A 55,449-nucleotide genomic window follows, 5' to 3' on the forward strand; every position below is an offset into this window, starting at 1 on the left:
ACTGGAACTGGCCACCGCGTTGGCGCAACGGATGGGCGTGCAGGCCCGCTTCACCTGCCACGATGCGGCGGCTTCGGTGGTTGCCGCGGCCGCCGAAGATGCCTGGGATCTGGCCTTCCTGGCGATCGATCCGGCGCGCGCCGACCGCATCGCCTTCAGCGCGCCCTATGTGGAAATCGAAGGCACTTATCTGGTGCGCGAGGACAGCCTGGCGCAGCAGGTGGCCGATCTTGATCGCGACGGCCTGCGCATCGCGGTCGGCCGTGGCGCAGCCTACGACCTGTTCCTGAGCCGGGAGCTTCGCCACGCCACGATCGAGCGTGCGGACACCTCGGCAGCGGCCATCACCCTGTTCGACCAGCAGCACCTGGATGCGGCCGCCGGCGTGCGCCAGCCGCTGGCGGCCTGGGCGCAGTCGCATCCCGGCCATCGGGTGCTGGCCGATCGTTTCACCGCCATCCAGCAGGCGGTGGCCGCACCAGCCTCGCGCCCGGCCGAGGCGTTGCGGGCGCTGTTCGAGGAAGTGGATTCGATCAAGGCCGGACCGTTGCTGAGCGACGCGTTCGCCCGTGCCGGGCAGGCGGTCACGCTGGTGCGGTGACTGTAGCGTCGAGCCATGCTCGACTGCTTCTTCGAAAGACCAGTCGAGCATGGCTCGACGCTACAGATGCGCGCCTTCCATGTGCCGCACATGCTCGGCGGCCTGCGCGTGCAGCCAGTCGCGGAAAGCAAGGAAGCCGCGATGGCGGGCCGAGCGCTGCGGGTACACCAGCCAGTGCGGCCAATCGGTCTTCAGGCGCTGGCTGGACAGCGCGACCAGCTGGCCGGAGTCCAGCAGCAGGCGCGCACGGGTGACCCGCCCGAGCGCCACACCCACCCCGTCCAGTGCGGCCCTGTGGTGTGCCTCCGAATCATCCAGCACCGCCACGAAGCGCGACGGCGGCCTCTGCCCACTCAACGCAAACCAAGCCCCCCACGCCCCGTCCGGGTCACCGAGCAGCGGCCATTGGTCCAGCGGTACGCGGTCGATACCGCCCATGCGCTCGATCAACGCGGGGCTGGCCATCGGCAACAGCCACTCGTCGAACAGCGGCTCCACCACCAGCCCCGGCCAGTTTCCGGTGCCCAGCCGCAGTGCCGCGTCGAACTGCCGCTGGCGCTCGAAGTCGACCAGGCGTTCACTGGATTGCAGGTTGATCTCGATCTGCGGGTGCGCGGCGACGAAATGCCCCAAGCGCGGCACCAGCCAGGCCGAGGCCATCGACGGCACCGCGCTGATCGTCAGTACGTGCTCGGCGCGCGCCGCATAGGGTTGGAACGCCTCGTTGATCGCATCCAGGTGCGAGCCGACCTGGTCGAGCAGGCGCTGCCCCTCCAGAGTGAGGGTGACACCACGAGCCTGCCGGATCAGCAACGGCTGCCCGAGGCGCTCTTCCAGCTGACGCATCTGATGGCTCAGCGCACTGACGGTGAGGTTCATCGACGCAGCCGCGCGCGACAGGTTGCCGAGGCGGGCAGCAGCCACGAAGCCCTGCAGGGCGTGGAGGGGCGGACGGGACATCAGACTTGAATCCTTCTCAAGGCAACCTTGCGGAAATGTCGCTTTTTGCCACCTCATGCTGCCCGTATCGTGCAATCCACTCAAGTGGAGGCACGCTCATGAACATCTTCGGCGGCTTGTTGTTCCTGCACGGCCACGTGGCCAGCGCCGAGCTGGCACGCCAGCTGGCCAGCCCTTCCCCGACGCCGTCGCCCAGCGGCACCCCTGGTCGTGCCGGCCGCTGGGCGGCAATCTCGCCGGCCAAGCATCCCGCAGCTGCCGGCCAGCGGCCGGCACGACCCTAGCGTTGCAGCGCTTGCTGCACGGCCGACGCGACATCGGTGTTGTCGATGTAGCTGCCGTCGTTCCAGCGCACATGCTGGCGGTAGCCGGCATCGACGCCCCGCACGCGCTGGCCCAGCAGCTCCGACCCCGCGCCCTTGGCCCACAACGGCACCAGCGCGTTGGAGTGGTTACCGGTGGGACGGAAGCTCATCCCCGGCATGCGGCCGCGTCCATGGTTCCTTACCGGTTCGAAGGCCACGGTCTGCGCGTCCGGGCCCATCGGCATGCTGTTGTCGTGGTCGGTGGTGACGATCAGCAGGTTGTGTTCCCAGCCGCCGTTGCGTTCGACCCAGTCGATCACCGCCGCCACCGCGTCGTTGAACTCCACGGTTTCCTCGATCAGGCGGCCATACTGAGGCTGGTCAGTGCATTGGCCGTAGTGCCATTCGGTACCGCAGGCACTGGTATGGGCAGCCCAGTCGGTGGCACCGCCTTCCACCATCAGGAACAGGCCGCGGGAGGAACGCTGCTGCAGGAACTGCAACGCGCCACGGGTCATCGTCGCCAGGTCAGGCACGCTGTCGATCTTCCGCACGCCGGAAGGGGTGCTCGCGTCCTTGCCCAGCACCTGCAGCTGGCGTGCCTGCTGCAGCGTATTGGCCACACGCGGCACGCCGATCAACGGACGATCAGCCGGCAGCCGGCCCTGCGCCAGTGCGGCGAACTCCTCCTTGCTGCGGATCAGGCGCCACGGGCCAGCCGGGTTTGCGCCGATCGTGCTGCCCGCTTCCAGCTGCCGCCAATCCTGCTGCGACACCCATTCCCACGGATTCGCGCAGCCCTCGGCCTTCGCGGCACCCCTGCCCTCGTCGCAGGCGTGGCCATCGACGCTGTACCCCGGGCCACCGGTGCCCATCACCAGGTCCATGTGACCCTGCGACAGCATCTGGTGGGCGATGGCGTGGTAGTTGTTGCGCGATGCGTTCTGCGCCGCAAACGCAGCGGGCGTGGCGTGCGCGAACGGCACCGAGGTGACCACGCCGGTGGCCATGCCCAGGCGCTTGGCGCGCAGCGTGTTGAATTCAACAGCGTTGCCATCGTTGTCCACATTGATGGCGTTGTTGTAGGTCTTGATGCCCGAAGACAGCGCCGTGCCTGCTGCGGCGCTGTCGGTCGCCACCGCGGCCAGGTACTGGTAGCCGGCGAACGGCAGGTCCTGCGCCGGCACCGGCTCGGTATCCCAGGCCTTGCCCGCGTCGTAGCCGAGGGTCTGCGCGTTGTCGCCGGTCGGCTGGCTGCTGGCGTTCAACGGGAACGTGGTGACCGCCAGGCGCTGCGGGAAGTCCGCATAGGGGGCGCCTTCGCGGCTGCCGTACTGCCAGTAGGCAGCGGCATCCCAGGTACCCCAACCCGCGCCGTCATTGATCATCACGATCACGTTGTACGGACGGACGTCACCGGAAGGAACGGCCTCGGCACGCAGAGCGGGCTGGCAGCCGCCAAGCCCGGCCAGCGCAAGCAGCAGCGAGGAATGGAGCCAGCGGCGTGGCGTACGTGCAGTCATTGAACAGTCCCCAGGCCATGGGCGGCCGAAATTGCGGTACGTTATATCGTTTCAATATTGCAGCTTCATGCAGCCGCCGCGGACTATCCTGCAGGCCTCCTTCGCCATCGCCGCATGCATGCCGTCTCCCACCTCCGCGCGCGTCCCGCTCTCGTCCATCACCCTCGATGCGGCAACCCTCACGGTGATCCACCAGCACAACGCCGACATCGCACGACAGCCGGCGTCGCTGACCAAGCTGATGACCGCCTACGCGGCCTATGCATGCGTCGGGGAGTACGCGCACTCGTGGGACGAAACGGTCACCATCGCTGACGACGATGTGCATGCCGTGGCCGACGACGAAACGCGCATGGGGCTTGTCCCCGGAGAGACCGTCACCCTGGGACGTCTGCTGGAAGGCCTGATGATCGTCTCCGGCAATGACGCGGCATTGGCCATGGCACGTCATCTGGGCGGATCGCAGCCTGCATTCCTGGAACGCATGAACCGGCACGCGCGCCAGCTGGGCCTTCGCAGCACGTGGTTCGCCAGCGTGTCCGGCATCACCACGCCGCATCATGCGTCCAGTGCGCGTGACATGGCGGTGCTGGCCGCCTGCCTGCTGAACGATCATCCGCAGATCCTGGCGATCACCGCGCAGCGCGCGTTTGAACATGGCAGCTTCAGCCGCAACAACCAGAACGCCCTGCTGGGCGATGACGGCGTGGATGGATTGAAGACCGGCTATACCCAGGCTGCAGGCTTCTGCCTGGCGGCGACCGCGTGCCGGCCGGTACCCGGGCGTGCGCAGCCGGTGCGGCTGATCACCGTGGCCCTGGGTTCTGAAAGCCGCGAGGCACGCGATGCACGGGTACGTGAGTTGCTGGCCGACGGTTTCGCTGCGCTGGCCGGCACCGCCATCGATGCCTGAGGCCGATCAGCGGCGCTTGACCGTAGCCACGATCAGGCGCTGCAGTTCGGCTTCGGCGTCACCCTTGTCCAGCGCACCGGCAACCACAGCTTCGGACAGGGCTTCGGCTGCACCGAGAATCGCCCAACGCCCCGCCAGCGGCACCGAGCCGTCAACGGCGAACGGGCCCAGCCAGGCGTCGCAGTTGTCGATGAAGTCCTGCTGGTAGCGCCGGCGCACCTCATGCAGCTCCGGCGCGCCCACCAGCGCGGCGAGGATGCCCTGCACTTCACTGCCCTGGCTCAGGATGCAGTCGATGTAACCGGAGGCGATGGCGGCCGCACGATCAGCCAGCTGTGCCCTGGCGCGACCGATACGCTCGTGGAAGACCACCGTCTGCCGTCCGTCGTAGTCATCGTAGAGCGCGGCCAGCAGACCGTTGCGGGTCACGAAGTGGTCGTAGGCCACCGGCTTGGTCACGCCCGCCGCTTCGGCCAGCCGCCCCAGCGTCAACGCATCGGTGCCCTCCTCGCCGACCAGCGTCCACGCCACCTCCAGCAGCTGGCGGGCGCGTTGCTCTCGGGTCAGGCGGCGGCGCGTGGGAGCGACGTTGGCAGGCATCGGCGGAACACGGCGATCAGTTCATTGGAACACCGATTTTACGGCCGATTTCCACCGCGGTCTGCAGGTGAGCCTGCGCGGCGCCACTGTCGGCGTCGAGCAGCAGGTGCGATGACAATACGCGTGCACCGCAGTAGTCGAAGATGCCCATGTCGATCTGCGCCTTCATTGCGGCACCATAGCCACGCCGTTCGATCATCTCCGCGCCCGCACCACCGACGCCGACCAGGTGCACGCGCAGGCGCTGCAGCTTCTTCTGCACCTTGCCATCGGCGCCGTCCTGGTAAGCCCAGCCCTGGGTGAACACGCGATCGATCCATCCCTTCAGCAGCGCGGGGAACGACCACCAGTACAGCGGATAGACCAGCACCAGCGTGTCGGTGGCGTCCAGCCGTGCATGCTCGGCGGCCACATCGGCCGGCACCGCGCCGGTGCCACGGAACAGCGCCTGGTCCTGCGCGGTGAAGCGCGGGTCGAAGCCCTCGGCCATCAGGTCGGCGTGGGCCACGGTGTTGCCGGCATCGCTCGCAACGATGGCCTCGCCGATGCGCTGGGCGATGGCATGGGTGAGCGAACCGGGTTCGGGATGGGCGGTGACGATGAGGCTATGCATGCGGGGACGTTCCGGAATTCATTAACTACCAATGGTAAGTATCAATTCCCGGGATGCCAGCACCACCGGTGGGACGCTGTTTTCGCACCCCGTATAGTGCCGAGGTTGCCCGTGAGATGCCCGACGATGCGCCGATACCTGCTTGCTTCATTGATGTACCTGTTGCTGGCCACGACGGCACCGCCTGCCCTGGCCGGCGAGCTCACCGCGGCCGAATCGGCCGGCCTGCGCCAGGACGTACAGGCGATGTTGACCGCATTCGCCAAGGGCGATGCCGAGCTGATCATCGCCCGCACGCATCCCAGCCTGAAACATCTGGCCGGTGGCGATGAGACCTACGCCCGGTCGACCCGCGATACCGTCAAGGCATTGCACAAGGCTGGCGTCGTCATCATCAGTGACGAGGCCGGAGTGCCCGGCCGCACCTATGCCGCCGGTGACGAAGAAGTCTGCTTCGTACCGCGGCAGTCACTGCTGCGTGTGCGCGAAACCGCTATCCGCAGCACCTCGTTCATGGTCGCTGTGCGCCACGTCGGCACTTCGCAGTGGCGCTACCTTGATGGCGCCGGGCTGATCGACAATCCAGCGATGCTCCGGCAGCTGTTGCCGGCACTGGAACCGGGCGTGATCCTGCCCAAGGGCAGAGTGGAAACGCTGTAGCGCAGCTCCTCGGCGGGTGCGTAGCTTGATGCGCACCGGACGGCCTGCATCCACGCATGGCGTGGACCAACCGGCATGCGGGCGCTGCCCGCGGTGGGTGCGTAGCTTGCTGCGCACCGGGGGCTGCTCCTCGGTGGGTGCGTAGCTTGCTGCGCACCGGGGGCTGCTCCTCGGTGGGTGCGTAGCTTGCTGCGCACCGGGCATCCTGCATCCACGCATGGCGTGGATCTACCGATGGCCTCCCATCCACGCATGGCGTGGATCTACTGTCCGCTAGCGGAACAACGCGTTCAATGCCGCGCCCGAGGCCGCCTGCTGCAGGCCGTCGAAGCGGCCGTCCTGCACGATCGGCTGGGTCGCCTGCATCAGCCCACCCCACGCCGCACGCGCCAGCGCACCGCCCAGGCTGACCCGGCGCACGCCGAGTGCGGCGAAGTCCTGCAGGCTCAGCGGTGTCGGTCCACCGACCAGCAGGTTCACCGGCTTCGTTCCTGCTGCGGCAACCACCGCACGGATCTGCTCGGAGGTCGTGATGCCGGGTGCGTACAGCACATCGGCACCAGCCTCTGCGTAGGCACGCAGGCGCTGCAGGGTGTCCTGCAGATCCGGCACGCCGACGAAGAAGTTCTCGGCACGCCCGACCAGCAGCACGTCGCCGCCCGCACGGTCGATGGCCGCACGTGCCGCGCGCAGGCGCTCGACCGCCTGGTCGATCGGACGCAGCGGGGCATCGGCCACGCCGCTGGCGTCCTCGATCGACAGCGCCGCGATGCCGGTATCGATCGCCGCGGCCACCGCCTCCCCCACCGCCTGCGGCGTGGCGCCGAAGCCATCACCGAAATCGGCGTTCAATGGAAGTGCTGTCGCCGCCGCCATCAGCCTCAGGTGCTCCAAGGTGGCCTGCAGCGAGACCGCGCCGTCCGGTCGCCCTTCGCTCCAGGCGCAGCCGGCACTGGTGGTGGCCAATGCCAGGAAGCCCTGCCGCTGCAGGTAGCGCGCACTGCCCACGTCCCACGGATTGGGCAGCACGAAGCACCCCTGCGCGTGCAGCTGGCGGAAAGACGCACGCTTGTGCTGTGTGTCTGCATCGGGCGAGGTCATGGCAGGGCTCCGGGGCGGCAGACCTGCACCGTAGCCCGCCGTGCGGTCGCACTCAATGGCATCGAAGCCGGCCTTGCATGAGGTGATGCTGCCTGCTTATTGGACGCCACCGGCCACACTGCCCGAGCGTGCGTGCTTGCCCACACCTGCCGCCACGGAGCCCTTCATGCAGCCTGACCCGCATATCCTCATCGATGACGGCGACGATGACGCCCACTGGGCCGACCTGCTCTCGCCGGCACGGCGGCGCCTGATCGCCTCGGCCGGGCTGGCCGCCGGAGGCCTGGCCAGTGCCTCGACAGCCTCGGCATCGCCCCATGGCGGCGTTGCAGCGAACACCACCGAGCCCGGCCGTCCCGGCTTCCGTGCCATCGTGCCGCCGGCGCCGAAGGGGCGCAGCCCCTGGGGCCAGGCCACTGCCAGCGAACCGACCCCGCGCCCGACCAGCGTGCGCCCCGGCGAAGCCACGCTGCCCACCACCCCGCGCGCCTATACCGACATCAAGAGCTATCACGCGCATATCTACTTCGATGAAGACAGCTTCGAGAAGGCGGCCCTGCTGCGGCGCTGGGCGGCCGAACGCTTCCCGGTGGAACTGGGCAACTGGAACCTGGAGCCGCGCGGCCCGCATGTAACACCGTCGTTCTACTTCGGCTTCAACAACGACCTGCTGCCGGTGCTGGTGCCGTGGCTGCAGCTCAACAGCCTGGGGCTGACCATCCTGATCCACCCCAACACCGGCGATGGCCGCGCCGACCATCTGTACTACGCCCTGTGGGTGAACCGCGCGCAGCCGGTGAACGCCTACAACTGGCCGGTGCCCAAGCCGGGCGAGCGGGAGGCATTGGAAGAAGTGTTCCCGAACGTGGTGCCGACGGTGCCGCTGGAGACGTGACCCGCCTTCCCGGTGGGTACGTAGCTTGCTGCGGACCTTGGGCCGCCCTTCCGGTGGGTGCGTAGCTTGCTGCGCACCTTGGGCTGCCCTCCGGTGGGTGCGTAGCTTGCTGCGCACCTTGGACTACCCTTCCGGTAGGTGCGTAGCTTGCTGCGCACCTTGGGCCGCCCTTCGGTGGGTGCGTAGCTTGCTGCGCACCGAACTTCCTTCATCCACGCATGGCGTGGATCTACCGAACTGCGGCCCGTCATCCACGCATCGCGTGGATCTACCGAACTGCGGCCCATCATCCACGCATGGCGTGGATCTACCAGTGGCCCCCATCCACGCATGGCGCGGGAACCCCGACAAGGCTCCTGCCGCCATCGTCGGCCTACGTGCACGCATCCCCCGCCCGCACGGCGTTCAGCGCGCCTTGATCCGCCGCCCCACATAGGGCCACAAGCGCTTCGGCAGATTTCAAACAAACGATTGAAACGCGGCAAACTTCGCCGAACTGGACAGCATCCGCCGGTTCCGCCAGACTGCCGCCCTTTCCCGTCTTCCGGATCCCATGGCGAAGCTGCTGGTCCTGCACGGCCCCAACCTCAATCTGCTCGGCACTCGCGAGCCGGAGGTCTACGGCCACACCACGCTGGCCGACATCGACCAGGCGCTGGCCGCGCAGGCCGCCGCCGTCGGGCACACCGTGGAGAGCCTGCAGTCCAACGCCGAGCATGTGCTGGTGGATCGCGTGCAGGCGGCGCGCAACGACGGAACCGCTTTCATCCTGATCAACCCCGCCGCCTTCACCCACACCTCGGTCGCCCTGCGTGACGCGCTGGCGGCGGTGGCGCTGCCGTTCATCGAGATCCACCTGTCCAACCCGCACACCCGCGAACCGTTCCGCCAGCACAGCTATTTCAGTGACAAGGCGGTGGGCGTGGTGTGTGGTTTCGGTGCCGACAGCTATCGCTACGCGATGGATGCGGCGCTGCTGCGCGTACAGGCGGCCGTCGCGTGAAGGTGCTGCCGCACGTGCTTGCCAGCATCCTGCTGTGGGCCGGCCTGTGCGGTGCCGCCGCGGCATTCGACCGCAAGGACGAAGGCATCGACTGTGCGCATCCGACCACCACGATGGAGAGCGACCTGTGCGCCTCGGACGTGGCCGCGGCCGCAGACGCCGAACTCAATACCGTATACGCCCTGGCGCGCAAGCAACTGCGCACGCCGGCCAAAGGCGGCAGCTGCAGCTACTGCGGCGATGCCGAGCAGCAGCTTGTGCTGGCGCAGCGCGCCTGGGTGCAGCTACGCGACCACGACTGCAACGCGGTCTATGCCCTCAATTCCGATGGCACGGCACGCAACGGCGCACAGATGCGCTGCCTGATCACCCTCGCGCGCGATCGTACGCGTCAGCTGCGCGAGTTCTACGAACTGCTTTGACCCGAGCGCGCTGCGCTCCCCACCACACTGACATCAAGAGCAAAGAGGCCACCATGGATCTCCGCAAAATCAAGAAGCTGATCGACCTGCTGGAAGAGTCGAACCTGGCTGAAATCGAAATCAAGGAAGGCGAAGAGTCGGTGCGCCTGTCGCGCGCCCCGGTGGCCGGCTATGCCGCCCCGGTCGCCGCTCCGGTGTACGCCGCTCCGGCCGCCCCGGCACCGCAGGCGATGCCGATGCAGTCGCCGACCGAAGCCTCCACCGGCGGCACCGCCAAGCCGGGCCCGGCGCTGCCGGAAGGCCACGTGCTGCGCTCGCCGATGGTCGGCACCTTCTACGCTTCGTCCGCCCCGGACAAGCCGGCCTTCGTCACCGTTGGCCAGCAGGTCAAGGAAGGCGAGACCCTGGCCATCATCGAAGCAATGAAGATGTTCAACCCGATCGAGGCCGACAAGTCCGGCACCATCGTCGCCATCCTCGGCGAGAACGGCCAGCCGGTGGAATTCGACCAGCCGCTGTTCGTGATCGGCTGAGGGGCACGCCATGCTCGACAAAGTCGTCATCGCCAACCGAGGGGAAATCGCGCTGCGCATCCTGCGCGCGTGCCACACCCTCGGCATCCGCACGGTGGCCGTGCATTCCACGGTCGACCGCAACCTCAAGCACGTGGCCATGGCCGACGAGTCGGTCTGCATCGGCCCGGCGCCGTCGCCGCAGAGCTACCTCAACATCCCGGCGCTGATCGCCGCTGCTGAAGTCACCGACGCGCAGGCGATCCATCCGGGTTACGGCTTCCTGTCGGAGAACGCCGACTTCGCCGAACGCGTGGAAGAGTCCGGCTTCATCTTCATCGGCCCCAAGGCCGACACCATCCGCATGATGGGCGACAAGGTCGAAGCCATCCGCGCGATGAAGTCGGCCGGCGTGCCGTGCGTGCCCGGTTCGGGCGGCCCGCTGGGCGACGACATCGTCGCCAACACCAAGATCGCCCGTGAGATCGGTTACCCGGTCATCATCAAGGCAGCCGGTGGCGGTGGCGGTCGCGGCATGCGCGTGGTGCATGCCGAAGCCTCGTTGAAGACCTCGATCGAAACCACCAAGAGCGAGGCCAAGGCCGCGTTCGGCAATGGCGAGGTCTACATGGAGAAGTTCCTGGAGAATCCGCGCCACGTGGAAATCCAGGTGCTGGCCGACGGCCAGGGCAACGCCATCCACCTGGGTGAGCGCGACTGCTCGATGCAGCGCCGCCACCAGAAGGTGGTGGAAGAAGCCCCGGCACCGGGCATCACCGCCGAACAGCGCGAGCAGATCGGCAAGGTCTGCACCGAAGCCTGCGTGCGCATCGGCTACCGCGGCGCCGGCACCTTCGAGTTCCTGTACGAGGACGGCCGCTTCTACTTCATCGAGATGAACACCCGCATCCAGGTGGAGCATCCGGTCACCGAAATGGTCACCGGCATCGACCTGGTGGCCGAGCAGCTGAAGATCGCCGCCGGCCAGAAGCTGTCGATCAAGCAGAGCGACGTGGTGCTGACCGGCCACGCGATCGAGTGCCGCATCAACGCCGAAGACGCCGAGACCTTCGTGCCGAGCCCGGGCACCATCACCGGCTTCCATCCGCCGGGCGGCCCTGGCGTGCGCGTGGACACCCACATCTACAGTGGCTACCGCGTGCCGTCGAACTACGACTCGATGATCGGCAAGCTGATCGTGCACGGCCCGGACCGCGAAACCGCCATCGCCCGCATGCGGGTGGCGCTGAGCGAGATGGTGGTCGACGGCATCAAGACCAACATCGCCCTGCAGCAGCGGATCATGCGCGACAAGGGCTTCCAGGCCGGTGGCCAGAACATCCATTACCTGGAAAAGCGCCTTGCCGAGCGCAAGAACAAGCCGATCGCACTGACCTGATCGGCAGCAGGTGCTGGACATGAAAAGGGCGGGGATATCCCCGCCCTTTTCGCGTTCTTGCGGTAGCGCCGGGCCATGCCCGGCGGCTTTCCATTGCGACCGTCCACCCGCCGGGCATGGCCCGGCGCTACCGGTGTGGCATCAGCGCTTGTCGGCAGCTTCGGCCGGGATCTGCGAATTCGCCAGCGGGCGAACACCATTGGGCGAGCTCGGGTCGACGATCACCATCGTCTCGGTGGACCCATCGGGCCACACCACCTGGAAGGTACTGCCTGCCGGCAACGAAGCAAACGGCATGCCGCTCTGCGCGCGATAGACCGCAGCGACCTGGCTGGCACCCACGCGGCGCACATCTTCCTGCGCCTTCACCGTGGTCAGTTCCACTTTTGACAGATGCCGGTAACGATCCTCATAGGTGTCGATCATCAACAGCCCGACCGCGCCGGCCGAATAGGCCACGAACAGCGCCACCCAGAACCAGAACTTGGCTCCATGCAGGAATCGACGGTAGTTCATTGCCCACCCCTCTTTCCAACCAATCGCTTGATCCACTGCTTCATTTTCCCCGCACCTTGCCGCGAAACCGCAGCGTCATACACGAAATCCCGGAAATCCTGCGTCCCATCCTGCGAACAGATCCCTCCATTCGCACAAAAACTGTTGACCAGCACACTGTCGGCACCACACGGTAGACCGAGCTCGCAGGCCGCAACCCGCCATGCCAGTTCACTGAGCTGTTCTCCCGCCACCAGGCCAGTGAGCGCCTGGTCCCCCGCCGCGCGCACGCCCATGGCCGGTGCAATGGCCATGAAGGCCTCCGGATCGCGTGATGTACGCACCCGCTCGACCAGGTCACGGCGGTACTCGGGGCTGTCATGCAGCGGCTCGCCTTCGGCAAACAGCGATGCTTCCGCTGCGAGGTTGCCCTGAGTGGCCGCCTTGCGACGCTCGGCCAGCACCAGCGCAGACCCCAGCTTGTCGCCCGGCACGAAGCCGCCACAGCGCTGCGCCACGCGCTCGCGCGCCTGCACCATCGCCGGTGCAGCGGTCAGGCCCAGCCCGGCCAGCACATTGTTGTCCAACCGATAACCGCCCGGATCGATGGCGTACTGCGCGCAGTAGTCGTAGACCCGGCTGAGCATCCAGCGGGCTTCGTGGTTGCCGTCGTCGGCCTGCACGCGCAGGCGTTGCGCGTAGGCGTACAGATCGGTCGCATCCTCGATGTCCGCGCGCAGGTCCAGCGGCAGGCCCGAAGGCAGCGCGTTGCCGCGCTCGAACGCCGCCAGGCGACGCGCCAACGCTTCCGGCACAACCGGCAGGGGCGCCGCATCGTCCGCCGCAACCCGCGCCGTCGGCAACTCGCCTGCGGTCACCGGCACCGATCCGGCATGGCCGCTGGCCCGATACCCGGCCACGCCCAGCACTGCCACCGCCGGCAGCACGAGCAACCAGGTTTTCAGGGTCGGAGCAAAGGCCATTGGCGGCAGTGAGCGTTCACGGCGCACAGGAAAGCACCAAGTTTAACAAGGCCCGACAGGCCTGTCTGAACCGGTTCCGTTCATCTCCGAGCGGCATCTCAGGCAATACGGAGACGCTCCGATGGTCTAGCATGGCCCCCTTTCCCGCGATTGCCCCCACCGCCATGCCGTTCCTGGAACTGACCCTGCGTTGCACCGAAGCCACCCAGCCCCGCTATGAGAATGCGCTGGAGGACGTCGGCGCACTGGCCGTCACGCTGCTTGATGCCGAGGCCGATACCAGCAACGAACAGGCCATCCTCGAGCCGGGCGTGGGCGAGACCCCGCTGTGGGACACCCTGGTGCTGAGCGCGCTGTTCCCGGCCGACAGCAATGCGCTGCTGCTGTTGGCCGCACTGGAGTCCTTCGACCCGGAGCTGGACTGGAGCAGCGGCAGCTTCCGCGCGGTCGAGGACGAAGACTGGGAACGCGCCTGGCTGGACCAGTTCCAGCCGATGGATTTCGGCAGCCGTACCTGGATCGTGCCGTGGAACCATGAACTGCCGGAGGCCGCACAGGCGGCCGACGCCGCCGTGGTGCGGCTGGACCCGGGCCTGGCGTTCGGCTCGGGCACCCACCCGACCACCGCGCTCTGCCTGCGCTGGCTGGACCAGCTGGCCGTGGACGGCTTGCTGCAGGGCCAGCGCGTGCTCGACTTCGGCTGCGGCTCCGGCATCCTTGCGCTTGCCGCGCTGAAGCTGGGCGCCGCTGAGGCCATCGGCGTGGACAACGATCCGCAGGCCCTGGTCGCCACCGCCGACAATGCCGAGCGCAACGGCGAGCAGGCGCGCATGCACGTCTACCTGCCGCAGGACGAACCAGTCGCCACCTACCCGATCGTCGTCGCCAACATCCTTGCCTCGGCACTGGACGCGTTGGCCGAGCTGCTGGCCGCGCGCGTCGCTGCCGGTGGCCGCATTGCCCTGTCCGGCATCCTGCACGGCCAGGAAGGTGAACTGCTGCAGCGCTATGCCGCATGGTTCGATGACCTGCAGGCCACCCAGGATGGCGACTGGATGCGCATCACCGGCGTGCGCCGCGCCTGATCGTGGTTGAATGACTGCTGGATCCGAGCCCGCACCCTGAGCATGTCCGAGCCGAACCCACCGCGACGCCCCCTGGCGACCTTCCTGCGCACCGCGCCGGAAGGTGAGCCTGTGCCTGCGACCGATGCGCGCACGCAGGCCCCGGACGAACACGCGCCGCCTGCCATGCAGGTGCCAACCGGGCCTGCCGAAGCGGCGCATGTGGCGGCGGCAGAGATGCGGCACGACGATGCGCCTGTCATCGTTGATGAAACTGCGGCCGTCGCGCCGGCACCGGTTGCAGCGCCGGCAACGGTGGCTGCCGCTGATGCGCCGAGTTTCCTTGGCAGTGCGCGTCCCCGCAACCTGCCGGCACCCCGCTGGCACTGGCTGCTGGTTGCGGGGCTGGCGCTGCTGCTGCTGCTGCAGAGCGTGCTTGCCGACCGTGCACGACTGGCCGCCGACGCCGGCAACCGTGCATGGCTGGGCACGCTCTGCGGCGTCCTGCACTGCAGCCTGCCGGCCTGGCACGAACCCACCGCTTTCACCATGACCAGCCGCGAGATCCGGCCGCTGCCCGGGCAGGACGGTGTGCTGCAGGTCCAGGCCAGCATCCGCAACGACGCACGCTGGGCACAGGCCTGGCCGGACCTGCGCCTGTCACTGTCCGATGCTGATGGCCGGGTGATCGGCAGCGGTGTGTTCACGCCTGCGCAGTACCTGGGCGAGAACCCCGGTGCGGCCCTGCTGGAACCGGGCCAGAGCGCGCGCGTTGCCTTCCGTGTACAGGAGCCCGCCGCATCCACCGTCGCATTCACCTTCGACTTCCTCTGACCGTGAAAAGGCGACCGGCCGTGGCAGGCCGCGCACGCTCGCGCTAGACTGGCCGCCACCACCTCGTCCGGCCGCGCGCCCCGCGCGCACGGGCCAACCGAATCGGGAACCCCCTTGAACGCTGTCCTTTCTCGTCCTGACAACAGTCGTGGCGCTCCCCGGCCACCGCTGCGTGAACATGTCGCCCAGTCCGTGCGCCGTTACCTGCGTGACCTCGATGGCTGCGACGCGGACGATGTCTACGAGATCGTACTGCGCGAGATGGAAATTCCGCTGTTCGTGGAAGTGCTCAACCACTGCGAAGGCAACCAGAGCCGCGCTGCGGCGATGCTGGGCATCCACCGCGCCACCCTGCGCAAGAAGCTGAAGGAATACGGCATCAGCGCGTAAGCGCAGCCCGCCGGGCATGGCCCGGCGCTACCGATGCCGGGCCCACCCGGTTCCGGTGGATCCACGCCATGCGTGGATGAAGGCCCGGCGGGATCAACCGCCCTCGCCCGTAGATCCACGCCATGCGTGGATGAAGGCCCAGCGGGATCAGCCGCCCCCGCTCGTAGATCCACGCCATGCGTGGATGGAAGCCCGGCGGAATCAACCGCCCCCGCCCGTAGATCCACGCCATGCGTGGATGAAAGCCCGGCGGGATCAACCGCCCTCGCCCGTAGATCCACGCCATGCGTGGATGAAGGCCCAGCGGGATCAGCCGCCCCCGCCCGTAGATCCATGCCATGCGTGGATGGAAGCCCGGCGGAATCAACCGCCCCCGCCCGTAGATCCACGCCATGCGTGGATGAAGGCCCAGCGCAGTCAGCCTCCCCCGCCCGCCTTCCAGTAATACCGCACCACATGGAAGAACACCGGTGCGGCGAAGCACACCGAATCCAGCCGGTCGAGCATGCCGCCATGGCCCTCGATCATGTGCCCCCAGTCCTTGATGCCACGGTCGCGCTTGATCGCCGACATCACCAGGCCGCCCCAGAACCCCATCAGGTTGATCAGCAGCGACAGGCCGAACGCCTGCAGCGGCGTAAACGGGGTGATCCACCACAGCGCCGCGCCCAGCGCGCTGGCACTCAGCACGCCGCCGACGAAGCCCTCCACCGTCTTCGACGGCGACAGCTTCGGCGCGATCAGGTGCTTGCCCAGCAGCTTGCCCCAGATGTACTGCAGCACGTCCGAGGACTGCACCACGATCACCAGGAAAGCAAACAGCAGCACGTTGCGCGACGGGTCATGCCCGGGCACGTGCAGGTTCAGCAGCAGCGGTACGTGCGAGATGCAGAACACGCAGATCATCAGCCCCCACTGCACCTTCGCCGTGCGCTCCAGGTAGTGCGTGGTGTCGCCGCCGATGGTCGACAGGATCGGCAGGAACAGGAACGCATAGACCGGAATCAGCAGCGTGTACATGCCGTACCAGTCGATCCACACCAGGTAGTACTGCCACGGCAGCACGATGTAGAACGCGGCCAGCAACGCGTAGTAGTCACCCGAGCGCGTCGGTGCCAGGGTGATGAACTCACGCAGCGCGAACAGCGAGATGATCGCGAACAGCACGATTACCCCGGCACGGCCGAAGAACAGCGCCAGCCCGACCACGATCGCCATCACCCACCACGCGCGGATGCGCGACACCAGGTTGGCGATCACGGCGCTGGGCCGGCCGCGCTGGCGCCATCGCAGCGTTTCGGCCACCAGCGTGGCCAGCACCAGCACCGCGCCGACGCCGGCGAACAGCAGGCCGGTCTGCTGACCGACACTCTGCGTTGCCAGATCGCCAGATACATCCAACACGAAACTCATGCACGACCTCCATTCGGCGCCAGGTCCAGCAGCGCCTGCCGGCTGCGGGCCAGGAAGGCGGCCTTGTCCTCGTCGGCCTGCAACCGCAACGGCGTACCGAAGGTGGCCGTGCACAACAAGGGCAGCGGAAGGAACCGGCCCTTCGGCATCACCCGCTTCAGGTTGTCGATCCACACCGGTACGAATTCCAGCTCCGGGCGTTGCCGTGCCAGGTGATAGATGCCGCTCTTGAACGGCAGCAGCGGCTCATCGCCCACGTTGCGGGTGCCTTCCGGGAACAGGATCAGCGAGCAGTCTTCGTCCACCGCGTCGCGCAGCACCTGTAGAGGATCCTGCTGGCGATGGCCGGCCTCGCGCTCGACCAGCACGCCGTTGAACACCGCATCGATCAGGTAGCGACGCAGGCCGTCGCGCTGCCAGTATTCGGCGGCAGCGACTGGCCGCACCTGGCGCCGCAATGCAGGCGGCATCGACGACCAGATCAGCACGAAGTCACCATGGCTGGCGTGGTTGCCGTAGTACACGCGGCGCTCGCTGGACGGCGCGCAACCGATCCACAGCGCGCGTGCACCGGTTACTACATGGATCGCACCACTGCAGGCGCGGGCAATCAGTTCGGCGAACATTGGTCCCTCCCGTTCACGTCTGCGGCCACAACACGGCCAGCACCAGCATTGCGAACTGCGCCGCGGTCAGCAGGTACTGGCGCAGCAGCAGGCGACGCATGCCGGCCCAACGCGCGTCCCAGCCGCGCAGAGGCGCATCGGGCGACGCTCGGCGCAGGCCACTGTCCTGCAGCAGCTGATCGGTGCGGCGCGCGGCGGCATCGCCGTCCAGGCCCTCGTCGCGCAGCAGCTGCAGCAGGCTGGCGTCCAGCGCCACCCGCCACGCGTGGTATGTCTGTGCCACCCCCGCAAACATGCTGGCCAGCAGCAACCCTGCAGCGATCATCGCCAGGCCCGGCTCGGTGCCGAGCAGCAGCAATGCCACCAGCAGCAGCCCCAGCGACAGGCATGCCGGCCAGCGCCCCTGCCGCAGCAGCAGCTGCATGGTCGCCAGATCGGGAACCGTACTCATGTGCGCGCTCCTGCCGCATCGGTGATGGCACGCAGATGGGCCGTACCCAGCACGATGCCAGGGCGCGCAGAACGCACGATCGCCACCGCCGCATCAGCATCAGCCGCGCGACCACTGCGCAGCAGCCAGGCCGCCACGCTGGCAGCACTGCGCGAGTAGCCCAGCGCACAGCACACCAGCAACGGCCCCTGCGCACGCAGGCACTCGATGGCCTCGGCCGCCTCGCGCAGCTGTTCCGGCGTGGGCACCACCAGGTCCAGCATCGGCACACCGGCGTGCGCCGCACCCGGCGCGCAGCAGGACAGCTCGGCGCAGGCATCGACCACGCCCACCAAAGGTGCCGGCAATGCCGTGCAGGGAATCCGGCCCAGCCACACGCCGTCCAGCACCGGCACCGGCTGCGGCGCACGTCGCGTCCACAGCCGCGAGTTGATCCAGGCGGCACCCAGGTATGGTGCCAGCAGCCAGCGTGCGGCCATCGTCAAGCGACCATCGGCGCGCTTCTGGAACACCGCCGTACCCAGCCCGGCATAGGCAAGCGCCACCAGCAGCAGCGACACCACCGGCCACAGCAGCCACAACGCCGCGCCACGCAGAAGCACCACCGGCACCAGCAATGCAGCGGCCCCCAGCAGGTACAGCGCAGCCAATCGCCACCGTTTGGCATCACGCACGGTGCGCCAGGCCCGCAGCGGTGGCGTGCCCTGCTCCGGCCACAGCCACACGCACAGCCACCCGGCCAGCAGCCCGGTCGGGATGTCGATGAAATGGTGCTGGAACGTCGTCAGTACCGAGACACCGATCAGCAGCGCCCACACATGCAGCACCCAACGCCACACGCCGTGCAGGTACTGCGCGAACTTCACCCACAGCACGATCAGCAGCACGATGTGCAGCGACGGCGCCTGGTTGAACGGCTTGTCGAAGCCCAGCAGCACATCGAACAGCCAACCGAACACGCCGCCGATCTCCGGCCGCTCGAAGCTGAAGCGCAATGGCCACAGCAGGAAGCAGGTCACCGCGATCAGCTGCGCACTGAACAGCCGCAGCGCATGCCGGTCCAGTTCCAGCCGTTGCCGGCACAGGAAGAAGGAGACCGCATAGAACAGGTCGATCGACCAGTACGGCACGATCGTCCACGGCACGAACGGAATGCGCGTCTCCCAGGCGAACGCCATCACCGGCAGTTCGGCATGGCGTCCGGCCATCCAGTTGGCGAAGCCGTAGCTGGCGAAGAAGAACGGACCCAGCAGGGCCAGCCACAACAGGGCGCGCCGCCAGGGGCGCCCTGCTGTGGCCAGCGGCGTTGCGGCCAGCGTCACCATCACGCGGTCCGGCGTGCCAGCGACACGGTGAAGATGCCGAAGTCGTCGATGCGCTGCGCCACCTTCTCGAAACCGGCCAGGCGCACCAGCTCATCCATCTCCTGCTGGGTACGGCGGCGCATCACCCACGCTGCGCCACCGCGGTGGCTGGTCAGCGCGCGCGCGATGAATTCCAGCTGCGGGTGCCAGGGCTGACCGGTGTAGGCCAGGTAGCCTCCCACCGGCACCGTTGCGGCAATGCCCTGCAGCGAGCGCATCACGGCGTCGTTGTCGGGGAACAGTTCGTACAGGCCCGATACCACCGCCAGCGTCGGCGCCGGGTCCACCGCCGCCAGTTGCGCCGGATCGAATGCATCGCCCTGCTCGAAGCGGGCGATGTCGGCCGCACCGAGGCGCTCGATCAAGGCCTGGCCCTGGGTCACGTTCAGATCGCTGAAATCACGCAGCACGATGCGGTCCGCGCGCTGTTCGCCCTGGCCCAGCGCTTCCAGCACATAGCGGCCATGCCCCGCGGCCACGTCCAGCACGTGCACCGGCGCGCCCTGCCCGCGCAGGCGCTGGGCAGCGTCGCGCAGCAGTTCCTGCAGGTGCTGGCCGCGCACGCGGATGCCACGCCAGCCGATCGCATCCAGATAGTTGCGATCGACCATGCGCCCGAACGGACCCTTGCCGCGCGCTTCGTCGCGATAGATGTAGTCGAGCGTGCTGCCAGAATCAAAACCGGTCTGCAGGCCCAGCGCGATGCCTTCGGACAGCGTGCCGCCAAAACGCAGGCCGCCACGAACCACGCGCCAGCGCAGGTCAGCGAGGCTGTTGCGCTCGGGCGGCCAGGCCAGGATTTCCGATTCTTCGAAGGTCGGCCCGTGGCGGTGCGCATCGCGCCGTGACAGCTCACGCAGCGGCTCGGCGAAACGTGCCTGGATGAAACTGCGGATGCGCGCCAGTGCCGGCGCGCGATCACGCTCGCCCAGCGTGTCGTGGAAGAAGCCCGGCAGGTGCACGCGCTCCTTGACCGGGCTGGACAGGCGCTCGTAGAAGCGATCCTGCGGGCCACGATGCACGACGAAGTCGGATCCGGACACCAGCAGCTGCACCGGCACGCTGATCGCCTGCGCATCGGCCACGATGCGGTCGGCGGCCTCGTACAGGCCCAGCAGTACGCGCACCGAGATCGGGCGGGTGATCAGCGGATCGGTGCGGTAGCTTTCCACCCGCGCCGGGTCATGGGTCAGCCACTGCGGCTTGACGTAGCTGTTGACGAAGAAGTTTCCGCGCAGCTTCTGCATCAGCGCCAACCCAGCGCGTGCGAACGGCACGTACAGCTTCACCTTGAACGCCGGCGAAGCCATCACCAGCGCGCGCAGGCGTGGGGCGTAGTCGTGCACCCAGGTTGCGGCGACCACCGCCCCCACGCTCTGCGCGATCACCACGATGTCTTCCACCGCGATGCCATGCTCGGCGCCGATGTGGGCGATGAAGCTGTCCAGGTCGCGCACCAGCGCCGGGAAGCCCGGTGCATCGCCACGTGCGCCTGGCGAACGGCCGTTGCCACGTGCATCCCAGGCGAAGAAGGCGGTGTCGGGCAGGTCCAGCTCGTCGACCAGGTGAGTGACGCGGCCGGAGTGCTCGTGGCCGCGGTGCAGCAGCACGATGGCCTTGCTGGCCGGTGCTGCGGTGGTGCCCGGCCAGTACCGGTAGAACAGCGGTACCTGGTCGAAGCTGTGGAATTCCCGTTCCTGCGCCTGACGCATGCAATCTCCTGATTGATGTGGCGTGTTGTCTTGGTGTATCTATCGCCGCGGCGTCGCCGCGGATTCCTTCAGCCCGCGCCGTACGCGATTGATCATCGTCAGCATGCACAGCACTGCCATGGCTGCGGCCACGCCGCTGACCGTCATCGCACCACCCCAGCCGAACGCCAGCAGCAGGCCCAGCACGCCGATCAGGAAGGCGCGGTCGCTCTTCCCCATCGGGCCGTCATAGCGACGGCTGGCCCCGACCATCAGCCCCAGCACGCCGGCGTATTCGCTCAGTGCCGCGGTCCAGGCCAGCAGCCACAGCGCCTCCGGGCGCACGCCGGGTACGCTGAGCAGGCTCAGGTACAGCGCCGCATCGGCGATCACATCGCACAATTCGTTCAGATAGGCGCCCAGCCGCGATTGCTGGCCGAATTCGCGCGCCAGCATGCCGTCCACGGCGTTGAGCGCCATGCGCAGCAGCATCCACAACGGCAGCAGCAGGTACAGCAGGGGCTGGGCAGGCGCGCAGCACCACACGGCCGCGGCCACCAGCAGCGAGACCACGGCGGCGGCCACGGTCACCGTGTTGGCGGTGATGCCGAGGCGGTAGAGCCCGCGCACGGCCGGACGCAACAGGTCCTGGAAACGTCCTTTCAATGCATAGATCGACATGATCCGTACCCGCTGATCCTTGGCAGTGCGGGCACAGCCTACCCCATCGTCGGCTGATTCCGACAACCCGTCGCCGGTCCGTGGCCCAGCCCCCTGATCGGGCCGGATCAATGCGCCCAACCCGGTCCTGGGCCGATTGCTGCGGCAAATTACCCCTTCCGGCACCCGCCACCGGCCCCCACCGCCTACAATATCGGCCCCGCTCCGCTGCCGATTCTGTCCCATGACTGCTGATCTGTTGCCCGTCCGCCGGGCCCTCCTCTCCGTTTCCGACAAGACCGGCCTGGTCGAGCTGGCCACTGCGCTGGCGGCACGCGGCGTGGAGCTGCTGTCCACCGGCGGCACTGCCAAGGCGATCCGCGATGCGGGCCTGGCCGTGAAGGACGTGGCCGACGTCACCGGCTTCCCGGAAATGATGGACGGCCGGGTCAAGACCCTGCACCCGATGGTGCACGGCGGCCTGCTGGGCCGCTCCGGCCTGGATGACGCAGTGATGGCCGAGCACGGCATCGGTGCCATCGACCTGCTGGTGCTGAACCTGTACCCGTTCGAATCGGTTACCGCCAAGGCCGACTGCACCCTGGCCGACGCGGTAGAGAACATCGACATCGGCGGCCCGGCCATGCTGCGTTCGGCAGCCAAGAACTTCGCCCGCGTGGCGGTGGCCACCGATCCGTCGCAGTACGCCGAGCTGCTCGCCTCGCTGGACGCCAACGACGGCCAGCTGACGGCTGCCACCCGCTTCGCGTTCTCGGTGGCCGCGTTCAACCGCGTTGCCCAGTACGATGCGGCGATCAGCAACTACCTGTCGGCGGTCACCGCCACCGACGCCGCCGTGCCAGCCCGCGCCGAGTACCCGGCGCAGATGAATTCCACCTTCGTGAAGGTGATGGACCTGCGCTACGGCGAGAACCCCCACCAGAGCGGCGCCTTCTACCGCGACCTGTACCCGGTGCCGGGCACGCTGGCCACCTTCCAGCAGCTGCAGGGCAAGGAACTGAGCTACAACAACCTGGCCGACGCCGATGCGGCGTGGGAATGCGTGCGCCAGTTCGATGCGCCGGCCTGCGTGATCGTCAAGCACGCCAACCCGTGCGGCGTGGCCGTCGGTGCCGGCAACGGCGATGCCTACGAGCTGGCCTACGCCACCGACCCGACCAGCGCCTTCGGCGGCATCATCGCCTTCAACAAGCCGCTGGACGCCGCCACCGCCAAGGTCATCCTGGACCGCCAGTTCGTGGAAGTGCTGATCGCCCCGGACTACGAGCCGGCCGCGCTGGAATACGCGCAGAAGAAGGCCAACGTGCGCGTGCTGCGCATCCCGCATGGTGATGGCCTGAACAACTTCGACAGCAAGCGCGTCGGCTCGGGCCTGCTGCTGCAGTCCTCGGACAACCGTGGCATGACCCGCGACGAACTGAAGGTGGTCAGCAAGCTGGCACCGACCGACAAGCAGTTCACCGACCTGCTGTTCGCCTGGAAGGTGGCCAAGTTCGTGAAGTCCAACGCGATCGTCTACGCCAAGGACAACCGCACCATCGGTGTCGGCGCCGGCCAGATGAGCCGCGTGTACTCGGCCCGCATCGCCGGCATCAAGGCCGCCGATGCCAACCTGGTGGTCGAGGGTTCGGTGATGGCCTCCGATGCGTTCTTCCCGTTCCGCGACGGCATCGACGCCGCTGCTGCCGCCGGCATCAAGGCGGTGATCCAGCCGGGCGGTTCGATGCGCGATGCCGAAGTGATCGCCGCCGCCGACGAACATGGCCTGGCCATGGTGTTCACCGGCGTGCGCCACTTCCGCCACTGATGCTGGAGCGACACGGATGTCCACAGTCTCAATGAAATCGCTGGCCGCCCTCGCCCTCGCGGGCACGGCCGTACTGGCGGGCTGCAAGCCCGCAGCGGCTCCGACGCCGGCGCCGGCGTCGGAGCCCGCCACGTCGGCCCCTGCCGAGCCGACGGCGCACGTGAGCCGCACCGCGCGACTGCAGGCCTTCCTGGTCCAGCGCTACGGCAAGAGCGCCAGGCTCTCCGGTGAATGGCACGGCAGCTGGAACGACGACGGCGAGACCCGCCCGATGGACTGGCACGTCTGCGCCGAGCAACCGGTGGTGAGCGGTGGCAGCTGGCAGCAGTTGCTGGCGGTCTGCGGCGCACTGTCCGAAGGCGCGCACATCGACGCAGGTACGATCGACTTCTTCGTGCTGCGCCCGAAGGGCGATGGCTTCGACGTGACCAGCGAGCTGACCGGCGAACGCTTCGGCAGCGGCGGCCAGCCCGGCACCGCCAGCGTCATCCGCGCCGGCAGCGACTTCTATGGTTTCCGCGTCGAGGACGGCTGGTTCGGGCAGGGTTTCTCGCTGCTCTCGCAATCGCTGATCCTGCCGGGCCCGAAAGGCCTGGTCGCCACCGGCAGCGTCCGCAGCCATATCGACAATGACGCCCAGTACGAGTGCGACAACCTGGATCCCGGCACCGACCCGGACACCGCCGAAGACTGCCGCACCCGCCGCTTCAGCATCGATTTCGCACTGCGTTTCGACGACAGCGATCGCAGCGCGCGCATCTGGCCGCTGCTGATCGAGGAAACCGGCACCACCTGTGGCGGCAAGCAGGTCCGGCAGGAACACCGCTTTACCCTGGACCCGAAGACCTGGGCTTATTCCTTCCCCGAATCGCTGCGACGCGAAGGCTGCGAATGAAGCACCTGCGCCGACGGGGACATCGACCTTCCCTTCCCACGCAATCTGGAATCTCGTGATGAACGTACTTGTCATCGGCTCTGGCGGCCGCGAACACGCCCTGGCATGGAAGCTGGCCCAGTCCTCCCGTGTCACCGAAGTGCTCGTGGCGCCCGGTAATGCCGGCACCGCCAGCGAAGACAAGTGCCGCAACGTGGCGGTGAAGGTCACCGACATCGACGGCCTGCTGGCGCTGGCCCAGGCCGAAGGCGTGGCGCTGACCGTGGTCGGCCCGGAAGTACCGCTGGTGGCCGGCGTGGTCGACCGCTTCCGCGCCGCCGGCCTGCGCATCTTCGGGCCGACCGCCGCCGCCGCGCAGCTGGAAGGCAGCAAGGCCTACGCCAAGGATTTCCTGGCCCGCCACAACATCCCCACCGCGTTCTATGCCGTGCACACCGAGGTGGATGCGGCGCTGGCCTACATTCGCGACAAGGGCGCACCGATCGTGGTCAAGGCCGATGGCCTGGCCGCCGGCAAGGGCGTGATCGTGGCGATGACCCTGGCCGAAGCCGAGGACGCGGTGCGTGACATGCTCTCGGGCAATGCCTTCGGCGATGCCGGCGCCCGCGTGGTGATCGAAGAGTTCCTCGATGGTGAGGAAGCCAGCTTCATTTCGATGGTGGACGGCGTGCATGCGCTGCCGATGGCCACCTCGCAGGACCACAAGCGCGTCGGCGACGGCGACACCGGCCCGAACACCGGCGGCATGGGTGCCTATTCACCGGCCCCGGTGGTGACGCCGGAGGTGCATGCACGCGTGATGCGCGAGGTGGTGAATCCCACCGTGCAGGGCATGATCGCCGACGGTATCCCGTTCACCGGCTTCCTCTACGCCGGCCTGATGATCGATGCCAGCGGCGCACCGAAGGTGATCGAGTTCAACGTGCGTTTCGGCGACCCGGAAACCCAGCCGGTGATGCTGCGCCTGCAATCGGACCTGGTGGAGCTGGTGGAAGCCGCCATCGACGGCCGCCTGGACCAGGTAGAAGCGCAGTGGGATCCGCGGCCGTCGCTGGGCGTGGTGCTGGCGGCGAAGCCGTACCCGGAAGCGCCGATCACCGGTGACGTGATTTCCGGCCTGGATGAAGTGCCGGCCACTGCCAAGGTGTTCCACGCCGGTACGGCATTGGATGCACAGGGCCAGGTGGTCAGCGCCGGCGGCCGCGTGCTGTGCGTGGCTGCACTGGGTGACAGCGTGCGCGACGCGCAGGCGAACGCCTATGCCGGCGTGGCCAAGGTGACCTGGGCCAACGAATTCCACCGCAACGACATTGGCTGGCGCGCGATCGCACGCGAGGGGTGAGGCCCACGCGGGATCGGGGCATCCACGCATGGCGTGGATCTACCTGATCTTGCCGCATCCATGCATGACGTCGATCATGCGAGGCTCGCGGTAGATCCACGCCATGCGTGGATTGAATACCACGGTAAAGCAAAGGCCCGGCATCGCCGGGCCTTTGCTTTACAGAACTGCTTCGAGGCCCTTCCGTTCAATCAGGTTAAGCAACTTCAGTGACGGTCCGCTGGGCTTCTTTTCGCCCTGCTCCCAGCTGCGTACGGTGGAAACGCTGGTATTGAGAACTCCCGCAAATACCGGCTGACTGAGCTGCAATGACGTACGCAGGGCACGGATCTGGGCACTGCTGTATTCAGGGACCGGCTCAAGGCAAAGCGCTTCGTAGCTGCTCAACCGACGTTTATCAATGAAGCCATGCGCGTGCAGATTCACAGCCGCATCATGCACCGCTTCAAGAAGCGCACTTTTCGCGCGCCGTCGCTCAGGGGGCTTCGTCATGGCCGATCTCCTGTAGATCCCCGTATTCCAAGGCACGATTCAGCTGCGCCGTACTCATTTTCAGGAACTCCGATGCGTACAACTGCAGCGCATCCCGTTCCGCATTCGTGATCGCAGTACGTTCATTCTTCTCGTAGCCGAAAAGGAAGAACCAATGCCCGCCTCGCTGCGTGGCGACGATGATTCGAACGCTCCCACGCTTTCCTCGCCCCGGCAACGCAACGCGCTTCTTGAAGATTCCGCCGCCAAGATCAGCATCCACCAGACCCGCTTCCATTTCACGTACCGACCGGTACAGCGCAGCGTCGGACAGGGTGGTCCTGCGCATGCTGCGATTGAAACTTCGTGTGCGGAAGATGCGTGGCATGATCATACCGTGCCACTGCGTGGTACGGCGTGAACATCAGCACCCAGCACATGACCCGGTCGGCGCAATCACCGCCCTGGCGTCAGAGTAGAGCCACGCCATGCGTGGCTAAGCCCCACAAATGAAAAAGGCCCGGCATTACCGGGCCTTTTCAGTACTTCAACGCCACCCGCGCCTTACGCGGTGAACAGCGCCTTCATCTTCTTCAGCGCGTTCGCTTCCACCTGGCGGATGCGCTCGGCCGACACGCCGTACTCGTCGGCCAGCTCCTGCAGCGTCACCTTGCTGTCGGCATCCAGCCAGCGGCGGCGGATGATGTCGCGCGAACGGGCATCCAGCTCGGCCAGACCTTCGCGCAGCAGCTGCATCTGGTTGTCTTCGCTGTCGGCACGCTCGTAGGCCATCGACGGGTCTTCGTCGTTGGCGACCAGGAACGCAGCCGGCGACGGCGGTGCGTGTTCGTTGTCCTCGTCGGTCGGCGCATCGAAACCGATATCGCGACCGGACAGACGCGACTCCATTTCCATGACCTCGCGCTCGGACACGTTCAGGTCCTTGGCCACCGCGCTGACCTCAGCCGCGTTCATCCAGCCCAGGCGCGTCTTCGACTTGCGCAGGTTGAAGAACAGCTTGCGCTGCGCCTTGGTGGTGGCGACCTTCACGATGCGCCAGTTCTTCAGGATGAACTCGTGCATCTCGGCACGGATCCAGTGCACGGCGAAGGACACCAGGCGCACGCCCATTTCGGGGTCGAAGCGCTTGACCGCCTTCATCAGGCCGATGTTGCCTTCCTGGATCAGGTCGCCCAGCGCAAGGCCGTAGCCGTTGTAGCCGCGGGCCACGTGCACCACGAAGCGCAGGTGCGAATGCACCAGCTCGCGGGCGGCGTCCAGATCGTTGCCGTCGCGGAAGCGACGGGCCAGGTCCTGTTCGTCATCGACCGACAGCACCGGGATCTGGTGCACGGCACCGATGTAGGCGTCCAGCGAACCGAGCGCACTGGGAATCGGGAGATTGTTTGCCACAAGGGCAGTAGAGGTGTTCTGGCTCATAGGCACCCATCTTAGCAGTCCGGGATTTGGACTGCTAAAGGAGGAAAAAGTTCCAGCATCCTATTGATGCAACACTGGTCCCAAACAGAGCCCTACCGTAGCGCGATTTCATGACAGTGGCGAGCACGCTTTTCGGGATTCACAATCCCTTGAAATTCAAGTAATTACCCACCGGAAACCGGCCGAATCCGGTCAAGCGGAGCTGAACAGGCCATCCCGAAGGCCCATTCAGGGCCGGAAACGTTGCCCGGTGTTCAGCCCCGGACCGGCACCGGCGCTCAGAGTGCCGAACGCGGCGGCAGCGACCAGTCGATCGGGGCCTGGCCGCGGCGCTGCAGGTACTCGTTGGCCATCGAGAAATGCCGGCAACCCAGGAAGCCACGGTGCGCCGACAACGGCGACGGGTGCGGCGACTTCAGCACGCGATGGCGACGGGTATCGATGACCTTGCCCTTCTGCTGCGCATAGGCCCCCCAGAGCATGAACACCAGGCCTTCGCGTTCGCGGTTGAGCACGTCCACCACGTGGTCGGTGAAGCCCTCCCAGCCACGGCCCTGGTGGGCGCCGGCCTTGCCCTCTTCCACGGTCAGCACGGCATTGAGCAGCAGCACGCCACGTTGTGCCCACGGAATCAGGCAACCGTGGTCCGGGCGCGGGAGGCCGAGATCGCTCTCGATCTCCTTGTAGATGTTCAGCAGCGACGGCGGCACCGGTACGCCCGGCGCCACCGAGAAACTCAGGCCATGCGCCTGGCCGCGGCCGTGGTACGGGTCCTGGCCGAGGATCACCACCTTCACCTGCTCGAACGGCGTGGCATCGAACGCGGCGAAGATCTGCGGGCCGGGCGGGAACACCGCCGCGCCACCGGCCTTGCGCTGGCGCAGGAAGCTGGACAGCTCGCGCATCTGCGGCTGTAACAGGTAATCGCCGACATGCTGCTTCCAGCTCGGTTCCAGCTGGATCGTCGGGGTGTCCGCTACTTCATCAATCATTGCGCCACTTCATCGAATCAGGGGTCCATCGTTCAACCGGGCCAGCCGCAGCTGGAACAGCACCTTGGTGACCAGCAGCCGTTCTTCGATCGGCTTGAGCACCAGGTCGTTGGCACCGGACTGCAGCAGCCCGGTCTGGTTGTGCGGGTTGCCGTCGCCGGTCATCACCAGCACCGGCAGGCGGCGCTTGCCGTAGCCGAAGTCCACGCGCACGCGCTGCACCACGTCGCGGCCGCTCAGTTCACCCTTCAGGGTGACGTCGGTCAGCACCAGGTCGATGCGGTGGCGGCTGCGGCCCAGCGACTCGGCAGTGAGCAGGGTGAACGCCTCTTCGGCGCTGACCACGTGCAGCACGTTCAACTGCTGGCGTTCGAGCATGCGCTTGGTGGCCTCGGCCACCACGCGGCTGTCCTCGATGTAGAGGATGGTGGCGCCGGGAATGGTCTGCGGCTGCACATAACCGTGGATGAAGGTCGCCAGCGCTTCATGGCCGAGCGATTTGTCGAAATAGTCGGTGACGTACTCGGTGAAGCGGCGCTGCTCCAGGTGCTGCTGTGCATCGCCGGACACCACGATCACCGGCACATAGGCCTGCCCCGCGGCTTCGCGCACCATCCGCGCCAGTGCCAGGCCGTCGCCATCGCGCAGGGTCAGCGAGGTGGTCACCAGGTCCACCGGACCCTGCGCCAGCGCCTGCTGCGCGTCCTCGATGCTGTCGCAGCCGATCACCTCCACGCCCGGCAGGTCGCGCTTCAGGACATCGGCGATCAGCTTGCGCACCAGCTTCGAGCCATCGACCACCATTACCCGCGTCGCGGGCCCTTCCAGGTGCTTCAGCGCTTGCGGTTGCATGCCGGTCTCAGGTGTCGGTCGGGCGCGTCTGGCGCAGGAAGTGGCCGGTCACCAGCCACGCGCCCAGCCAGCCCAGCAGCAGCGTGCCGAGCAGGACCAGGCCGCCATGCAGCAGGTCCAGCCCGTGCAGCACGAACGGGCTGCCGTAGCTGCGGGAAAGTTCAGCCAGCGGCACGCGCAGCGCGGCACCGGCGGCGCCGATCAGGGCCAGCGCCACCGCACCGGCACCCAGGCCGTACCACGCGCCCAGGTACAGGAACGGGCGGCGGATGAAGCCGTCACTGGCACCGAGCAGCTGCAGCACGCCGATCTCTTCGCGGCGTGCCTGGATGTCCAGGCGCACGGTGTTGCCGACCACCAGCGCGGCACCGACGCCGAGCAGCACCGACAGCACCTGCACCAGCCGTGCACCGAACGCCAGCCAGGCATCCAGGCGCTGGCGCCACAGTGCATCGTGCTGCACCAGGTCGGCCTCGGGCAGGCTCTCCAGCGCGCGTGCCAGGCGTGCGTCGTCCTTGCCCTGGCCGGGGGTGATCACCAGCAGCGAGGGCAGCGGGTTGTCATTGAGTGCGTCGATCGCCTCGCCGAGGCCGGCATCGCGCAGTTCCTGCAGGCCCTGCTCGGGCGTGCGCACGTTCACTTCGGCCACGTCGTCGCGGTCACGCAGCTGGCCGGCCAGGCGCAGCGCGCCGGGGCCATCGACATTGCCCTTCAGGAACACGTTGATGTCGCGCGACTGCTGCACGCTGCCGGCGAACTGCCTGAGGTTGTCCAGCGCGATCGACAGGCCCAGCGGCAAAGCCAGCGCCAGCGCCATGACCATCACCGTCAGCAGGGTCGCCCATGGCTTGCGGAAGGCACGGCCGAGGCTGAACACCACGCTGTGCGCGTGGTGCTGGAACCAGACGCCCACGCGCGAGGGGGCGGCGGCTTCGCTGTTTTCGTTCTTCGCCATGCGTTACTCCGCCAGGTCCTGCGGCGAGATGTCATCCACCAGCCGGCCGTGGTCGAGGATCAGCACGCGCTTGCGCATGCGGCGCAGCAGCGGCAGGTCGTGGCTGACCACCAGTACGCTGGTGCCGCGCGAGGGCAGTTCGGCGAACAGGGCCATGATCTCCGCCGCCAGGGTCGGGTCGAGGTTGCCGGTCGGCTCGTCTGCCACCAGCAGCTTGGGTTCGCCGACGATGGCGCGGGCGATGCCGACGCGCTGCTGCTCGCCGGCCGACAGCTGCGAAGGCAGCGCCTTCTCGCGATGGCCCAGGCCCATCCGCTCCAGCACCGAACGCACGCGCTTGCCGATATCGCCACGGCGGGTGCCGCGCAGGATCAATGGCAGCGCCACGTTCTCGGCGATGGAACGGTCCATCAGCAGGCGGTGGTCCTGGTAGACCGCGCCGACCGCACGCCGATGGCGTGGGATGTCGCCGCCGCGCACCTTCAGCAGGTTGCGCTCGTCGAACACCACCGCGCCGCGGCTGGGCCGCTCGTCGAGGTGGATCAACTTGAGCAGGGTGCTCTTGCCCGCACCGGAATGGCCGGTGACGAACAGCATCTCGCCCGGCGCGACCTCGAAGCTGACATCGGTCAACGCCTCGTGGCCACCGGCGTACTGTTTGCTGACATTGTCGAAGCGCAGGACACTCATGCCCCGATTATGCAGGAGCGGCGCGACGGATCGGTAGCGCCGGGCCATGCCCGGCGAAAACCTTCCGGCATCGCGGCCCCGGACGGAGGCCGCTTCGCTCGCCGGGCATGGCCCGGCGCTACCGGCTTAGTTGCCCGACAGCATCCGGCGGATCTTGCGGCCGATGCGGGTCAGGAACGAATCGCCGGTATCAGCGGCCGTGCGCACCGGCTTGGCCACCACCTGCACCGGGGTGACCGGGCTGGCGCCGTTGCCGGTATTGGCCTGCACGCCCTCGGCACCCTCGACCGGACGGCCGTGGCGACGACGACGACGCTTGCGCGGCTTGTGCTCGCCGTCCACCGCACCTTCCGGTGCGCCTTCGGCACGCGGCGGGCGCGGCGGACGCGGAGCCTGGGCGGTGGCACCTTCGACGCCGGCGGCCGGGGCGGCAGCGCCCTGCTCGCCTTCCACGCGTGGCTTGCGCGGGCCACGCGAACGGCGTTCGCCGCTGCGCTCACCGTCACGGCCACCACGGCCACCACCGCCGCCGGAACGGCCGCCACTACGGCCGCCACCCCGACGCTCTTCCTCGGCGGCACGGGCTTCGCGCGCTTCGCGGAAGATCTGGCCGACGCTTTCGTTGTCCTCGCCTTCCTCGCCTGCAGCCGGTGCCGGGCGTTCCGGGCGCGGCAGCGGCGTCAGCAGTTCCTTGGTGACCGGCTCGGACGGAATCTTCTGCTCGATATAGGCCTCGATATCCGGCAGGCCCATGGCGTAGCGCTCGCAGGCGAAGCTGATCGCGTCGCCCTCTTCACCCAGGCGCGCGGTACGACCGATGCGGTGCACGTAGTCTTCGGCATCGAACGGCAGGTCGTAGTTGTAGACGTATTTGATGCCGTCGATGTGCAGGCCGCGCGCAGCCACGTCGGTGGCCACCAGGATTTCCAGCTGGCCCTTCTGGAAGCGGTTGAGCAGGCTCTCGCGCTTCTTCTGCGGCACGTCGCCGGACAGCACGCCCACGCGGTAGCCGGCCTTTTCCAGCGAACGCGCCACGCGTTCGACGAACACCTTGGTGTTGACGAAGACCATGGTGCGCGCGCCTTCGCTGCGCGACAGCAGGCCGAGCAGCAGCGGGATCTTCTCGTCGTCGGCCGGGAAGTAGATGCGCTGGCGCACGCGGGCAGCGGTGATGGTCTCGGCTTCGACCACCAGCTTCTGCGGCTCGTTCATGTGCTCGTAGGCCAGCTCCAGCACGCGATGGCTGAGGGTGGCACTGAACAGCAGGGTCTGGCGGGTGGTGCGCTCCGGCATGCGGCGCAGCAGGAAGCGGATGTCCTTGATGAAGCCCAGGTCGAACATGCGGTCGGCTTCGTCCAGCACGCAGATCTCGCAGGCGTGCAGCGAGACCACCTTGTGCTGCTTGACGTAGTCGATCAGGCGGCCCGGGGTGGCGATGATCACGTCCACGCCCTGCTGCAGCAGTTCGCGCTGCTTGTCGTAATCCACGCCGCCGTAGACCAGGGCGAAGCGCAGGCCCAGGTCGGAACCGAACTTCACCGCATCCTTGTGGATCTGGATGGCCAGTTCGCGGGTCGGGGCGAGGATCAGCGCGCGCGGATCTTCCGGCTTGCGGTCGGCCAGCGCCGGACGCGTCAGCAGGCGGTTCACGACAGCGACCAGGAAGGCCAGGGTCTTGCCGGTACCGGTCTGGGCCTGGCCGGCGACATCACCGCCGGGCAGCGCGACCGGCAGGGTCAGCGCCTGGATCGGGGTGCAGCGGGTGAATCCGGCTCCTTCAAGACCGGCCTGCAGGGCCGGATGCAGCTCGAAGGAGGAAAAGGTCAAATCGGTCAGCGGTTTGTCGCTCATGAGTCCGTCTTGGTATGGCCGCCGGCCCGTGGGGCGGCTGGCACTTCATCGTCTAGGGGCACCGTCGCAAACTGCGGCCCCTGCGGCGGGTTGGCAGGCTGGGACCGCTCGGTCCGAACGCCGCACAATGGCCCAGTTTAACGCACTCGGGCCGGCAAACCGGAATGCCCTGTCTCGCCAACCCGAGAGACGGCAAGCCTTCACCCAGCCACACGGGACTTGAACGCCCCCGCCGGGCCCGCTGGTGTCGCCCGCTGCCACCCCCATCTTCGGGAAGACAGTGAAATCCGACACATACCGAGCTTCGAAGCGATCACGATACGCTGGGTTCCAGCCGGCGCCTGTCCCCGCCCTGCGATAGGGGTACACTGCCGGCCGTGAGCGTCCAGGCATCCCGCCGAACGCACCGCGGCAGTGCGCCGCGAGGCAACGACGAGGGTCGCGCCACCGGGCATGGCCCAGTTCACCCACCTCCGGCATGGCCGGGTGCAATCCAAGACGAGAAACCAAGATGAGCGACAAGGTTGTACATGTCGGCGACGCCGACTTTGATAGCGCAGTGCTGAATTCCAAGGAACCGGTGCTGGTCGATTTCTGGGCCGAATGGTGTGGCCCGTGCAAGATGATCGCCCCGGCGCTGGACGAACTGGCCGACGCCTACCAGGGCCGCGCCAAGATCGCCAAGGTCAACGTCGACCACAACCGTGCGCTGGCCGCCAAGTACCACGTGCGTTCGATCCCGTACCTGGTCGTGTTCAAGGACGGCGAGAAGGTCGGCGAGCAGATCGGTGCGGTGGGCAAGGCCCAGCTGGCCGGCCTGCTGGACAAGGCCCTGGCCTGATCCTGCTGTTTTCCGGCAGCCGCCACCCGCGGCTGCCGGCGGACGCCCCGCGTCCATGATGAATGCTGTTCCCGGCAGCCCTTGCACGGCGCCGCAGGCCGATGATAGTGTCGGCACATCCGGCCGCGTTCGCGTGCCGCACCCTCTGGACGCAGTTTCTTCCAGACCCATTCCCAACGTTCGCCGCCCCAGCCGGGCGCTCGCACCTTCAAGCGAGGAATAACGCTCTTGTCCGATAACACTTCCGAAACCGGCAGCGCCGATGCGCCCGCCGAAAAGCGCGTGCGCAAGCCCCGCGTGAGCAAGGCCGCCGCCCCGGCAGCCGCCGAAACCAGCGCCGCTCCGGCGCAGCCGACCCTGCCGCTGGCCGCCGCGCCCGAAGCACCGGCCGCCGCCCCCGCACCGAGCGCGCCCGCCGCTGAGGCCCCTGCCAGCAGTGGCGGTGGCGAAGGCGGTGAGGGTCGCGAATCCGGCCAGCCGCGCCAGCAGAACCACCAGGGGGGCGGCCAGAACCAGGGCCAGAACCCGTACAACCAGAACGGCCAGCAGGGCCAGGGGCAAGGCCAGGGCAACCGCCGTGACCGCTTCCGCAACCGCCGCGACCGTGACCGCAACAACAACAACCGCTTCCGCGACGACGGCATGCCCAATGACGGCGGCGAGCAGCAGCCCTTCGTGCCGCGCCCGCATGCGAACGTACCGGAAGGCTTCCCGGTCTATTCGCTGAGCGACCTCAAGCGCATGCCGGCACAGAAGCTGCTGGAAATCGCCGAGCAGCTGCAGATCTCCGAAGGCGTGGCGCGCGCCCGCAAGCAGGACGTGATCTTCGCCCTGCTGAAGGTGCTGACCCGCCATGGTGACGGCGTCGCCGCCGACGGCGTGCTGGAAATCCTGCCGGACGGCTTCGGCTTCCTGCGCGCGGCCGAAGCCAGCTACCTGGCCGGCCCGGACGATACCTACATCTCGCCCAGCCAGATCCGCCGCTTCAACCTGCGCACCGGCGACCACATCTCCGGCCGCATCCGCTTCCCGAAGGACGGCGAGCGCTACTTCGCGCTGAACATCGTCGACACCATCAACGGTGAGCCGATCGAAGCGTCGAAGAACAAGGTGCTGTTCGAGAACCTGACCGCGCTGTTCCCGCGCCGCCGCTTCACCCTGGAGCGTGGCAACGGTTCGTCGGAAGACATCACCGGCCGCATCCTCGACCTGATGGCACCGCAGGGCAAGGGCCAGCGCTCGCTCATCGTGTCCCAGCCGAAGGCCGGCAAGACGATGATGATGCAGCAGGTCGCCACCGCCATCACCACCAACCATCCGGACGTGCACCTGATCGTGCTGCTGATCGACGAGCGCCCGGAAGAAGTGACCGAAATGCAGCGCACCGTGCGCGGCGAGGTCATCAGCTCGACCTTCGACGAGCCGGCCGCGCGCCACGTGCAGGTGGCCGAAATGGTCATCGAGCGCGCCAAGCGCCTGGTCGAGCACAAGAAGGACGTGGTGATCCTGCTGGACTCGATCACCCGCCTGGCCCGCGCCTACAACAACGTGGTGCCGAGCTCGGGCAAGGTGCTGACCGGTGGTGTGGACGCCAACGCCCTGCACCGCCCGAAGCGCTTCTTCGGTGCCGCGCGCAACGTGGAAGAAGGCGGCAGCCTGACCATCATCGCCACCGCGCTGGTCGATACCGGCTCGAAGATGGACGAGGTGATCTACGAAGAGTTCAAGGGCACCGGCAACAGCGAAGTGCACCTGAGCCGTCGTATCGCTGAAAAGCGCGTGTTCCCGGCCATCGACATCAACCGTTCGGGCACCCGCCGCGAAGACCTGCTGATCGAGCCGGAGCTGCTGCAGAAGATCTGGATCCTGCGCAAGCTGCTGCATCCGATGGATGAAATGGCCGCGATGGAATTCCTGCTCGACAAGATGAAGAACACCAAGTCCAACGACGAGTTCTTCGGTTCGATGAAGCGCTGATCCACGGCATTGCATCGAAAAGAACCTGCCGCTCGCTGCGGCAGGTTTTTTTTTGCCTGCAGGGCGACCCACTTCACTTCACCGCCGCCCGGTTTTGGCGATAATCCGCCCGATGCCCTGCCCGGCCCCGAGGGCGTGGCCACCGATTCCCGCTGTCGCCCCTTCCGGAGAACCGGTCGGGTCCAGCCTCCTGCCGGATCCGTCGACGCATGCGAACGCTGTCTCCCCGCCTCAACCTGGGCAAGCTGATCCTCGCCCTGGCCCTGCTCAGTGCCATCATCGCGCTGGCCAACACCCTGCTGGCCAGCTACCGGGTGCAGCGCGACCAGCTGGTCGGCAACACCCTGGAAGCCAACCGCGTCTACGCCACCAAGCTCGCCGAGACGACCCAGAACTTCCTGCTGGCCGCCCAGCAGGAACTGGCCTACGCCGCCACCCGGCTCGGCCAGGGCAATCTCGATCCGGTGCAGGCCCAGGACGAAGCCAGCCGCCTGCAGCTGCAGACCAACAGCTTCAACTCTTCGCTGGTGGTGGATGCCGACGGCCTGGTGATCGCTACCTCACCACAAACCCTGCAGCTGCAGGGCGAAGTGCTGCACAGCGTCGGCAACAACGCCGCACTGGCCGCGCGCCAGCCGATGATCAGCGACCCGTACCAGTCGGCCACCGGCAAGCTGCTGGTCTCGCTGTCGCACCCGATCTTCGATCGCCAGGGCCACTACCGTGGTTACGTCAGCGGCACCCTGTACCTGCGCCAGCGCAGCGCGCTGCACACGCTTCTGGGCAAGCACTACTACCGTGATGGTTCCTACCTGTACGTGGTCGACCGTCATGGCCGCCTGCTGTACCACGCCGACGGCAAGCGGGTGGGCGACTACGTGGTCGGCAACCCCGCGGTGAAGGCCGTGGTGCGTGGCGAGCGCGGCGCGCAGCAGGTGCGCAACAACCTGGGCGTGTCGATGCTGGCCGGCTACGCACCGGTGGCGGCCACCGGCTGGGGCATCATCGCCCAGCGCCCGACCGAGGCCACGCTGCAGCCGCTGTCGCGGTTGATGACCGCAGTGATCTGGAACGCGATCCCGCTGGGCCTGCTGTCGCTGCTGATCACCTGGTGGTTCGCGCGCCGCATCTCGATGCCGCTGTGGCAGCTCGCGCGCAACGTGCAGGGCGGCGAAGACACCGGCAACGCGATCAACCACGTCAGCGGCATCCGCGCGTGGTACTTCGAGGTCGCCCAGCTGAAGCAGGCGGTACTGCACAGCTTCAATGCGCTGCAGGACCGCATCGGCACGCTCAACCGCGCCAGCCGCACCGATCCGCTGACCGGCCTGCTCAACCGCCGCGGCCTGCAGCAGGCACTGGATGCCCTGCAGGTACAGGGCATCCCGTTCGCGATCCTGGCGCTGGACATCGATCGCTTCAAATCGATCAATGACAACCACGGCCACGATGTCGGCGACGCCGCCATCGTCCATATCGCCGACCAGATGCGCCGCTACTCGCGCGACAGCGACATCCTCTGCCGCGCCGGTGGCGAGGAGTTCCTGCTGCTGTTGCCGGGCATCAGCGCCGAGTCAGCGCGACAGGCTGGCGAGCGTCTGCGCCAGCACATTGCCGACCATCCGTTTGAACCGGTCGGCACCATCACCGTCTCGCTGGGCGTGGCCCATTTCCCAAGCTTCCACATCGACGCCGAGCAGGCCCTGCGGCTGGCCGACAAGGCGCTGTACCTGGCCAAGGAGCAGGGCCGCAACCGGGTGGTGGTCTACCCCTACGCCGATTGACGCGGAGCCGGTCTGGCCGGCTCCGCAGTGATCGTCAGCCCTGCTCCAGCGGAGTCAGCAGGCGCAGGCCGCGCTTGGCGCCGTCCACCATGTAGATGCCGCCCTCGGGCAGCAGATCGCCGCCGGCCTGCTCGATCGGGTCCGCCTTGCGCCACGGCACGGTCTGCCGCGGGCCCGGGATGAAGGCACGCCAGCGGCCATAGCGCTCCGCTCCATTGGGATCATCGTTCAGGCCGAAATTCACCGGTATGCGTACCGTCCAGCTGTCGCGGGTGCTGGCTTCGCCGGTAGTCGGCGGGTTGAACGTCCACTTGCGGGCACTGCTGACGGCGGCCCTGGCCAGGATCTCGCGCATCTTGGCAAGGGTGCGCTCGCGTCCGACCACGGTCATGTTCACCTGCTCGGCAACGACATCGGCCACCGTGCCGTCACGCGCGATCCTGACCACCAGCAGCACTTCACCCTGCCCACCGCTCCGATAGACCTCTTCCGGATAACGCGGGGGTGTCATGCGCCCTTGGGTCACCGAATCGGTGGCCTTCTCATCGTACTCGCTGAAATTGACGCTGGTCATGCTGACTTCGTAGCCACCATCGGCCATCGCCTTGCCCCGCAGGCGCACCCGCAATGGCGCACGCGCCGCCACCGCCTTGCCATCGCGCAGGGTGGGTTCGAAGCGCCAGCCTCCGATGGTGCCCTCCACGAAGGACGCGATGCTCGGAGACAGCATCGACTTCTGGTCCAGTACCAGCGAGCTGACCGCGCCCTCGGGCGTGACCTCGATCTGGCCAGAGAGCACCATGCTCATCTCCGCGGTGGCACGCACCGCGCGCGTGGTCTGTGCGCTGGCATCGCCAGCAAGCAGGGGAGCGCCGGCACCGACGGCCAACGCGAGAGCGAGGAACAGGGGGGGACGCATCATTGCCGGATCCTTGGTGATGAGTGCCGAGCGTAGCGCAGTCTTCACATCCGCGACAGTTCGGCCTGGCTACGCCAACCGGTGCGCGCCAGCATAGGGCGGTGTATCCGGATAGTCACCGCGGGCGAAGCGCTCCTGCAGGCCCTGCCACCACGCCGGATCGAACAAATGCCGGTAGTGCTCGCGGACCGCGGCCAGTTCACCCGCCGGCAGGCCCATGAACGGGCCGAAGCGTTCGGGGAACACATCGCGCGGCCCCACATGGAACCAGGGTTCGTCAGCCAGTGCTTCCTCCGGTGTGCGCGGCTGTGGCCAGGCGCGGAACACGCAGTCGCTGACCAGGCACAGTTCGTCGTAGTCGTAGAACACGGCCCGGCCGTGCCGCGACACACCGAAGTTCTTCGGCAGCATGTCACCGGGGAAGATGTTGTTGCGTGCCATGTCGGTGATCGCCTGCGCGTAGTCGAGCACCGCTGCACGTACCGCCTCCCCGCCCTGCTCGCGCAGGTACAGGTTCAATGGACGGAAACGGCGCTGCACGTAGCACAGTGCGATCTCCACCTCGTCGCCATCGACGCGCACGCTCTGTGCACACTGCTGCAGCAGTTCGTCCAGCAGTGCAGGAGCGAAGCGGTCGCGCGGGAAGCGCAGGTGGCGATAGGGCTGTGCGTCGAGCAGGCGGCCGACGCGATCGAGGTTGAACACCAGCGCGTACTTCTCTTCCACCTGCTGCCGCGACATCGCCTTGGGCCATGCGAAACGGTCGCGGATCAGCTTGAAAACCAGCGGATAGCTGGGCAGGGTGAACACCGCCATCACCATGCCCGGCGTGCCTTCGGCATGCACCAGCCGCTCCTGCGGATGCTCGTTGAAGTGGCGGAAGAAGGTGCGGTAGCGCTCGGTCTTGCCCTGCTTGGCACGGCCCAGCACGGTGTAGATCTCATCAATGGGCTTGCCCGGCAGCAGACTGCGCAGGAACACCACGGCATCACCTACCGTGGCCAGGTTGGCCTGGAAATAGCTGCGCGATACGCCGAACAGGTGGGCCACGTCCCGGCGCCGGGTCAGCACCGCATCGGCGCGCAGGCCACGTTCGTCGTTGACCAGCGCAATCACGCACGGCGAGAACCGATGCTCGCCGAACACGCGGCCGACCAGGTAGGCGCGGCGCTCGCGATAGAACACGGTGTCGAGCAGCTCGATGCTGCGCACCGGTGTATCGCCCCAATGGGCAAGGTCATCCTGCAGGCGCACCGCGATCGCCGCCGCACAGCGCAGCTGATGTACGTAGGGAATGTCGAACCGGTAGTCGGCCAGCACGCGCTGCAGCGCCTCCACCGGCCGCGTCGGCGAAACCGCGTAGGTATGCCGCGCGACCGGATGGGTGATGGCATCGGAGGGCTCCACATCGAATGCGATGAACTCCAGCGCCGGATCCACGCCGCGGGTGGCGAACATGCGTCGCGACAACGTGTTGTAGAAGGTCTTGTACAGCTCGGCGTCGATCAGCCCCTGCAGCAGCGCGCTGTACTGCGCATGCACCTGCAGCCATAGCGCACGTTCGCCGATCGCCTCGCCGGCAAGGCGGCGCAGTGCATCCATCTGCTCGGCCACGCACAGGTCGTACAGCGCAATGCGCTCGACCGCATCCTGCCGGGCACCGGCCCAGTCGCGCTGCTCGAAGCGCTGCCGCGCGCGGGCGGTCACGCCTGCGAATCGAGCGTGGTAATCCTCGAAGCCATCGCGGATGGCCACCGCGATGCGCGGTGCCAGCTCGGCAGCAATGTGAGGCTCGGACATGCAGGACTCCCCCGGTGGGACCGGCTTCACCATACGCTGGCGTGGGGTTGCTTGTGTAGAGCCGGGCCCATGCCCGGCCCGGTTCACCGCAATCTGCCCGAAGCACAGCCGAGCGTCGGCCCGGCTCTGCAGGGGCAGGCCCATTGCGTCCCACGAAAACGCAACGATTCCTACAGACCCCGGTCCACCGCGTTGCCTACCCTTCCAGGCTCACAACGGCACGAGGTGACGCATGCAGCAAATGACCCTGATCCCACGCATGGAGGAAGGCAATGTAATCCCGCAGCGGGTGCGAGACGGCTACATCAGCGCCACTGCGCTGTGCCAGTCCGTGAACAAGCGCTGGTCCGACTACCGGGCACTGAAATCGACGGAGGAGTTCCTGCAGGAGCTCACCCTCCAGACCGGGCTGGCCGAGCACGAACTCATCCACGTGGTCTCCGGCGGAATCCCGACCATGCAGGGCACCTGGATCCATCCCTATCTGGCCATCAACCTGGGCCAGTGGCTGTCCCGCAAGTTCGCGGTGAAGGTGGCGCAGTGGGTGGTGGAATGGCAGCAGGGTCGCGCCAACGCGGTGATGCCCGTGCATATCGAGCGCTACATGCAGAACCGGGCCAGGGTGCCGTACACCCACTTCTCGATGCTCAACGAGTTGACGTTGAATCTGATCGCGCCGCTGGAGCAGGCCGGCTACACCCTGCCGCAGGCGCTGGTACCGGACATTTCCGAAGGGCGCCTGTTCTGCAAGTGGCTGAGGGACCAACGGGGTGTCGACACCGATGCACTGCCGACGTATGACCACACCTACCCGGATGGGCGCACGGTGCCGGCCAAGCTGTACCCCAACGAGTTCTACGAGGACTTCCGCCGCCACTTCAATGAAGTATGGCTCCCCGAGAAAGCACCGGCGTACTTTGCAGCGCGCGACAGCAAGGCGCTTTCGTTCGTGACCGCGCTGCTGCTTCCGGCGCCGTGACTACGGCTGGAAGCAGCCGAGCATGGCTCGGCTCTACAGATGCAAAGTGCAGCCGAGCATGGCCCGGCTCTACAGATGCGAAGCACAACCGAGCATGGCTCGGCTCTACAGATGCGAAGCGCAGCCGAGCATGATGTTTCGTTCTCCTGTGGAGCCGAGCCCATGCTCGGCTCCAGAGAAGCCGGCGGTTCAGATCGCCAGATCGGCCTCCACGTCCTGCACCTTGCGCCGGGCCAGGGCCAGGTTGGACTTGGTACGGTCGAGCACGATGTAGAAGAACAGCCCCTTCTTCTTCGCCACCGGGCGCATGATGTGGTACGCCTTGCCCAGCGAGATCAGGATGTCCTCGATGCTGTCGTTGAGATTCAGCGATGCGGCGGTCTTCATCTTGGCGCGGATCACTTCGGTGTTGCCGGCGGCGGCCACTTCCATGTCCATGCCGGCACCGGCCTCGCCCAGCAACATGCCGCTTTCGTAGTCGACCAGCGCCACTGCCTGCGCGCCGTCGATGCCCATCAGTGCGTTCAACGATTCATTCAATCCAGCCACGTCGCACCCCTTGTCGATGTTGGTTCGAGCCCCTCGTTCCCCTGCGGCCGGGCTCACGATCCGCCGAGTTCAGCCAGGATCGCCTGGCCACATTCCCTGCTCTGCCACAGCACCTGGCCGATCACGCTGCGCTGGTCGCAGGCCGCCATCAGCAGCAGCGGCGCGCGCCCTTCGGCCTGGATCGCCAGCATCAGCACCTTGCCGCCCGCGGCCTCCAGCATCAGCGTCTGCAGATCACCCAGCACCAGTTCGCGCCCCACCGCTGCGGCCAGCGCCAGCATCGCGCTGGTCATCGCTGCCAGGCGTTCACCACGCCCTTCGGCACCGGCACTGACCAGGGCGAAGCCATCGACACTGGCCAGCACCACCGTGCGTACGCCTTCCACCCGCTGCCGCAGGTCCTGCAGCAGCGGCTGCAGGCGCTCACGCTGGCCGGCATTGGGTAGTACCGCCACCTGCCCGTCAGCCATGCGCGGCCACCAGTGCGTGCGCTTCCATCTCGCCCATCAATACATCCATCAGCAGCAATCCCTGTTCGCGGTCGCGGGCATCCACTGCCAGCAAGGGCAGCGGTTGATCATCGAGGCTGGCGCGTGCGGCCCAGTCGTCCAGCGCGGCATGCGGTGCCTGGTCGAGATGGGTGACGGCCACCACCAGCGCCAATGACGATGCGAACGGCCGCAGCACCTGCAGGTAATCCTCCAGTTCGGCAACCACGCCCGCGCGCCGCGCATCCAGCAGCAGCACGGCGCCGCGGGCGCCCTGCAGCAGGATCGGCCAGAGGAAATCGAAACGCTGCTGGCCCGGCGTGCCGTACAGGCGCAGGCGCTCGCCATTGGGCAGGTCGATATCGGCATAGTCCAGGGCGACGGTGGTGGACGCCTTGTCGGCACCGACGCGGTCACTGTTGGCCACATCGGTATCGATCACCGCCCCGGCCGCGATGCTGCGCACCAGGGTCGACTTGCCACTGCCCATGCCACCGAGCACCACCACCTTGTGCTCACGCATTGCGCTCGCTCCCGCGCAGGTGCCGCCACAGGCGGGCGAGCAGGCCATTGTCGGCCGCGCCGGCCGCACGCGCCGCTACCGGTGCCGCGGCGGATGCCTGCAGCTGCGCGTAGCCGCACAGGTAGGCGGCATGGATGAAGTCGCGCACGGCAGCGGCTGGCAGCTCGAGCAGCATCGCGCACTCGTCCACCGTGCACGCGCGCTTGAGCAGCAGCGAGCACAGCCGGAAGCCATCGTGGTCATGGCCCAGCACACGGAAGTCGGGCCAGCGCAGCAGCTTCACCGAAGCACCACGCAAGCGCTCGTCCAGCGCCTGCCAATGGCGGCTGCGCTGTGCCCACTGCCACAGCAGGGGCCGCAGCGGCTGCCGCGGCCGATCAGCGGCCAGGGCCTGCAGGCGCGCCGGCGTGAGCGCATCCAGCTGCAGGCGTTCGAAGGCATCGGCCAGGCGTTCGACCAGCGCAGCGGCAGGCTCCTGCAGCAGCACCGCCTGGTCGTGCTCCAGGTCCATCAGCAGTACCGGCTCTCCGGCATCGCAGAGCAGGGCCTGGCCCTGGCGCAACGGCAGCCGCTCGCGCAGGAGGCGGGTGATGGCGTGTGCACCATCGGCCAGGCGGATCGGTGCGGGTGCGTGCATGGCCAGGGGCTCCACTGCCAACTGCATCCCGCGCAGCGCGCGGCCGATGGCTCCGTCATCAAGTACGTCCTGGTGGCCATCGCCGTCGCGCAGCTGGCCCCCCAGATCCTCTATCCAGCACTGCAGTCGCGGGCGTTGCTGGCGCATGCGCAGGGCTGCATTGCGCAGCGCCGGCGTATCGCGGATGACCAGCAGGTCGCAGTCGTCCAGGTCCTGGCTGCGACGGATCTGGCCATCAGGCAGGGCCGAGGCCAGGCGCAGGCGCTGCAGCAGGGCCTGTTCGCCCTGGATGTCGGTTCCCACTACCAGCACGCGTGCCATCGGTGTTCCCCGTGCGACCACCTCCCCGGTGGTCTCGCGTCGCCAAGGCTAGGGCATCGCTGGAGGCAACCGTCGTGATCGATTGCTCAGATTGAAGGCGGCTGCAGAACCGTGCCGATCCATTCTGCGACCGCCATCGTGGGCAAGTTTCATGCCCTCTTGACGGCATTACGCCGGTTGACGGATTTCACGGTTCTGGCCGCTGGGGGGATGGGGTCGGAGCCCTCTGCGGGCAGAGGGATCCGACCCCCAAAGCAGATTGGGGTCAGATCCCTTTTGCGCGCAGAAGGGATCTGACCCCGGAGGCAAAAAGAAACCCGCGCCGAGGCGCGGGTTCCGGTGTCACGACCAGGCGGCGATGGATCAGCCGCGCAGCTGCTCCAGCGCGGCGTTGAAGGTCGCGCTCGGGCGCATCGCCTTGCTCGCCTTGGCCACGTCCGGGCGGTAGTAGCCGCCGATGTCCACGGCCTTGCCCTGCACAGCGATCAGCTCTTCGACAATCTTCTGCTCGTTGTCGGTCAGCGCCTTGGCCAGCGGTGCGAAGCGTGCCTTCAGGGCAGCGTCTTCGTCCTGCGCGGCCAGGGCCTGGGCCCAGTACAGCGCGATGTAGAAGTGGCTGCCACGGTTGTCGATGCCACCCAGCTTGCGCGACGGCGACTTGTCGTTGTCCAGGAACTGGCCGTTGGCTTCGTCCAGCGCCTTGGCCAGCACACGGGCGGCAGCGTTGTCGTAGCGGTTGCCCAGGTGTTCCAGCGACGCGGCCAGGGCCAGGAACTCACCCAGCGAATCCCAGCGCAGGTAGTCCTCTTCGACGAACTGCTGCACGTGCTTCGGGGCCGAACCGCCGGCGCCGGTCTCGAACAGGCCGCCACCGGCCATCAGCGGCACGATCGACAGCATCTTGGCGCTGGTGCCCAGCTCCATGATCGGGAACAGGTCGGTCAGGTAGTCGCGCAGCACGTTGCCGGTCACCGAGATGGTGTCCTCGCCCTTGCGGATGCGGTCCAGCGAGAACGCGGTGGCTTCCACCGGCGGCAGGATGCGGATGTCCAGGCCGGCGGTGTCGTGGTCCTTCAGGTACTGCTCGACCTTGGCGATGACCTGCGCGTCGTGGGCGCGGGCAGCATCCAGCCAGAACACGGCCGGGGTGCTGCTCAGGCGGGCGCGTTCGACGGCCAGCTTCACCCAGTCCTGGATCGGCGCGTCCTTGGTCTGGCACATGCGCCAGATGTCACCGGCTTCCACCGCGTGTTCGAACACCACGTTGCCGGCATCGTCGGTGACCTTGACCACGCCGTCGGCAGCGATCTGGAAGGTCTTGTCGTGCGAACCGTATTCTTCGGCCTTCTGCGCCATCAGGCCGACGTTCGGCACCGAGCCCATGGTGGCCGGATCGAAGGCGCCGTGCGCCTTGCAGTCGTCGATGACGGCCTGGTACACGCCGGCGTAGCAGCGGTCCGGAATGACCGCCTTGGTGTCCTGCAGCTTGCCTTCGGCGTTCCACATCTTGCCGGAGTCGCGGATCATCGCCGGCATCGAGGCGTCGACGATGACGTCGCTCGGCACGTGCAGGTTGGTGATGCCCTTGTCCGAATTGACCATGGCCACGCCCGGACGCTGCGCGTACTCGGCGGCCAGGTCGGCTTCGATCGCGGCGCGGGTGGCTTCCGGCAGCGACGGCAGTCGCGCGGCCAGGTCACCGATGCCGTTGTTGGCATCGAAACCGGCCTGCTTGAGCACGTCGGCGTGCTTGGCCAGCACGTCCTTGTAGAACTCGTTGACCGCCACGCCGAACATGATCGGGTCGGAGACCTTCATCATGGTCGCCTTCAGGTGCAGCGAGAACAGCACGCCCTGGGCCTTGGCATCGGCGATCTGCTCACCGATGAACGCGGCCAGTGCCTTGCGGCTCATCACCGCGGCATCGACGATCTCGCCGGCCTTGACCGCGGTCTTTTCCTTCAGCACGACGGCGCTGCCGTCCTTGCCGTGGAAGGTGATCTTCAGCGAACCGGCATTGGCCAGGGTGGCCGACTTCTCGCTGCCGTAGAAATCGCCGGCGGCCATGTGCGCGACGTGCGACTTCGAGTCCGACGCCCAGGCGCCCATGCGATGCGGGTGCTTGCGCGCGTAGTTCTTCACCGACAGCGGTGCGCGGCGGTCGGAGTTGCCTTCGCGCAGCACCGGGTTCACCGCGCTGCCCTTGACCTTGTCGTAGCGCGCCTTGTAGTCGCGCTGCTGGTCGTCAGCCGGGGTTTCCGGGTAATCCGGCAGCGGGTAACCCTGGTCCTGCAGTTCCTTGATGGCCGCCTTCAGCTGCGGCACCGAGGCGGAGATGTTCGGCAGCTTGATGATGTTGGCATCCGGGGTGGTCGCCAGCTGGCCCAGCTCGGCCAGGTCATCGCTGACCTTCTGCGCATCGGACAGCAGTTCCGGGAACTGCGACAGGATGCGGCCGGACAGCGAGATGTCACGGGTTTCCACCACGATGCCGGCAGTGGCGGTGTAGGCGTCGACGATCGGCAGCAGCGACTGGGTCGCCAGGAACGGTGCTTCGTCGGTCAGCGTGTAGAGGATCTTGGACATGGGGGACTTGGACTCTGTAGCAATGCTCAGGGGAAGGCCGGCGCCAGCGCCGGGCCACGTGCAACCGTGTCGCTTTCCCCCGTCGCCGTCAGGGTGGGCGCGCGGCGGGGAAACCCCTGCATTGTCGCGTTTTCAGCCGCGCGGGGCAAAGCCGCGCCATACGCGGCGGTACTGCACGGCGGCAACGCTGTGATCCATCCACGCATGGCGTGGATCTACGCAGACGCCACCGTCAGCAGATCCACGCCACGCGTGGATGAAACCCAGCCCCAGCACCGGTAGATCCACGCCATGCGTGGATGAAACCCAGCCCCAGCACCGGTAGATCCACGCCATGCGTGGATGAAACCCGGCCCCAGCATCAGTAGATCCACGCCACGCGTGGATGAAACCCAGCCCCAGCACCGGTAGATCCACGCCATGCGTGGATGAAACCCGGCCCCAGCACCAGTAGATCCACGCCATGCGTGGATGAAGCCCGGCTCCAGCACCGGTAGATCCACGCCATGCGTGGATGAAGCCAACCATCGCCCAATAAAAAAGGACGCAGCCTCGCGGCTGCGTCCATCGTGAGTCCTGTCGGGAGAGAGTCGGCAGGACTTACTTGACCTCGAACTCCTGCGGCGTTCCGGCCGCCTTGCCATCGACCATGACCTCGGCGCGGTACTTGCCGGCCGGCCAGCCCTTTGCATTCTTGAACGTGACGTTGGTGGTCTCCGCGCCGCTGGCATTCAGGGTCGCGGTCTGTTCGCCGGCCACCTGGCCGTCCTGGAAGGTCAGCTTGGCGCCGACATTGACGTTGTTGGCAGCGCCATCGGTCTTGACCGAGACGATGACGTCATCCTTCGGCGAGAACAGTGCAGCCGGGGCGACCGACTTGTCGGCGGCAGCGGTCTTGCCCACGGTGACTGTGGAAACGCTGACCGCAGCAGCTTCCGCCATCGGCGGCGGTGCACCGGTCATCGGCGCCGGCGCTGCCGGCTCGGCCGGAGCCGTGGCAGCCGGAGCGGCGTTGGTGTCGGTCGACTCTTCCTTCTTCTTGCAACCGACCAGGGCGACGCTGCCCAGCAGGGCGGCGATCAGGGCGGTCTGGAGCGGGGTGGTCTTGATCATTCGGGGTTCCTCCCAGGGATTGTCGGACGGCGTTCGATCGCCGGCTTACTTCGGCGGCAGCTTCAGGGTCTGGCCCGGGAAAATCTTGTCCGGGTCGTCAAGCACATCGCGGTTGGCTTCGAAGATCTTCTTCCAGGCGTTGGCGTCGCCCAGATGCTGCTTGGCGATCTTCGACAGCGAGTCGCCCTTCTGCACGGTGTAGGTGCCGCCACTGACGATTTCGGCGGTGCTGTCCACCGAAGCGCTGACGCCGGAGAAGTCCGCCTTCGGCACCTGCTCGGCGGTACTGTCGACGCTGGCACTGACGCCGGAGAAATCGGCTTTCTTCTCGGTACTCATCCACAACTCCCGTCTGCATGACTACGTGGCTCGCACGGTGCCATGGCGGTTGTTAAATGGGGATGGTGCAGATGTGAAGCCGCCCCGGGGGGCGGCTGAACAATCGGGGCGGAAGGTGGCCGCTGCGCTCGCCGGGCGTGGCCCGGCGCTACCCGTAACCGCCTGCGGCGGTTACTGGCGCAGTTCGCGGTAGGTCGCGGCCGGGGCGGCGATGCCGGGGCTGGCGCGCCACGGGTTGATGTCCAGGCCTCCGCGGCGGGTATAGCGCGCCTCCACTTCCAGCCACTGCGGCTGGCAGCGCACAGACACCTCGCTGAAGATCCGCTCAACGCACTGCTCGTGGAACTCGGCGTGTTCGCGGTAGCTGACCAGATAGCGCAGCAGGCCGGCACGATCGATCTTCGGCCCGCGGTAACGCAGGCTGACCGTGGCCCAGTCCGGCTGGCCGGTGACCGGGCAGTTGGACTTCAGCAGTGCCGAAACCAGGGTCTCCTCCACCACCTCATCGGCATTGGCCGAGAGGAAGTCTGCCTGCGGCGGGCCGTAGCAGTCGATCTCCAGTTCCAGCCCGTCGATGGACTCGCCGAGCGGCGTCTCGCGCAGGCCCGGCAGGCCGAACTCGACCTGGACCGGCGCACCGGCGCAATCCGACAGATCCGCCACGATGCGCGCGCGCAGTGCCTCGGCGCTGTCGATGCGGGTGCTGTTGAGGGAGTTGAGGTACAGCTTGAACGACTTCGATTCGATCAACCGCGGCGAAGTGCACGGCACCTGCACGGTGGCCACGGCCACCTGCGGCTTGCCGCGCAGGTCGAGCCAGCTCAGCTCGAAGGCATGCCAGCGGTCATGGCCGACGAACGGCAGCGCGGCGTCATCGAGGCCGATCTCGGCGCGGGCGCCGCTGCGGGGGATGGGAAACAGCAGGCCGGGATCGTACTGCGACGGGTAACTGACCTCGCGACCGAGGCTGGAATCCTGTGGGGTGTTCATGGTGGGCATTGTATCGCGCGGAGGGCGGGCCTTCGGCCGGGCCGGCCAACGGCGGAGCCCCTCCGTAGTGGTTGTGTTGGTTGGTCGCGAAAGGCGGTCTATCGGCTTGGCCGGGAGGGCAGGCGGGTCGGGGGACGCCGTAAACCCGTCCCTGGGGGCTTGGCCGCGGCATCCATGCCGCGGACACCCCCGCCCCGCCTACCCACCCGGCCCCTGACAGTTCCCTGCACGCGGCCACCACCACGGGAAAGATCAGAAAAATCAAAATCAAAAACCGATCCTTCAGACGTTCCTGACGCCTGCCGTGTCGACCAAGGTCGACACCCACCAGAAGCAGAATGTCGTTCCGACAGCTCGCGTGAACCTGTCGGGGGCGGGGCGGTGTGGGCCTGCAGGACCGTTGGCGCCATGGATGGCGCCATCGAGCCCCCATGGACGGGTTTACGGCGTGTCCTGCAGGCCCACACCGCCCCGCCCAACCAACGAAATCCAGCACTGCTTTTGCCGTTGACGTTGCCGTTGCTTCGGCGGGTGCAGGGCTGCAAGCCCTCCCGGCACCCCTCACCCCGCCGGAGTGCCGGTACCGTGCAGGTAATCCAGGCTCACCTGCAGCAACGCGCGCAATCCCACATCCAGCGCCTTCTCATCCAGCAGGAACTTCGGCGAATGATTCGCCGGCGCCGTCGCCGGGTCGATGCCCACGCTGGTGGAACCCACGAAGAAGAACATGCCCGGCACTTCCTTCGCGTACAGCGAGAAATCCTCCGCGCCCATCTGCAACGGCGGCTCGTACACGTTGTCCTTGCCCACCACCGCCTGCAGGCTCGGCAGCATCTTCGCGGTCAGCGCCGGGTCGTTCACCGTGGCCGGGTTGCCTTCCGATTCGTAGATGTCGGTGACCGCCTTCGCACCGTGCGCAGCCGCCGTGTGTTCGGCCACGTTGCGCAGGTCGGCGAAGATCTGCTGGCGCATGCCTTCATCGAAGGTGCGGATGGTGCCGACCATCTCCACCTCATCGGGAATGATGTTGTAGCGGATGCCGCCGTTGATCGCGCCGAAGGTCAGCACCGCCGGTTGCTTGGACAGGTTGGCGCGGCGGCTGACGATGGTCTGCGCGGTACCGACCAGATCGGCAGTGGCGACGATCGGGTCAACACCGTTCCACGGCGCCGAGCCGTGCGTCTGGCGACCGATCACCTTGATCCCGAAGCGGTCCGAGGCGGCCATCAGCGGGCCACCGCGCACCGCGATCTGGCCGGCCTGCACGCTGGAGAACACATGCAGGCCGAACACCGCCTCCGGTTTGAAGTCGGCGAACAGGCCTTCCTTCAGCATCAGCGCGGCCCCGCCCTCTTCCGGCGGCGGTGCGCCTTCCTCGGCGGGCTGGAAGATCAGCATCACCTGGCCCGGCAGGTCCTTCTTCATCGACACCAGCGCCTCCGCCACGCCCAGCAGGGTGGCGGTGTGCGCATCATGGCCACAGGCATGCATCACGCCCACCGTCTGGCCGCGGTACTGATCGGTCGCCTTGGACGCGAACGGCAGTCCAGTCTGCTCGGTCACCGGCAGCGCGTCCATGTCCGCGCGCAGAGCGATCTTCGGGCCGGGCTTGCCGCCCTCGATGATCGCCACCACGCCGTGATGGGCAATGCCGGTCTTCGGCTTCAGGCCCATCGCACGCAGGCGCTTGGCGACTTCGGCCGAGGTGCGGGCCTCGCGGTTGGACAACTCCGGGTGCTGGTGGAAATCACGGCGCCACTCGACCACCTTGGCCTGCAGCCGCTGTGCAGCGGCGGTCACTTCAGGGCGCTGCCCGTCCTGGGCGTGGGCAAGCGCCGGCAGGGCCAGCAGCAGGGCGGACAGCAGCAACGAACGGCGCATCGCGATCTCCACAGCAAGGGGGTTCCAGCTGAATGTAGGCCAACACCGCCTCCACGGGAACCTCCCGCTCTGGATCCGGTCTTAGCGCCCGTCCCATCCGTCATGCAGGAAACGTGATGTGGCACAGGTATGCTTTGCGCATTGCCGCCGGCGTCCCGCCCGGTCCAGCCCTCTCGGAGTCCTCGTAATGTCACGTGTTTGGAAGATCGTGCTGCTGGTCGTGGCGGTTCTGGTGCTGGCCGTGGTCGGCCTGCGCGTCATCGGCGGGGGCAAGGACAAGGCTGGAAAGCCGGCGGCGGGCGCGCGCCAGAGTGGCGAAGACCCGGATGCCGGCCCGGTGCCGGTCACCGTGGTCGAGGCCACGCGCCAGGACGTACCGGTGTATGCCAGCGCGCTGGGCACGGTGACCGCGATGAACACCGTCACCGTCAGCCCGCAGGTCGGTGGCCAGTTGATGAGCCTGAACTTCCGCGAAGGCCAGGAAGTGAAGAAGGGCGACGTGCTGGCAGTGATCGATCCACGCACCGCCCAGGCGAGCTACGACCAGGCCGCAGCGGCCAAACGCCAGAACGAGGCGCTGCTGGCCACCGCGCGTTCCAACTACCAGCGCTCGAACGCGCCGGAGTATCGCCAGTTCGTCGCCAAGACCGATCTGGACACACAACGAAACCAAGTGGCACAGTACGAGAGCGCAGTCGCGGCGAACGATGCCAGCATGCGCTCGGCACAGGTGCAGCTGCAGTACACCCGGGTCACCGCTCCGATCTCCGGCATCGCCGGCATCCGTGCGGTCGACGCGGGCAACGTGGTCAACGCTGGTACCGCCCTGGTCACGCTGACCCAGGTCCACCCGATCCATGTGCTGTTCAACCTGCCCGAACGCCAGCTCGGCGACGTGCGCCAGGCGCAGGCCGCCGGTGCGGTGCCGGTGGCAGCGCTGGACCGCGCCGATTCGCACGTACTGTCCGGTGACGGCAAGCTGGACGTGGTCGACAACCTGATCAGTGCCGACAGCGGCACGTTCAAGGCGCGCGCGCTGTTCGACAACACCGACAACGGCCTGTGGCCGGGCCAGTTCGTCAACGTGCGCATGCAGCTGCGCACCATCGGCGGTGGCGTGGTCATTCCGACCCAGGCCGTGCTGCGTGGGCCGGACGGCGAGTACGTCTACGTCGTGCAGGGCGACAACACGGTGAAGATGCAGACCGTGCGCAGTGGCGTGGAAGTGGGCGACAGCCAGGTGCAGATCGCTGAAGGCCTGAAGGGCGGCGAGCGGGTGGTCAGCGAAGGCCAGTTCCGCCTGAAGCCGGGCAGCAAGGTCACCGCGCTGAAGCCGGGCGAAACCCCGGCCGCACCGACCGAGGCCGAGCTGAAGGCGGCCGAGCAGAAGAACGGTGGCGGCGGTGGCCGCCGCGGTGGTGGTCCGCGCTGAGCGCAGGCCACGGTTCTCCCTCGCGCCGGCGGACCTGCCGGCGCCGACATTGAAGTGCCAGCAAGGATCAGTCCGTGGGCTTTTCGACGATCTTCATCCGCCGCCCGATCGCCACCTCGCTGTTGATGGCGGGCCTGTTGCTGCTGGGCATCCTCGGTTACCGCAAGCTGCCGGTGTCGGCGCTGCCGGAAATCGATGCGCCCAGCCTGGTGGTCACCACCCAGTACCCCGGCGCCAACGCCACCACCATGGCCTCGCTGGTCACCACGCCACTGGAGCGCCAGTTCGGGCAGATCTCCGGGCTGGAACTGATGACGTCGGACTCGTCGGCCGGGTTGTCGACGATCATCCTGCAGTTCTCGATGGACCGCGACATCGACATCGCCGCACAGGACGTGCAGGCGGCGATCCGCCAGGCCACCCTGCCCTCGTCGCTGCCCTACCAGCCGGTCTACAACCGGGTGAACCCGGCCGACGCAGCCATCGTCACCCTGAAACTGACCTCCGACACACGCCCGCTGCGTGACGTCAACAACTACGCCGACTCGATCCTGGCCCAGCGCCTGTCGCAGGTGCAGGGCGTCGGCCTGGTCTCGATTGCCGGCAACGTGCGCCCGGCCGTGCGCATCCAGGTCAATCCGGCCCAGCTGTCGAACATGGGCCTGACCCTGGAGCAGCTGCGCAGCGCGCTCACCCAGGCCAACGTCAATGCGCCGAAGGGCTCGTTGAACGGCAAGACCCAGTCCTACAGCATCGGCACCAACGACCAGCTGGCCAGTGCTGCCGAGTACCGCGACACCATCATCAGCTACAAGAACGGCCGCCCGGTGCGGTTGTCCGACGTGGCCGAGGTGGTCGATGGCGTGGAGAACGACCAGCTGGCGGCCTGGGCCGATGGCAAGCCGGCGGTGCTGCTGGAAGTGCGTCGCCAGCCAGGCGCCAACATCGTGCAGACCGTCGAGCGCATCCGCGCGATCCTGCCGCAGCTGCAGGGTGTGCTGCCGGCTGACGTGCACCTGGAGATCTTCAATGATCGCACCGAGACCATCCGCGCCTCGGTGCATGAAGTGCAGTTCACCCTGATCCTCACCATCGGGCTGGTGGTGGCGGTGATCTTCGTGTTCCTGCGCCGGCTGTGGGCCACGATCATTCCCTCGGTGGCGGTACCGCTGTCGCTGGCCGGCACCTTCGCGGTGATGGCCTTTGCCGGCATGTCGCTGGACAACCTGTCGCTGATGGCGCTGGTGGTGGCCACCGGCTTCGTGGTCGACGATGCGATCGTGATGATCGAGAACATCGTGCGTTACATCGAGCAGGGCAAGAGTGGCAAGGAAGCGGCCGAGATCGGCGCACGCCAGATCGGCTTCACCGTGCTGTCGCTGACGGTCTCGCTGGTGGCGGTGTTCCTGCCGCTTTTGCTGATGCCCGGCGTCACCGGCCGCCTGTTCCACGAATTCGCCTGGGTGCTGAGCATCGCGGTTGTGCTGTCGATGCTGATCTCGCTGACGCTCACCCCGATGATGTGCGCCTACCTGCTCAAGCCCGACGCCCTGCCCGAGGGTGAGGACGCGCACGAACGCGCGGCCGCCGCCGGCAAGCAGAACCTGTGGACGCGCACCGTGGGCCTGTACGAGCACAGCCTGGACTGGGTGCTGGGCCACCAGCGCCTGACCCTGGCCGTGGCCGGTGGCGCGCTGGTACTGACCGTGCTGCTGTACGTGCTGATTCCCAAGGGGCTGCTGCCCGAACAGGACACCGGCCTGATCACCGGCGTGGTGCAGGCCGACCAGAACATCGCCTTCCCGCAGATGGAGCAGCGCACCAAGCAGGTCGCCGAAGCACTGCGGCACGATCCGGATGTGACCGGCGTATCGGCCTTCATCGGCGCTGGCAGCATGAACCCCACGCTCAACCAGGGCCAGCTGTCGATCGTGCTGAAGGAGCGCAGCCAGCGCGACGGCCTGGATGAGATCCTGCCGCGCCTGCAGAAGGCGGTGGCCGGCATTCCGGGCGTGGCCCTGTACCTGAAACCGGTGCAGGACGTGACCCTGGATACCCGCGTGGCCGCCACCGAGTACCAGTACTCGCTGTCGGACGTGGACAGCGCCGAAGTGGCCAAGCAGGCCACGCGCCTGACCGAAGCGCTGCGCAAGCGCCCGGAGCTGGCCGACGTCGACAACAACCTGTCCAACCAGGGCCGCGCGCTTGAGCTGAACATCGACCGCGACAAGGCCAGCGTGCTGGGCGTACCGATGCAGACCATCGACGACACGCTCTACGATGCGTTTGGACAGCGCCAGATCTCGACCATCTTCACCGAGCTCAACCAGTACCGCGTGGTGCTGGAAGTGGCACCGGAGTTCCGCACCAGCACCGCGCTGATGGAACAGCTGGCCGTCGCCTCCAACGGCGCCGGCGCGCTGACCGGTACCAACGCCACCAGCTTCGGCCAGGTCACCTCGTCCAACTCGTCCACCGCCACCGGCATCGGCGCGCAGAACACCGGCATCACCGTCGGCGCCGGCAACATCATCCCGCTGTCGGCGCTGGCCGAAGGCAAGGTCAGCAGCGCACCGCTGGTGGTCAGCCACCAGCAGCAGCTGCCGGCGGTGACCGTGTCGTTCAACGTGGCGCCGGGCTATTCGCTGTCCGAAGCGGTGCGTGCGATCCAGGAAACCAAGGACAGCCTGGACATGCCCACCCACCTGCATGCCGAGTTCATCGGCAAGGCCGCCGAGTTCACCGGCAGCCAGACCGACGTGGTGTGGCTGCTGCTGGCCTCGCTGGTGGTGATCTACATCGTGCTGGGCGTGCTCTACGAGAGCTACATCCACCCGATCACGATCATCTCCACGCTGCCACCGGCCGGTGTCGGCGCGCTGCTGGCGCTGATGCTGTGCGGCCTGAGCCTGTCGGTGGATGGCATCGTGGGCATCGTGCTGCTGATCGGCATCGTCAAGAAGAACGGCATCATGATGGTGGACTTCGCGATCGAGGCCCGCCGCGCCGGAGCCAACGCGCACGAGGCGATCCGCCGAGCCTGCCTGCTCCGCTTCCGCCCGATCATGATGACCACCGCCGCGGCCATGCTCGGTGCGCTGCCACTGGCGCTCGGCACCGGCATCGGCTCGGAACTGCGCCGCCCGCTGGGCATCGCCATCGTCGGCGGCCTGCTGCTGTCGCAGCTGGTCACGCTGTACACCACGCCGGTGATCTACCTGTACATGGAGCGCTTCTCCGAGTGGCTGGCGCGCCGCCGCGAACAGCGCGCGCTGCGCAATGGTTCGCTGCAGGAGCCGCAGGCATGATCCACGCCCCGCTGCTGCGGGGGACCGCACGATGAACCTGTCCGGCCCCTTCATCCGCCGCCCGATCGGCACCGCCCTGCTGGCCATCGGCCTGTTCATGGTCGGCCTGATCTGCTACCTGCGCCTGGGCGTATCGGCGCTGCCGAACATCGAGATCCCGGTGATCTTCGTGCATGCCAGCCAGTCCG

The 55,449-nt window shown here is 67.3% G+C and carries 54 protein-coding genes (2 of these 54 cut by a window edge); 22 read left to right on the forward strand and 32 right to left on the reverse strand.

Annotation, left to right across the window (positions count from 1 at the left end; all coding sequences use genetic code 11):
• Window positions 1–601, forward strand: the 3' portion of a protein-coding gene (locus tag AC5P88_RS06965) for a transporter substrate-binding domain-containing protein (protein ID WP_495224675.1). The gene continues 116 nt to the left of window position 1, outside the view; only the last 601 of its 717 coding nucleotides appear in the window; its start codon lies off the left edge, out of view; the stop codon is at window positions 599–601.
• A gap of 60 nt (window positions 602–661) precedes the next feature.
• Here AC5P88_RS06965 and AC5P88_RS06970 read toward each other — a convergent pair whose 3' ends face one another.
• Complete coding sequence (locus AC5P88_RS06970; RefSeq protein WP_495224676.1) at window positions 662–1,561, reverse strand: LysR substrate-binding domain-containing protein; 900 nt, start codon at window positions 1,559–1,561, stop codon at window positions 662–664.
• Between the two features lie 98 nt (window positions 1,562–1,659).
• Between AC5P88_RS06970 and AC5P88_RS06975 the strand changes: the two genes are divergently transcribed.
• Entirely contained in the window at window positions 1,660–1,845 is a 186-nt protein-coding gene (locus AC5P88_RS06975; RefSeq protein ID WP_106548934.1) for a hypothetical protein, read from the forward strand.
• Here AC5P88_RS06975 and AC5P88_RS06980 read toward each other — a convergent pair.
• Window positions 1,842–3,389 (reverse strand): alkaline phosphatase, encoded by a 1,548-nt coding sequence (locus AC5P88_RS06980; protein WP_106548935.1) that lies wholly within the window; start codon window positions 3,387–3,389, stop codon window positions 1,842–1,844. The genes AC5P88_RS06975 and AC5P88_RS06980 overlap by 4 nt on opposite strands.
• Window positions 3,390–3,507: 118 nt before the next feature.
• On the opposite strand from AC5P88_RS06980, the gene AC5P88_RS06985 reads away from it, so the two are divergent.
• Window positions 3,508–4,302 carry a D-alanyl-D-alanine carboxypeptidase family protein gene (locus tag AC5P88_RS06985; protein ID WP_106548947.1) on the forward strand — a complete coding sequence of 265 codons (795 nt, stop codon included), beginning with the start codon at window positions 3,508–3,510 and terminating at the stop codon, window positions 4,300–4,302.
• Between the two features lie 6 nt (window positions 4,303–4,308).
• Here the strand turns inward: AC5P88_RS06985 and AC5P88_RS06990 are convergent, their stop codons facing one another.
• Together AC5P88_RS06990 and AC5P88_RS06995 are read right to left on the reverse strand one after the other, a co-directional pair.
• Window positions 4,309–4,902 carry a TetR/AcrR family transcriptional regulator gene (locus tag AC5P88_RS06990; RefSeq protein ID WP_106548936.1) on the reverse strand — a complete coding sequence of 198 codons (594 nt, stop codon included), beginning with the start codon at window positions 4,900–4,902 and terminating at the stop codon, window positions 4,309–4,311.
• A 16-nt stretch (window positions 4,903–4,918) separates the two neighbouring features.
• Window positions 4,919–5,515: an NAD(P)H-dependent oxidoreductase gene (locus AC5P88_RS06995; RefSeq protein WP_495224677.1), complete on the reverse strand. Its 597-nt coding sequence runs from the start codon at window positions 5,513–5,515 to the stop codon at window positions 4,919–4,921.
• Window positions 5,516–5,641: 126 nt separating this feature from the next.
• Between AC5P88_RS06995 and AC5P88_RS07000 the strand changes: the two genes are divergently transcribed.
• The gene (locus AC5P88_RS07000) at window positions 5,642–6,175 is read left to right on the forward strand and encodes a hypothetical protein (protein WP_495224678.1); all 534 of its coding nucleotides are present in this window, start codon (window positions 5,642–5,644) and stop codon (window positions 6,173–6,175) included.
• Window positions 6,176–6,448: 273 nt separating this feature from the next.
• Here AC5P88_RS07000 and AC5P88_RS07005 read toward each other — a convergent pair whose 3' ends face one another.
• Window positions 6,449–7,276, reverse strand: a complete 828-nt coding sequence (locus AC5P88_RS07005; protein WP_106548939.1) for an isocitrate lyase/PEP mutase family protein — start codon at window positions 7,274–7,276, stop codon at window positions 6,449–6,451.
• Between the two features lie 166 nt (window positions 7,277–7,442).
• Between AC5P88_RS07005 and AC5P88_RS07010 the strand changes: the two genes are divergently transcribed.
• The 5 genes from AC5P88_RS07010 to accC all read left to right on the forward strand — a co-directional run bounded on the left by AC5P88_RS07010 (window position 7,443) and on the right by accC (window position 11,507).
• On the forward strand, window positions 7,443–8,171 hold the full coding sequence (locus AC5P88_RS07010) for a DOPA 4,5-dioxygenase family protein (RefSeq protein WP_495224679.1): 729 nt from the start codon (window positions 7,443–7,445) through the stop codon (window positions 8,169–8,171).
• 553 nt (window positions 8,172–8,724) lie between these two features.
• Entirely contained in the window at window positions 8,725–9,174 is a 450-nt protein-coding gene (gene aroQ, locus AC5P88_RS07015) for a type II 3-dehydroquinate dehydratase (protein WP_106548941.1), read from the forward strand.
• Window positions 9,171–9,596: a lysozyme inhibitor LprI family protein gene (locus tag AC5P88_RS07020; protein WP_111112984.1), complete on the forward strand. Its 426-nt coding sequence runs from the start codon at window positions 9,171–9,173 to the stop codon at window positions 9,594–9,596. Before aroQ ends, AC5P88_RS07020 begins: the two co-directional genes overlap by 4 nt.
• Before the next feature lie 53 nt (window positions 9,597–9,649).
• On the forward strand, window positions 9,650–10,129 hold the full coding sequence (gene accB / locus AC5P88_RS07025; protein ID WP_010481080.1) for an acetyl-CoA carboxylase biotin carboxyl carrier protein: 480 nt from the start codon (window positions 9,650–9,652) through the stop codon (window positions 10,127–10,129).
• Between the two features lie 10 nt (window positions 10,130–10,139).
• On the forward strand, window positions 10,140–11,507 hold the full coding sequence (gene accC, locus AC5P88_RS07030) for an acetyl-CoA carboxylase biotin carboxylase subunit (protein WP_005411253.1): 1,368 nt from the start codon (window positions 10,140–10,142) through the stop codon (window positions 11,505–11,507).
• A 141-nt stretch (window positions 11,508–11,648) separates the two neighbouring features.
• On the opposite strand, the gene AC5P88_RS07035 is transcribed toward accC, so the two are convergent.
• Window positions 11,649–12,023, reverse strand: a complete 375-nt coding sequence (locus tag AC5P88_RS07035) for a hypothetical protein (protein WP_005411254.1) — start codon at window positions 12,021–12,023, stop codon at window positions 11,649–11,651.
• Entirely contained in the window at window positions 12,020–12,985 is a 966-nt protein-coding gene (locus tag AC5P88_RS07040) for a hypothetical protein (RefSeq protein ID WP_459047420.1), read from the reverse strand. The genes AC5P88_RS07035 and AC5P88_RS07040 overlap by 4 nt, the downstream gene beginning before the upstream one ends.
• Window positions 12,986–13,149: 164 nt before the next feature.
• Here AC5P88_RS07040 and prmA point away from each other — a divergent pair, with 164 nt between their 5' ends.
• From prmA to fis, 3 genes are all read left to right on the forward strand, one after another.
• Window positions 13,150–14,070: a 50S ribosomal protein L11 methyltransferase gene (gene prmA, locus AC5P88_RS07045; protein ID WP_071229373.1), complete on the forward strand. Its 921-nt coding sequence runs from the start codon at window positions 13,150–13,152 to the stop codon at window positions 14,068–14,070.
• A gap of 42 nt (window positions 14,071–14,112) precedes the next feature.
• A complete protein-coding gene (locus AC5P88_RS07050; protein WP_495224680.1) occupies window positions 14,113–14,883 on the forward strand; it encodes a DUF3426 domain-containing protein in 771 nt (256 codons plus the stop codon).
• A gap of 114 nt (window positions 14,884–14,997) precedes the next feature.
• Complete coding sequence (gene fis / locus AC5P88_RS07055) at window positions 14,998–15,273, forward strand: DNA-binding transcriptional regulator Fis (protein ID WP_005419706.1); 276 nt, start codon at window positions 14,998–15,000, stop codon at window positions 15,271–15,273.
• A 417-nt stretch (window positions 15,274–15,690) separates the two neighbouring features.
• On the opposite strand, the gene AC5P88_RS07060 is transcribed toward fis, so the two are convergent.
• Genes AC5P88_RS07060 through AC5P88_RS07085 form a run of 6 tightly spaced genes read right to left on the reverse strand, consistent with a single transcriptional unit; the run spans window position 15,691 to window position 21,499 of the window.
• Window positions 15,691–16,686, reverse strand: a complete 996-nt coding sequence (locus tag AC5P88_RS07060; RefSeq protein ID WP_049446723.1) for a phosphatidate cytidylyltransferase — start codon at window positions 16,684–16,686, stop codon at window positions 15,691–15,693.
• Window positions 16,683–17,312, reverse strand: coding sequence for a lysophospholipid acyltransferase family protein (locus AC5P88_RS07065; protein ID WP_014038692.1), 630 nt, complete (start codon window positions 17,310–17,312; stop codon window positions 16,683–16,685). Before AC5P88_RS07065 ends, AC5P88_RS07060 begins: the two co-directional genes overlap by 4 nt.
• A gap of 13 nt (window positions 17,313–17,325) precedes the next feature.
• Entirely contained in the window at window positions 17,326–17,763 is a 438-nt protein-coding gene (locus AC5P88_RS07070; protein WP_495224681.1) for a hypothetical protein, read from the reverse strand.
• Window positions 17,760–19,064, reverse strand: a complete 1,305-nt coding sequence (locus AC5P88_RS07075; RefSeq protein WP_181358253.1) for a phosphatase PAP2/dual specificity phosphatase family protein — start codon at window positions 19,062–19,064, stop codon at window positions 17,760–17,762. The genes AC5P88_RS07070 and AC5P88_RS07075 overlap by 4 nt, the downstream gene beginning before the upstream one ends.
• A gap of 23 nt (window positions 19,065–19,087) precedes the next feature.
• Window positions 19,088–20,839 carry a bifunctional alpha/beta hydrolase/class I SAM-dependent methyltransferase gene (locus tag AC5P88_RS07080; RefSeq protein ID WP_495224682.1) on the reverse strand — a complete coding sequence of 584 codons (1,752 nt, stop codon included), beginning with the start codon at window positions 20,837–20,839 and terminating at the stop codon, window positions 19,088–19,090.
• 39 nt (window positions 20,840–20,878) lie between these two features.
• The gene (locus AC5P88_RS07085; protein ID WP_106551182.1) at window positions 20,879–21,499 is read right to left on the reverse strand and encodes a CDP-alcohol phosphatidyltransferase family protein; all 621 of its coding nucleotides are present in this window, start codon (window positions 21,497–21,499) and stop codon (window positions 20,879–20,881) included.
• A 223-nt stretch (window positions 21,500–21,722) separates the two neighbouring features.
• Here AC5P88_RS07085 and purH point away from each other — a divergent pair, with 223 nt between their 5' ends.
• From purH to purD, 3 genes are read left to right on the forward strand one after another with little or no spacing between them, the layout of a single operon-like run.
• Window positions 21,723–23,306, forward strand: coding sequence for a bifunctional phosphoribosylaminoimidazolecarboxamide formyltransferase/IMP cyclohydrolase (gene purH, locus AC5P88_RS07090; RefSeq protein WP_106551183.1), 1,584 nt, complete (start codon window positions 21,723–21,725; stop codon window positions 23,304–23,306).
• A gap of 16 nt (window positions 23,307–23,322) precedes the next feature.
• Window positions 23,323–24,201, forward strand: coding sequence for a hypothetical protein (locus tag AC5P88_RS07095; RefSeq protein WP_106551184.1), 879 nt, complete (start codon window positions 23,323–23,325; stop codon window positions 24,199–24,201).
• A 58-nt stretch (window positions 24,202–24,259) separates the two neighbouring features.
• Window positions 24,260–25,543: a phosphoribosylamine--glycine ligase gene (gene purD, locus AC5P88_RS07100; protein ID WP_106551185.1), complete on the forward strand. Its 1,284-nt coding sequence runs from the start codon at window positions 24,260–24,262 to the stop codon at window positions 25,541–25,543.
• A 159-nt stretch (window positions 25,544–25,702) separates the two neighbouring features.
• Here purD and AC5P88_RS07105 read toward each other — a convergent pair whose 3' ends face one another.
• From AC5P88_RS07105 to rhlB, 8 genes are all read right to left on the reverse strand, one after another.
• On the reverse strand, window positions 25,703–26,035 hold the full coding sequence (locus tag AC5P88_RS07105) for a helix-turn-helix domain-containing protein (RefSeq protein WP_099473492.1): 333 nt from the start codon (window positions 26,033–26,035) through the stop codon (window positions 25,703–25,705).
• Window positions 26,019–26,402 (reverse strand): type II toxin-antitoxin system RelE/ParE family toxin, encoded by a 384-nt coding sequence (locus AC5P88_RS07110; protein WP_060381068.1) that lies wholly within the window; start codon window positions 26,400–26,402, stop codon window positions 26,019–26,021. The genes AC5P88_RS07105 and AC5P88_RS07110 overlap by 17 nt, the downstream gene beginning before the upstream one ends.
• A gap of 176 nt (window positions 26,403–26,578) precedes the next feature.
• Window positions 26,579–27,454, reverse strand: coding sequence for an RNA polymerase sigma factor RpoH (rpoH, locus tag AC5P88_RS07115; protein WP_049428989.1), 876 nt, complete (start codon window positions 27,452–27,454; stop codon window positions 26,579–26,581).
• A gap of 278 nt (window positions 27,455–27,732) precedes the next feature.
• Window positions 27,733–28,446 carry a uracil-DNA glycosylase gene (gene ung, locus AC5P88_RS07120; protein ID WP_111203668.1) on the reverse strand — a complete coding sequence of 238 codons (714 nt, stop codon included), beginning with the start codon at window positions 28,444–28,446 and terminating at the stop codon, window positions 27,733–27,735.
• A 9-nt stretch (window positions 28,447–28,455) separates the two neighbouring features.
• Window positions 28,456–29,298, reverse strand: a complete 843-nt coding sequence (locus tag AC5P88_RS07125; RefSeq protein ID WP_495224683.1) for a response regulator — start codon at window positions 29,296–29,298, stop codon at window positions 28,456–28,458.
• A 7-nt stretch (window positions 29,299–29,305) separates the two neighbouring features.
• A complete protein-coding gene (ftsX, locus tag AC5P88_RS07130) occupies window positions 29,306–30,253 on the reverse strand; it encodes a permease-like cell division protein FtsX (RefSeq protein WP_106551189.1) in 948 nt (315 codons plus the stop codon).
• A 3-nt stretch (window positions 30,254–30,256) separates the two neighbouring features.
• The gene (gene ftsE, locus AC5P88_RS07135) at window positions 30,257–30,943 is read right to left on the reverse strand and encodes a cell division ATP-binding protein FtsE (protein ID WP_111112972.1); all 687 of its coding nucleotides are present in this window, start codon (window positions 30,941–30,943) and stop codon (window positions 30,257–30,259) included.
• A 126-nt stretch (window positions 30,944–31,069) separates the two neighbouring features.
• Window positions 31,070–32,794 carry an ATP-dependent RNA helicase RhlB gene (gene rhlB / locus AC5P88_RS07140; RefSeq protein ID WP_106551110.1) on the reverse strand — a complete coding sequence of 575 codons (1,725 nt, stop codon included), beginning with the start codon at window positions 32,792–32,794 and terminating at the stop codon, window positions 31,070–31,072.
• Between the two features lie 511 nt (window positions 32,795–33,305).
• Here rhlB and trxA point away from each other — a divergent pair.
• From trxA to AC5P88_RS07155, 3 genes are all read left to right on the forward strand, one after another.
• A complete protein-coding gene (gene trxA, locus AC5P88_RS07145) occupies window positions 33,306–33,635 on the forward strand; it encodes a thioredoxin (RefSeq protein ID WP_005411275.1) in 330 nt (109 codons plus the stop codon).
• A 228-nt stretch (window positions 33,636–33,863) separates the two neighbouring features.
• Window positions 33,864–35,612 (forward strand): transcription termination factor Rho, encoded by a 1,749-nt coding sequence (rho, locus tag AC5P88_RS07150; protein WP_495224684.1) that lies wholly within the window; start codon window positions 33,864–33,866, stop codon window positions 35,610–35,612.
• A gap of 209 nt (window positions 35,613–35,821) precedes the next feature.
• Window positions 35,822–37,396 (forward strand): sensor domain-containing diguanylate cyclase, encoded by a 1,575-nt coding sequence (locus tag AC5P88_RS07155; RefSeq protein WP_495224685.1) that lies wholly within the window; start codon window positions 35,822–35,824, stop codon window positions 37,394–37,396.
• Between the two features lie 34 nt (window positions 37,397–37,430).
• Here AC5P88_RS07155 and AC5P88_RS07160 read toward each other — a convergent pair whose 3' ends face one another.
• Window positions 37,431–38,318, reverse strand: a complete 888-nt coding sequence (locus AC5P88_RS07160) for an energy transducer TonB (RefSeq protein ID WP_495224686.1) — start codon at window positions 38,316–38,318, stop codon at window positions 37,431–37,433.
• Between the two features lie 66 nt (window positions 38,319–38,384).
• Window positions 38,385–40,115 carry a bifunctional isocitrate dehydrogenase kinase/phosphatase gene (gene aceK / locus AC5P88_RS07165; RefSeq protein ID WP_106551117.1) on the reverse strand — a complete coding sequence of 577 codons (1,731 nt, stop codon included), beginning with the start codon at window positions 40,113–40,115 and terminating at the stop codon, window positions 38,385–38,387.
• 241 nt (window positions 40,116–40,356) lie between these two features.
• Here aceK and AC5P88_RS07170 point away from each other — a divergent pair, with 241 nt between their 5' ends.
• Entirely contained in the window at window positions 40,357–41,094 is a 738-nt protein-coding gene (locus AC5P88_RS07170) for a KilA-N domain-containing protein (protein WP_258179569.1), read from the forward strand.
• Between the two features lie 189 nt (window positions 41,095–41,283).
• Here the strand turns inward: AC5P88_RS07170 and AC5P88_RS07175 are convergent, their stop codons facing one another.
• The 9 genes from AC5P88_RS07175 to AC5P88_RS07215 form a co-directional block, all read right to left on the reverse strand.
• A complete protein-coding gene (locus AC5P88_RS07175; RefSeq protein WP_049424080.1) occupies window positions 41,284–41,643 on the reverse strand; it encodes a hypothetical protein in 360 nt (119 codons plus the stop codon).
• A gap of 53 nt (window positions 41,644–41,696) precedes the next feature.
• Window positions 41,697–42,113, reverse strand: a complete 417-nt coding sequence (locus AC5P88_RS07180) for a roadblock/LC7 domain-containing protein (protein ID WP_495224687.1) — start codon at window positions 42,111–42,113, stop codon at window positions 41,697–41,699.
• Window positions 42,106–42,654 carry a GTP-binding protein gene (locus AC5P88_RS07185; RefSeq protein WP_049429001.1) on the reverse strand — a complete coding sequence of 183 codons (549 nt, stop codon included), beginning with the start codon at window positions 42,652–42,654 and terminating at the stop codon, window positions 42,106–42,108. The genes AC5P88_RS07180 and AC5P88_RS07185 overlap by 8 nt, the downstream gene beginning before the upstream one ends.
• Window positions 42,647–43,612: a hypothetical protein gene (locus tag AC5P88_RS07190; RefSeq protein ID WP_495224688.1), complete on the reverse strand. Its 966-nt coding sequence runs from the start codon at window positions 43,610–43,612 to the stop codon at window positions 42,647–42,649. Before AC5P88_RS07190 ends, AC5P88_RS07185 begins: the two co-directional genes overlap by 8 nt.
• A 363-nt stretch (window positions 43,613–43,975) precedes the next feature.
• Complete coding sequence (locus tag AC5P88_RS07195; RefSeq protein ID WP_495224689.1) at window positions 43,976–46,198, reverse strand: NADP-dependent isocitrate dehydrogenase; 2,223 nt, start codon at window positions 46,196–46,198, stop codon at window positions 43,976–43,978.
• A gap of 600 nt (window positions 46,199–46,798) precedes the next feature.
• A complete protein-coding gene (locus tag AC5P88_RS07200; protein ID WP_099555121.1) occupies window positions 46,799–47,311 on the reverse strand; it encodes a hypothetical protein in 513 nt (170 codons plus the stop codon).
• A 45-nt stretch (window positions 47,312–47,356) separates the two neighbouring features.
• Window positions 47,357–47,650, reverse strand: coding sequence for a LysM peptidoglycan-binding domain-containing protein (locus tag AC5P88_RS07205; protein ID WP_005411287.1), 294 nt, complete (start codon window positions 47,648–47,650; stop codon window positions 47,357–47,359).
• 171 nt (window positions 47,651–47,821) lie between these two features.
• The gene (gene queF, locus AC5P88_RS07210) at window positions 47,822–48,640 is read right to left on the reverse strand and encodes an NADPH-dependent 7-cyano-7-deazaguanine reductase QueF (RefSeq protein ID WP_495224690.1); all 819 of its coding nucleotides are present in this window, start codon (window positions 48,638–48,640) and stop codon (window positions 47,822–47,824) included.
• A gap of 561 nt (window positions 48,641–49,201) precedes the next feature.
• Complete coding sequence (locus tag AC5P88_RS07215; protein ID WP_495224691.1) at window positions 49,202–50,521, reverse strand: M20 family metallopeptidase; 1,320 nt, start codon at window positions 50,519–50,521, stop codon at window positions 49,202–49,204.
• Between the two features lie 187 nt (window positions 50,522–50,708).
• Here AC5P88_RS07215 and AC5P88_RS07220 point away from each other — a divergent pair, with 187 nt between their 5' ends.
• From AC5P88_RS07220 to AC5P88_RS07230, 3 genes are all read left to right on the forward strand, one after another.
• Window positions 50,709–51,953 carry an efflux RND transporter periplasmic adaptor subunit gene (locus AC5P88_RS07220; protein ID WP_495224692.1) on the forward strand — a complete coding sequence of 415 codons (1,245 nt, stop codon included), beginning with the start codon at window positions 50,709–50,711 and terminating at the stop codon, window positions 51,951–51,953.
• Between the two features lie 74 nt (window positions 51,954–52,027).
• A complete protein-coding gene (locus AC5P88_RS07225) occupies window positions 52,028–55,261 on the forward strand; it encodes an efflux RND transporter permease subunit (RefSeq protein ID WP_111113242.1) in 3,234 nt (1,077 codons plus the stop codon).
• A gap of 31 nt (window positions 55,262–55,292) precedes the next feature.
• Window positions 55,293–55,449: the 5' portion of an efflux RND transporter permease subunit gene (locus AC5P88_RS07230; RefSeq protein WP_106551071.1), read on the forward strand. It continues 2,966 nt past the right edge of the window; only the first 157 of its 3,123 coding nucleotides appear in the window; the start codon lies at window positions 55,293–55,295; its stop codon lies off the right edge, out of view.

The organism is Stenotrophomonas sp. YJH_SMC_8 (assembly GCF_059371315.1).

What these genes read in the sequence shown, in the direction of transcription:
- AC5P88_RS06970 (WP_495224676.1), bottom strand. Translation starts at nt 1,561, where the DNA reads ATGTCCCGTCCGCCCCTCCACGCCCTGCAGGGCTTCGTGGCTGCTGCC.
- AC5P88_RS06975 (WP_106548934.1), top strand. Translation starts at nt 1,660, where the DNA reads ATGAACATCTTCGGCGGCTTGTTGTTCCTGCACGGCCACGTGGCCAGC.
- AC5P88_RS06980 (WP_106548935.1), bottom strand. Translation starts at nt 3,389, where the DNA reads ATGACTGCACGTACGCCACGCCGCTGGCTCCATTCCTCGCTGCTGCTT.
- AC5P88_RS06985 (WP_106548947.1), top strand. Translation starts at nt 3,508, where the DNA reads ATGCCGTCTCCCACCTCCGCGCGCGTCCCGCTCTCGTCCATCACCCTC.
- AC5P88_RS06990 (WP_106548936.1), bottom strand. Translation starts at nt 4,902, where the DNA reads ATGCCTGCCAACGTCGCTCCCACGCGCCGCCGCCTGACCCGAGAGCAA.
- AC5P88_RS06995 (WP_495224677.1), bottom strand. Translation starts at nt 5,515, where the DNA reads ATGCATAGCCTCATCGTCACCGCCCATCCCGAACCCGGTTCGCTCACC.
- AC5P88_RS07000 (WP_495224678.1), top strand. Translation starts at nt 5,642, where the DNA reads ATGCGCCGATACCTGCTTGCTTCATTGATGTACCTGTTGCTGGCCACG.
- AC5P88_RS07005 (WP_106548939.1), bottom strand. Translation starts at nt 7,276, where the DNA reads ATGACCTCGCCCGATGCAGACACACAGCACAAGCGTGCGTCTTTCCGC.
- AC5P88_RS07010 (WP_495224679.1), top strand. Translation starts at nt 7,443, where the DNA reads ATGCAGCCTGACCCGCATATCCTCATCGATGACGGCGACGATGACGCC.
- aroQ (WP_106548941.1), top strand. Translation starts at nt 8,725, where the DNA reads ATGGCGAAGCTGCTGGTCCTGCACGGCCCCAACCTCAATCTGCTCGGC.
- accB (WP_010481080.1), top strand. Translation starts at nt 9,650, where the DNA reads ATGGATCTCCGCAAAATCAAGAAGCTGATCGACCTGCTGGAAGAGTCG.
- accC (WP_005411253.1), top strand. Translation starts at nt 10,140, where the DNA reads ATGCTCGACAAAGTCGTCATCGCCAACCGAGGGGAAATCGCGCTGCGC.
- AC5P88_RS07035 (WP_005411254.1), bottom strand. Translation starts at nt 12,023, where the DNA reads ATGAACTACCGTCGATTCCTGCATGGAGCCAAGTTCTGGTTCTGGGTG.
- AC5P88_RS07040 (WP_459047420.1), bottom strand. Translation starts at nt 12,985, where the DNA reads ATGGCCTTTGCTCCGACCCTGAAAACCTGGTTGCTCGTGCTGCCGGCG.
- prmA (WP_071229373.1), top strand. Translation starts at nt 13,150, where the DNA reads ATGCCGTTCCTGGAACTGACCCTGCGTTGCACCGAAGCCACCCAGCCC.
- AC5P88_RS07050 (WP_495224680.1), top strand. Translation starts at nt 14,113, where the DNA reads ATGTCCGAGCCGAACCCACCGCGACGCCCCCTGGCGACCTTCCTGCGC.
- AC5P88_RS07060 (WP_049446723.1), bottom strand. Translation starts at nt 16,686, where the DNA reads ATGAGTTTCGTGTTGGATGTATCTGGCGATCTGGCAACGCAGAGTGTC.
- AC5P88_RS07065 (WP_014038692.1), bottom strand. Translation starts at nt 17,312, where the DNA reads ATGTTCGCCGAACTGATTGCCCGCGCCTGCAGTGGTGCGATCCATGTA.
- AC5P88_RS07070 (WP_495224681.1), bottom strand. Translation starts at nt 17,763, where the DNA reads ATGAGTACGGTTCCCGATCTGGCGACCATGCAGCTGCTGCTGCGGCAG.
- AC5P88_RS07080 (WP_495224682.1), bottom strand. Translation starts at nt 20,839, where the DNA reads ATGCGTCAGGCGCAGGAACGGGAATTCCACAGCTTCGACCAGGTACCG.
- AC5P88_RS07085 (WP_106551182.1), bottom strand. Translation starts at nt 21,499, where the DNA reads ATGTCGATCTATGCATTGAAAGGACGTTTCCAGGACCTGTTGCGTCCG.
- purH (WP_106551183.1), top strand. Translation starts at nt 21,723, where the DNA reads ATGACTGCTGATCTGTTGCCCGTCCGCCGGGCCCTCCTCTCCGTTTCC.
- AC5P88_RS07095 (WP_106551184.1), top strand. Translation starts at nt 23,323, where the DNA reads ATGTCCACAGTCTCAATGAAATCGCTGGCCGCCCTCGCCCTCGCGGGC.
- purD (WP_106551185.1), top strand. Translation starts at nt 24,260, where the DNA reads ATGAACGTACTTGTCATCGGCTCTGGCGGCCGCGAACACGCCCTGGCA.
- AC5P88_RS07105 (WP_099473492.1), bottom strand. Translation starts at nt 26,035, where the DNA reads ATGACGAAGCCCCCTGAGCGACGGCGCGCGAAAAGTGCGCTTCTTGAA.
- AC5P88_RS07110 (WP_060381068.1), bottom strand. Translation starts at nt 26,402, where the DNA reads ATGCCACGCATCTTCCGCACACGAAGTTTCAATCGCAGCATGCGCAGG.
- rpoH (WP_049428989.1), bottom strand. Translation starts at nt 27,454, where the DNA reads ATGAGCCAGAACACCTCTACTGCCCTTGTGGCAAACAATCTCCCGATT.
- ung (WP_111203668.1), bottom strand. Translation starts at nt 28,446, where the DNA reads ATGATTGATGAAGTAGCGGACACCCCGACGATCCAGCTGGAACCGAGC.
- AC5P88_RS07125 (WP_495224683.1), bottom strand. Translation starts at nt 29,298, where the DNA reads ATGCAACCGCAAGCGCTGAAGCACCTGGAAGGGCCCGCGACGCGGGTA.
- ftsX (WP_106551189.1), bottom strand. Translation starts at nt 30,253, where the DNA reads ATGGCGAAGAACGAAAACAGCGAAGCCGCCGCCCCCTCGCGCGTGGGC.
- ftsE (WP_111112972.1), bottom strand. Translation starts at nt 30,943, where the DNA reads ATGAGTGTCCTGCGCTTCGACAATGTCAGCAAACAGTACGCCGGTGGC.
- rhlB (WP_106551110.1), bottom strand. Translation starts at nt 32,794, where the DNA reads ATGAGCGACAAACCGCTGACCGATTTGACCTTTTCCTCCTTCGAGCTG.
- trxA (WP_005411275.1), top strand. Translation starts at nt 33,306, where the DNA reads ATGAGCGACAAGGTTGTACATGTCGGCGACGCCGACTTTGATAGCGCA.
- AC5P88_RS07155 (WP_495224685.1), top strand. Translation starts at nt 35,822, where the DNA reads ATGCGAACGCTGTCTCCCCGCCTCAACCTGGGCAAGCTGATCCTCGCC.
- AC5P88_RS07160 (WP_495224686.1), bottom strand. Translation starts at nt 38,318, where the DNA reads ATGATGCGTCCCCCCCTGTTCCTCGCTCTCGCGTTGGCCGTCGGTGCC.
- aceK (WP_106551117.1), bottom strand. Translation starts at nt 40,115, where the DNA reads ATGTCCGAGCCTCACATTGCTGCCGAGCTGGCACCGCGCATCGCGGTG.
- AC5P88_RS07170 (WP_258179569.1), top strand. Translation starts at nt 40,357, where the DNA reads ATGACCCTGATCCCACGCATGGAGGAAGGCAATGTAATCCCGCAGCGG.
- AC5P88_RS07180 (WP_495224687.1), bottom strand. Translation starts at nt 42,113, where the DNA reads ATGGCTGACGGGCAGGTGGCGGTACTACCCAATGCCGGCCAGCGTGAG.
- AC5P88_RS07185 (WP_049429001.1), bottom strand. Translation starts at nt 42,654, where the DNA reads ATGCGTGAGCACAAGGTGGTGGTGCTCGGTGGCATGGGCAGTGGCAAG.
- AC5P88_RS07190 (WP_495224688.1), bottom strand. Translation starts at nt 43,612, where the DNA reads ATGGCACGCGTGCTGGTAGTGGGAACCGACATCCAGGGCGAACAGGCC.
- AC5P88_RS07195 (WP_495224689.1), bottom strand. Translation starts at nt 46,198, where the DNA reads ATGTCCAAGATCCTCTACACGCTGACCGACGAAGCACCGTTCCTGGCG.
- AC5P88_RS07200 (WP_099555121.1), bottom strand. Translation starts at nt 47,311, where the DNA reads ATGATCAAGACCACCCCGCTCCAGACCGCCCTGATCGCCGCCCTGCTG.
- AC5P88_RS07205 (WP_005411287.1), bottom strand. Translation starts at nt 47,650, where the DNA reads ATGAGTACCGAGAAGAAAGCCGATTTCTCCGGCGTCAGTGCCAGCGTC.
- queF (WP_495224690.1), bottom strand. Translation starts at nt 48,640, where the DNA reads ATGAACACCCCACAGGATTCCAGCCTCGGTCGCGAGGTCAGTTACCCG.
- AC5P88_RS07215 (WP_495224691.1), bottom strand. Translation starts at nt 50,521, where the DNA reads ATGCGCCGTTCGTTGCTGCTGTCCGCCCTGCTGCTGGCCCTGCCGGCG.
- AC5P88_RS07220 (WP_495224692.1), top strand. Translation starts at nt 50,709, where the DNA reads ATGTCACGTGTTTGGAAGATCGTGCTGCTGGTCGTGGCGGTTCTGGTG.